The organism is Pseudomonas sp. X10 (assembly GCF_054889225.1).
In genome coordinates this window covers 3,807,870-3,865,540 of record NZ_CM142677.1, presented here as the reverse complement: position 1 = coordinate 3,865,540, position 57,671 = coordinate 3,807,870, and the positions used below count along the sequence as shown (strand labels likewise).

Annotated in this window: 9 protein-coding genes (2 of these 9 cut by a window edge); 5 read left to right on the top strand and 4 right to left on the bottom strand. The window is 63.0% G+C overall.

The features are described from left to right. Positions 1-416, bottom strand: the 5' portion of a protein-coding gene (locus ACYU03_RS17465; protein ID WP_461885889.1) for an RNA polymerase factor sigma-70. Its footprint begins 115 nt before the window's first position; 416 of the gene's 531 nt are visible here — the first part of the coding sequence; it begins with the start codon at positions 414-416; its stop codon lies off the left edge, out of view. Positions 417-745: 329 nt separating this feature from the next. Between ACYU03_RS17465 and ACYU03_RS17460 the strand changes: the two genes are divergently transcribed. The 5 genes from ACYU03_RS17460 (at position 746) to ACYU03_RS17440 (ending at position 40,017) form a co-directional block, all read left to right on the top strand. After that, positions 746-13,702, top strand: a complete 12,957-nt coding sequence (locus ACYU03_RS17460; protein ID WP_461885888.1) for a non-ribosomal peptide synthetase — start codon at positions 746-748, stop codon at positions 13,700-13,702. A gap of 181 nt (positions 13,703-13,883) precedes the next feature. Beyond that, positions 13,884-23,666 carry an amino acid adenylation domain-containing protein gene (locus ACYU03_RS17455; RefSeq protein WP_461885887.1) on the top strand — a complete coding sequence of 3,261 codons (9,783 nt, stop codon included), beginning with the start codon at positions 13,884-13,886 and terminating at the stop codon, positions 23,664-23,666. Positions 23,667-23,681: 15 nt separating this feature from the next. Continuing rightward, positions 23,682-34,013: an amino acid adenylation domain-containing protein gene (locus ACYU03_RS17450; RefSeq protein WP_461885886.1), complete on the top strand. Its 10,332-nt coding sequence runs from the start codon at positions 23,682-23,684 to the stop codon at positions 34,011-34,013. After that, positions 34,010-37,183 carry a non-ribosomal peptide synthetase gene (locus ACYU03_RS17445; protein WP_461885885.1) on the top strand — a complete coding sequence of 1,058 codons (3,174 nt, stop codon included), beginning with the start codon at positions 34,010-34,012 and terminating at the stop codon, positions 37,181-37,183. The genes ACYU03_RS17450 and ACYU03_RS17445 overlap by 4 nt, the downstream gene beginning before the upstream one ends. A 305-nt stretch (positions 37,184-37,488) precedes the next feature. Beyond that, a complete protein-coding gene (locus tag ACYU03_RS17440; protein WP_461885884.1) occupies positions 37,489-40,017 on the top strand; it encodes a TonB-dependent siderophore receptor in 2,529 nt (842 codons plus the stop codon). An 80-nt stretch (positions 40,018-40,097) separates the two neighbouring features. Here ACYU03_RS17440 and ACYU03_RS17435 read toward each other — a convergent pair whose 3' ends face one another. The 3 genes in view from ACYU03_RS17435 to ACYU03_RS17425 are tightly spaced (at most 59 nt apart) and all read right to left on the bottom strand, a layout consistent with a single transcriptional unit that may run on beyond the window. After that, positions 40,098-41,054, bottom strand: a complete 957-nt coding sequence (locus ACYU03_RS17435) for an alpha/beta hydrolase (protein ID WP_461885883.1) — start codon at positions 41,052-41,054, stop codon at positions 40,098-40,100. 59 nt (positions 41,055-41,113) lie between these two features. Next, a complete protein-coding gene (locus ACYU03_RS17430) occupies positions 41,114-49,714 on the bottom strand; it encodes an amino acid adenylation domain-containing protein (RefSeq protein ID WP_461885882.1) in 8,601 nt (2,866 codons plus the stop codon). Continuing rightward, positions 49,714-57,671: the 3' portion of a non-ribosomal peptide synthase/polyketide synthase gene (locus ACYU03_RS17425; protein WP_461885881.1), read on the bottom strand. The gene runs 4,444 nt beyond the window's last position; only the last 7,958 of its 12,402 coding nucleotides appear in the window; its start codon lies beyond the right edge, outside the window; its stop codon occupies positions 49,714-49,716. The genes ACYU03_RS17430 and ACYU03_RS17425 overlap by 1 nt, the downstream gene beginning before the upstream one ends.

Here is a 57,671-nt window from a genome sequence, read left to right as displayed (position 1 = left end):
TGCAGGCGGTACATTTCGAAGGCATAGCGGGTGCGTTGCGGCAGTTCGTTGAGCGCTTCGGCAATGTGTTCGAGGGTCGCCAGGTTGATGTGGGTGGCTTCGGGCGAGGCGTTCTGGAGAACCACGTTCAGGCCTTCCTCTTCGCTGCCGGAATACTTCAGCTCCATGGCCTGCTTGCGGTAGTGGTCGATGGCCAGGTTGCGCACGATCTGGAACAGGTAGCTGAGCTGGGCCTTGAAGGAGGAGGTGATCTGAGGCGCGGAACCGAGTCGGAAAAAGGCGTCCTGCACCACATCCTCGGCACGTGAGCGGCAGCCGGTGATGCGTGCGGCAATCTTGACCAGGATGCTGCGGTTGTCGACGAACGCCTGGAGCAATGGTGAATCGCACTTACTTGTGGATAGTTGTTCCGCCATGGAAGTCACCTAGTCTCTGGTTGGGGAGGAAGCAACCGATAGGGAGATGCTTCCAGCGACGTGCGACAAACTATTCGTAATGATAATGATTGTCAAATGCAGAAGTAATTGAGTTGCTATATTAAAAAGTTCTAACGGTTTCCCGTTTACGCCGCTGCTGTATCAAAGGTGTTTCCCCCGTAGGCCCGGCCTTCGCGCTTAATTATTTTCCCTGACCATCCGTTCCTCTGTGTACATCCTCCGGCCGCATGCCAGGTGTCCGCCATCCCCCCATGGGCGGTTCGCCCTGTCTCGCGCCGGGCTTACCAAGACACTGGCAGGAACCCCCCATGACGGACGCCTTCGAACTTCCGCTTACGATGGTCCAGGCCCTGGCGCAACGCGCCGAGCAGGCCCCGGACCGCATCGCCTTGCGCTTTCTGGCCGACGATCCTCGTGAGCAGGCCGTGCTCAGCTACCGGGAACTGGACCTGCGGGCGCGCACCATCGCGGCTGCCCTGCAGGCACGCAGCGAGTTCGGCGACCGTGCCGTGCTGCTGTTCCCCAGTGGTCCGGACTACGTCGCGGCGTTCTTCGGTTGTCTCTACGCCGGTGTCATCGCGGTGCCGGCCTATCCGCCGGAATCGGCGCGCCGCCATCACCAGGAGCGCTTGCTGTCGATCATCGACGATGCCAGGCCTCGTCTGCTGCTGACGGTAGAATCGCTGTGTGACAGTTTGCAGAGCCTGGATGCCCTTTGCGCGGAAGATGCGCCGGCGTTGCTGGCTGTGGACCACCTGGACCCGGCGCAGGCTCAGGGCTGGCAGGCTCCCGCCCTGGCCGCCGACGATATCGCCTTCCTGCAGTACACCTCGGGTTCCACCGCATTGCCCAAGGGGGTCCAGGTCAGCCACGGCAACCTGGTGGCCAACGAGCAACTGATCCGTCATGGTTTCGGCATCGATGTGAATCCGGATGACGTCATCGTCAGTTGGCTGCCGCTGTATCACGACATGGGCCTGATCGGTGGCCTGCTGCAACCGATCTTCAGTGGCGTGCCCTGCGTGTTGATGTCGCCGGGCTACTTCCTTGCCCGGCCACTGCGCTGGCTTCAGGCGATCAGCGAGTATGGCGGCACCATCAGCGGCGGCCCAGACTTCGCTTACCGTCTGTGCAGCGAGCGGGTCAGCGATGCGGCCCTGGCCGGGCTCGACCTGAGCCGTTGGCGCGTGGCCTATTCCGGCTCCGAGCCGATCCGCCAGGACAGCCTGCAAGCCTTCGCCGAGAAGTTCCGGACCTGCGGCTTCGAGGCGCAGAGTTTCTTCGCCAGCTACGGCCTGGCTGAGGCCACTCTTTTCGTCAGCGGCAGCCGCCGGGGTCAGGGCATTCCAGCGTTGGAGCTGGATGCTGCGGCCTTTGCCGCTAATCGCGCAGAGCCGGGCAAGGGCAGTGTGCTGATGAGCTGCGGCTATAGCCAGCCGGGGCATGCGGTGCGGGTGGTCGACCCACAAAGCCTGCAAGTCCTGGGGGAAGGCCTGGTCGGCGAGATCTGGGCCGCAGGCCCAAGCATCGCCTTGGGCTATTGGCGCAACCCTGAGGCCACGGCGCGTACCTTCGTCGAGCAGGACGGCCAGACCTGGCTGCGCACCGGCGACTTGGGCTTCCTGCGCCAGGGCGAACTATTCGTCACCGGACGCCTGAAGGACATGCTCATCGTGCGTGGCCACAACCTCTACCCGCAGGACCTGGAAAAGACCTTGGAGCGGGAAGTCGAAGTGCTGCGCAAGGGCCGTGTGGCGGTGTTCGCCGTCGATGACCAGGGCGAGGAGGGGATCGGCGTCGCGGTGGAGATCAGCCGCAACGTACAGAAGATCATCGAGCCGGCGGCCCTGATCAAGACCCTGCGCCAGGTCATCGCCGATGCCTGCCAGCAGGCGCCTGCGGTGGTCCTGTTGCTCAACCCCGGCGCCTTGCCCAAGACCTCCAGCGGCAAGCTGCAGCGCTCGGCCTGCCGCCAGCGCATGGACGATGGCAGCCTGGATTGCTACGCCTGCTTCCCCAGTGCCGACATTGCGGCGACCGTGGCCGACGGCACCACGGCCGACGAGTTGCAGGCGCGTATCGCCCGTCTCTGGTGCGAACAGTTGCAAGTGCAGTCGGTAGCGGCGGACGACCATTTCTTCCTGCTCGGCGGTAACTCCATCGCGGCGACCCAGGTGACCGCACGGTTGGCGGATGAGTTGGGGCTGGCGCTGAACCTGCGCACGTTGTTCGAAGCGCCGACCCTGGCGCAGTACAGCGCTGCCGTGGCGACCGTGCAGGCCGAAGGTGGTGGTGCTCAAGGTCGCATCGACGGCCTGACGCGCGGCCAGGCCCTGCCGCAATCGCTGGCGCAGAACCGCCTGTGGTTGCTCTGGCAGTTAGAGCCGCAGAGTGCAGCCTACAACATTCCGGCTGGCTTGCTTCTGCGCGGCGAACTGGACGAAGCCGCACTGGAGGCCAGTTTCCAGGCTCTGGTTGCGCGTCACGAATCCTTGCGCACGGTATTCAGCGAAGCCGATGGCCAGGCCCTGCAGCACATCCTGCCCGAGCTGGCATTCGAGCTGCAGCGCCTGGACTTGGAGGGGCTCGACGGCGCAGAGGTGACCGCACGCCGTGAAGCGGAGGCCCAGCAACCCTTCGACCTGCAACAGGGCCCGCTGCTGCGCGTGACCCTGGCGCGGCTGGACGACGAACAGCACCAGTTGTGGGTGACCCTGCATCACATCGTCGCCGATGGCTGGTCGCTGAACATCCTGCTCGACGAGTTCGCCCGCCTCTATGGCGCTCACTGCCAAGGCCAGCAGGCCAGCCTGGCGCCCTTGGCGCTGGGTTATGCCGACTATGGCAACTGGCAACGCCAGTGGCTGGCCGACGGCGAGTCCGCCCGGCAACTGGCCTACTGGCAGGCTCAACTGGGCGATGCGTTGCCAGTGCTCGACCTATGCACGGACCACCCCCGTTCCAGCCAGTTGGACAAGCGTGCCGAGCGCCTGAGCCTGAAAGTGCCGGCCAAGCTCGCCGACGCCCTGCGTACCCTGGCCCGTGACGAGCAGGCCAGCCTGTTCATGGTCCTGTTGGCCGCCTGGCAAGGCCTGCTGCACCGCTACACCGGCCAGGGCGAGATCCGTGTCGGTGTGCCCAACGCCAACCGCCCGCGCCTGGAAACCCAGGGCATGGTCGGCTTTTTCATCAACACCCAGGTGCTGCGTGCCCGACTGGACGGGCGCCTGTCGTTCCAGCAACTGTTGAACCAAGTGCGCCAGGCCACCCTGGAGGCCCAGGCGCATCAGGACCTGCCGTTCGAGCAACTGATCGAGGCCTTTCCTGAAGCCCGCGAACAGGGCCTGTTCCAGGTCATGTTCAACCACCAGCAGCGCGACCTGTCGGCCCTGCGCCGTTTGCCAGGCCTGCTGGCCGAAGAGTTGCCGTGGCACAGCCGCGAGGCCAAGTTCGACCTGCAACTGCACAGTGAAGAGGACCATCAGGGCCGCCTCAGCCTGGCCTTCGACTACGCGTCCGAGCTGTTCGAGGCTGCCACGGTCAAGCGCCTGGCCAGCCACCTGCTGGCATTGCTCGAGCAAGTTTGCGCCGAGCCGACGCTGGCGTTGGGCGATGTGCAGTTGCTCGACAGCGACAGCCGTGCGCAGTTGCTCGACTGGGGCCAAGCACCGGCTCCGACCGCCCAGCGCCTGCTGGTCGAACAGCTCAACGAACAGGCCCGCCTGACACCGCAGCGCACGGCGCTGGTGTGGGACGGCGGCAGCCTGGACTACGCCAGCCTGCACCAGCAGGCCAACCGCCTGGCCCACTACCTGCGTGACAAGGGCGTGGGCCCTGAGGTCTGCGTGGCCATCGCCGCCGAGCGCTCGCCGCAGTTGCTGGTCGGCCTGCTGGCCATCCTCAAGGCCGGTGGCGCTTATGTGCCGCTGGATGTGGATTATCCCGCCGAGCGCCTGGCCTACATGCTCGCCGACTGTGGTGCGACGCTGCTGCTCAGCCAGAGCGAAGTGCTGCAGCGCCTGCCGAAGGTGGCGGGCGTCAGTGCCATCGCCTTGGACCAGCTCAAGCTCGACAGTTGGCCGAGCCATGCGCCAGGCCTACACCTCGATGGCGACAACCTGGCCTATGTGATCTACACCTCCGGCTCCACCGGCCAGCCCAAGGGCGTGGGCAATACCCATGCGGCCCTGGCCGAGCGCCTGCAATGGATGCAGGCCACCTACGCCCTGGACGACAGCGATGTGCTGATGCAGAAGGCGCCGATCAGTTTCGATGTCTCGGTCTGGGAGTGTTTCTGGCCGCTGGCCACCGGCTGTCGCCTGGTGCTCGCAGGCCCTGGCGAGCACCGTGACCCGCGGCGCATCGCTGAACTGGTGCGTGAGCACGGTGTGACCACGTTGCACTTCGTGCCGCCACTGCTGCAGGTGTTCGTCCAGGAACCCTTGGCTGCCGAATGCACCAGCCTGCGGCGGCTGTTCTCCGGTGGCGAGGCACTGTCGGCCAGCCTGCGTGAGCGGGTCCTGCAGTCTCTGCCGCAGGTGCAGTTGCACAACCGCTACGGCCCGACCGAGACCGCCATCAACGTCACCCATTGGCATTGCCAAAGTAGCGATAGTGATCGCTCACCCATTGGCCGGCCATTGGCCAACGTGCTGTGCCGCGTGCTCGATGACGGCCTGGAACTGGCCGCGCCGGGCGTGCCCGGTGAACTGTACCTGGGCGGTGCCGGCCTGGCCCGCGGCTACCTGGGCCGTCCGGGGTTGACCGCCGAGCGCTTCGTGCCTCAGGCCGACGGCAACGGCCAGCGCCTGTACCGCAGCGGCGACCGTTCGCGCTGGCTGGTGCAGGCCCAGGCCTTGGAATACCTCGGGCGCCTGGACCAACAGGTCAAGGTGCGCGGCTTCCGTGTCGAGCCGGAAGAGGTGCAGGCCTGCCTGCTCGCCCAGCCGGGCGTCGAACAGGCATTGGTACTGATCCATCAGGACAGCGTGGGCGCGCAGTTGATCGGCTACTACAGCGGCAACCAGCAGGATGACGCTTTGTTGGCAGCGCTGGCCGAGCGCCTGCCGGCCTACATGGTGCCAGCGCAGTTGATCCACTTGGCGCAGATGCCCCTGGGGCCGAGCGGCAAGGTCGAGCGCAAGGCCCTGCCTGCTCCGGTCTGGCAGCAGCGCGAGCATGTCGAGCCACAAACGGCCCTACAGCAGCAGATCGCGGCGATCTGGTGTGAAGTGCTGGGCCTGCCACGGGTAGGGCTGCAGGATGACTTCTTCGCCCTGGGCGGCCATTCGCTACTGGCCACCCAGATCGTTTCCCGTACCCGCCAGGCCTGCGATGTCGAGCTGCCGCTGAAGGTATTGTTCGAACACAGTGAGTTGGCGGCCTTCTGCGCTGAGGTCGGGCAGATCCGACAGCGCGGCGGCCACAACCTGCAGGGTGAGATCGCCCGGGTCGACCGCCGCCAGGCCGTGCCCTTGTCCTACTCGCAGCAGCGCATGTGGTTCCTCTGGCAGATGGAGCCGGACAGTCCGGCCTACAATGTCGGCGGCATGGCGCGGCTGCGTGGCGTGCTGGATGTCAGCCGTTTCGAGCAAGCCTTGCAGGCGCTGATCGTACGGCACGAGACCCTGCGCACCACCTTCCCGAGCATCGACGGCGTGCCTTACCAGTGCGTGGTCGATGACAGCCCGTTGCAGTTGCAGTGGCAAGATTTCTCCGCCGACAGCGCTGAGCGCCGTGAGCAACGCCTGCGGCAACTGGCCGAAGAGCAGGCGCACCAGCCGTTCGACCTGGAACATGGCCCGCTGCTGCGCGCGTGCCTGGTCAAGGCCGGCGAGCGCGAGCACTACTTCGTCCTGACCTTGCACCATATTGTCACCGAAGGCTGGGCGATGGACATCTTCGCCCGCGAGCTGGGCGAGCTGTACGAAGCCTTCGTCGATGAGCGCGAATCGCCGCTGGCACCGTTGCCGGTGCAGTACCTGGACTACAGCGTATGGCAGCGCCAGTGGTTGGAGGGCGGTGAAGGCCAGCGCCAGTTGGACTATTGGAAAACCCGCCTGGGTGACGAGCACCCAGTGCTGGAGCTGCCGTCCGACCGGCCGCGCCCGGCGGTGCAGAGCCATCGCGGCGAACTCTATCGCTTCGACCTGGCGCCAGAGTTGGCGGCCCGCGTACGCGCCTTCAACAGTGAACGCGGCCTGACCATGTTCATGACCATGACCGCGACCCTGGCCGCGCTGCTCTACCGCTACAGCGGCCAGCACGACCTGCGCATCGGCGCGCCAATGGCCAACCGTATCCGGCCGGAGAGCGAAGGACTGATCGGCGCCTTCCTCAATACCCAAGTGTTGCGCTGTGAGCTAGACGGGCAGATGAGCGTCGCTGAACTGCTCGACCAGGTGCGCCAGACCGTGATCGAAGGTCAGTCGCATCAGGACCTGCCTTTCGACCAGTTGGTCGAGGCCTTGCAGCCGCCCCGCAGCAGCGCCTACAACCCGCTGTTCCAGGTGATGTGCAACGTCCAGCGCTGGGCTTTCCAGCAGAGCCGCGAGTTGGCGGGCATGCAGGTGGACTACCTGGTCAACGATGCCAGCGCGACCAAGTTCGACCTTTACCTGGAAGTCACCGACCTCGACGGCCGCCTGGGTTGCTGCCTGACCTACAGCTGCGACCTGTTCGACGAGCCGCGTATCGCGCGCATGGCCGAACATTGGCAGCACTTGCTGCTGAGCCTGTTGGATGATCCGCAACGCCGCCTGTGCGAGTTGCCGATGCTGGCCAGCGCCGAGCAGGAAGTGCTGCTCGGCCAGTTGCAGGGCGAGAACGACTTCGAACTCAGCCAGACCCTCCACGGCCTGTTCGCTGCCCAGGCCGCGCGCACGCCACAAGCGCGGGCACTGACCTTCGCCGGCGAGCACTTGACCTACGCCGAACTCGACCAGCAGGCCAACCGTCTGGCGCGGGTGCTGCGCGAGCGTGGCGTTGGCCCGCAGGTACGCGTTGGCCTGGCGCTGGAGCGCTCGCAGGCGATGGTGATCGGCTTGCTGGCCATCCTCAAGGCGGGCGGTGCCTATGTGCCGCTGGACCCGGAATACCCGCTGGACCGCCTGCACTACATGATCGAGGACAGCCGCATCGGCCTGCTGCTCAGCCAGCGCAGTCTGCTCGAGGCGCTTGGCGAACTGCCGGCCGGCGTGGCCCGCTGGTGCTTGGAGGAGGGTGCGGCTCTGGCCGGCTACAGCGCCGAGCCGCTGGACAACCGCAACCTGCCGCAGCACCAGGCCTACCTGATCTACACCTCCGGCTCCACTGGCAAACCCAAGGGCGTGGTGGTCAGCCATGGTGAGATCGCCATGCACTGCCAGGCGGTGATCGCCGCCTTTGGCATGCGCAGCGATGACTGCGAGCTGCACTTCTATTCGATCAACTTCGACGCCGCCACCGAGCGTCTGCTGGCGCCACTGCTGTGCGGCGCCCGTGTGGTGCTCAGGGCCCAGGGCCAGTGGGGTGCGGAAGAGATTTGCCAACTGCTGCGTGAGCAGCAGGTGAGCATCCTCGGCTTCACTCCGAGCTATGGCAGCCAGCTGTCCCAGTGGCTGGCCAGCCGCAACGAGCAGTTGCCAGTACGCCTGGTGATCACCGGTGGTGAAGCGCTGACCGGCGAGCACCTGCAACGCATCCGCCAGGCGTTCGTGCCACAGCAGTTCTTCAATGCCTATGGGCCGACCGAGACCGTGGTCATGCCGCTGGCCTGCCTGGCACCGGAGCAACTGCCGGCTGATGCGGGCAGTGTGCCGATCGGCCGGGTGGTCGGGGCGCGGGTCGCCTATATCCTCGACGAGGACCTGGCTCTTCTGCCAGCAGGTAGCATCGGCGAACTCTATGTTGGGGGCGCCGGCCTGGCCCAGGGTTACCACGACCGGCCGGGGCTGAGCGCCGAGCGTTTCGTCGCCGACCCATTCAGCCAGCAGGGTGGACGCCTGTATCGCACTGGCGACCTGGTGCGCCTGCGGGACGATGGCCTGGTGGAGTACATCGGCCGTGCCGACCACCAGGTGAAGATCCGCGGCTTCCGCATCGAGCTGGGTGAAATCGAGAGCCGCCTACAAGAGCATCCGGATGTCGACGAGGCCGTGGTCCTGGCCCTCGACCTGCCCGGTGGCAAGCAACTGGCTGCCTATTTGGTCTGCGCCCAGGCGCGTGCCGACGGCGAAACCCAGGCGGCGCTGCGTGATGCGGTTAAGTCCCATGCCCGCCAGCACCTGCCGGACTACATGGTGCCCGCGCACATCGTGCTGCTGGAGCAGATGCCGCTGACCGGCAATGGCAAACTCGACCGCCGGGCCTTGCCGGCGCCGGACCTGGAGCAAGGCCGCCAGCACTATCAGGCGCCGGCCAGCGATCTGGAAGAGCAACTGGCGCAGATCTGGCGTGAAGTGCTGAACGTCCAGCGCATTGGCGTGCAGGACAACTTCTTCGAGCTCGGAGGCGATTCGATCCTGTCGATCCAGGTGGTCAGCCGCGCGCGCCAGTTGGGCCTGCAGTTCACCCCGCGTGATCTGTTCCAGCACCAGACCATCCAGACCCTGGCCGCAGTGGTCACCTGCAGCGAGGCATCGTCCGAGGTCGAGCAAGGGCCGTTGCAGGGCCGTACCGCGCTGACGCCGATCCAGCACTGGTTCTTCGAGAGCGAAGTGCCGCAACCGCAGCACTGGAACCAGGCGGTCCTGCTCGAGGCACGCCAACCGCTGCAGGCCGACACTGTGGAGCAAGCCCTGCGCGGCCTGGTGCAGCACCATGACGCCTTGCGGCTGCGCTTCACCCAGGTGGAGGGCCGTTGGCAGGGCGAGTACGCCCAGCAGGAAGCGCATCAACTGTTGTGGCAGGCCACTGTTGCCGATTTCAGCGAGTGCCAGACCCTGTACACCGATGTGCAACGTAGCCTCAGCCTCCAGGAGGGGCCGCTGTTGCGTGCCTTGCTGGTGGCGGACGGGCAGGGCGCCCAGCGCCTGTTGCTGGCCGTGCATCACCTGGTGGTCGATGGCGTGTCCTGGCGGGTGCTGCTGGAAGACCTACAGGCGCTGTACCGTGGCCAACCCCTGGGAGCCAAGACCCGGGCCATGGGTGATTGGGCCGCACGCCTGGCCAGCTATGCCGGCAGCGACTCGCTGCGTGACGAACTGGACTGGTGGCAAGGCCAACTGGGCGCCGCCCACCGTGAACTGCCTTGCGATCACCCGCAAGGCGGCAACCTGCACCGTCATGCCCATACCGTGAGCATCGCCCTGGAGGTGGAGCAGACCCGCCGCCTGTTGCAACAAGCCCCGGCGGCCTACCACACCCAGGTCAACGATCTGCTGCTGACCGCTCTGGCCCGCACCTTGTGCCGCTGGAGTGGCGACAACGCAGTGCTGGTGCAACTGGAGGGCCATGGCCGCGACAGCCTGTTCGAGGATGTCGACCTGACCCGCAGTGTTGGTTGGTTCACCAACGCTTATCCGCTGTGCCTCAACCCCGAGGTGGGCGAGGACTCGGCTGCGCGTGCTGCATCGATCAAGCGCATCAAGGAGCAATTGCGCCAGGTGCCGCACAAGGGCATCGGCTACGGCGTGCTGCGCTACCTGGCCGACGACGCCAGCCGCGAGCGCATGGCGGCCTTGCCGCAGGCACGGATCACCTTCAACTACCTGGGGCAGTTCGACCAGCAGTTCGACACTGCCGCGCTGTTCCAGCCGCTGGATGCGCCCGCCGGCCTGGCCCATGACCTGGATGCGCCGCTGCCTAACTGGCTCAGCGTCGATGGCCAGGTTTACGGCGGCGCTCTGCAACTGCGTTGGACCTTCAGCCAGGAACGCTACGACAACGAGACCATCGCTGCCTTGGCCGAGGACTATCGCCAGGAGTTGCTGGACCTGGTCGAGCACTGCCTGACGGAGGGCAATGGCAGCTTCACGCCGTCGGACTTCCCGCTGGCGCAACTGACCCAGGAGCAGATCGATGCCTTGCCGGTTCCGGCGGCGAGGATCGAGGATGTCTACCCACTGACGCCGATGCAGGAAGGCCTGCTGCTGCACACACTGCTGGAGCCGGGCACCGGCATCTACTACATGCAGGACCGTTACCGCATCAACAGTGCCCTGGACCCCGAGCGCTTCGCCCAGGCCTGGCAGGCGGTAGTGGCGCGCCATGAAGCCCTGCGCGCGTCCTTTAGCTGGAACGCCGGCGAAGCCATGTTGCAGATCATCCACAAGCCAGGTTCGACGACGGTGGACTACCAGGACTGGCGCGGACTCGACGAGGCGGCCCAGGAAGCCCGCCTGCAGGCCTTGCACAAGCAGGAGCGCGAAGCCGGTTTCGATCTGTTGCAGCAGGCACCGTTCCACTTGCGCCTGGTGCGTGTCGACGAGGCGCGCTACTGGTTCATGATGAGCAACCACCACATCCTCATCGATGCCTGGTGCCGCTCGCTGCTGATGAACGACTTCTTCGAGATCTACCAGGCCCTCGGTGAAGGCCGCCAGGCGCAATTGCCACTGCCACCGCGCTACCGCGACTACATCGGTTGGCTGCAACGCCAGGACTTGGTCGAAGCGCGCCAGTGGTGGCAGCGCAACCTCGAAGGCTTCGAGCGTGCCACGGTCATTCCGAGTGACCGGCCGCTGCGCCATGAGCATGCCGGCGACGGCATGCTCGTCGGAGACTGCTACACCCGCCTGGACGTGCGTGATGGCGTACGCTTGCGCGAGCTGGCCCAGGCCCACCAACTGACGGTCAACACCTTTGCCCAGGCGGCCTGGGCCCTGGTGCTCAGCCGCTACAGCGGCGAGCGTGACGTGGTCTTCGGCGTCACCGTCGCTGGCCGCCCGGTGAGCATGCCGCAAATGCAGCGCACCGTCGGTCTGTTCATCAACAGCATCGCTCTGCGCGTGCAACTGCCGGCCGCGGGCCAGCGCTGCAGCGTGCGGCAGTGGTTGCAAGGCTTGCTCGAACGCAACATGGAGCTGCGCGAGTACGAGTACCTGCCGCTGGTGAGTATCCAGGAGTGCAGCGAACTGCCTAAGGGTCAGCCCCTGTTCGACAGCCTGTTCGTGTTCGAGAACGCACCGGTGGAAACATCGGTGCTCGACCATGCCCAGCACCTCAACGCCAGTTCCGACTCAGGCCGGACGCACACCAACTTCCCATTGACGGCGGTGTGCTATCCGGGCGACGACCTGGGCTTGCACTTGTCGTTCGACCAGCGCTACTTCGACACCCCCACGGTCGAGCGCCTGCTGGCCGAGTTCAAGCGCCTGCTGCTGGCACTGGTGGAGGGGTTCGAGGGCGAAGTGGCCGAACTGCCTCTGCTCGGTGAGGCCGAGCAGCGCTTCCTGTTGGAGGACTGCAATCAGAGCGAGCATGCCTATACCCTCGAGCAGAGCTATGTGGAGCTATTCGAGGCGCGGGTCGCGGCGCATCCGCAGCGCACCGTGGCACGTTGCCTGGATGCGCGCATCGACTATGCCGGGCTGAACGTCGCGGCCAACCGTTTGGGCCATGCCCTGGTCGAGGCCGGTGTAGGTGTCGACCAGCCGGTGGCCTTGCTGGCCGAGCGTGGCCTGGCACTGCTGGGCATGATCGTCGGTAGCTTCAAGGCCGGCGCTGGCTACCTGCCGTTGGACCCGGGCCTGCCTTCGGCTCGCCTGCAGCGCATCGTCGAGCTGAGCCGTACCCCCGTGCTGGTGTGCAGTGCAGCCAGTGTCGAGCAGGCCCGCCAGTTGCTGGACGAGCTCAGCGCCAGCGCGCGCCCGCAACTGCTGGTTTGGGAAGACATCCAGTGCAGTGGCGTGGCCAGTCACAATCCGGGCATCTACAGTGCGCCGAACAACCTGGCCTACGTGATCTACACCTCTGGCTCCACCGGCTTGCCCAAGGGGGTGATGGTCGAGCAGCGCGGGATGCTCAACAACCAGTTGAGCAAGGTGCCTTACCTGCGGCTGGACGAGCAGGACGTGATCGCCCAGACCGCCTCGCAGAGCTTTGACATCTCGGTCTGGCAGTTCCTTGCCGCGCCGCTGTTCGGTGCTCAAGTGGCGATCGTGCCGAATACCATCGCCCATGACCCGCAAGGATTGTTGGAGCATGTGCAGGCCACTGGCATCACCGTGCTGGAGAGTGTGCCTTCGCTGATCCAGGGCATGTTGGCCAATGAACACCAGCAGCTGGATGGTCTGCGTTGGATGCTGCCGACCGGCGAAGCGATGCCGCCAGAGTTGGCGGCCCAGTGGCTGCAGCGCTACCCGCAGATCGGCCTGGTCAATGCCTATGGCCCGGCGGAGTGCTCGGACGATGTGGCCTTCTTCCGTGTCGATGCCGAGTCCACCCGTGGCAGTTTCCTGCCGATCGGCACGCCGACCGACAACAACCGCCTGTACCTGCTCGACGAAGACCAGGCCCTGGTGCCGCTGGGCGCGGTGGGCGAGTTGTGCGTCGCCGGCACCGGTGTTGGCCGTGGCTACGTCGGTGACCCGCTACGCACTGCCCAGGCCTTCATCCCGCACCCGTATGGCGGGCCGGGTGAGCGCCTGTACCGCACCGGCGACCTGGCGCGGCGGCGTCTGGACGGTGTGCTCGAATACGTCGGACGCATCGACCATCAGGTGAAGATCCGTGGGTACCGCATCGAACTGGGCGAGATCGAGGCCCGCCTGCACGAGCAGGTGGAGATCCGCGATGCCGCCGTGGGCGTGCAGGACGGGGCCAACGGCAAGCACCTGGTCGGTTACCTGGTGGCCCACGACAGTGTCACCGCCGACGCCGGGCTGCTCGAACAGGTCAAACAGCGCCTGCGCGCCGACCTGCCGGAGTACATGGTGCCGCTGCACTGGGCGTGGCTTGCGCAACTGCCGCACAACGCCAACGGCAAGCTCGATCGCAAGGCCTTGCCAGCCATCGACATTGGCAGCCAGTACAACCAGCAATACCTGGCCCCGCGCAACGAGCTGGAAGAGACCCTGGCGCAGATCTGGGCCGAAGTGCTCAAGGCCGAACGGGTCGGTGTGCGTGACAACTTCTTCGAGCTGGGCGGCCATTCGCTGCTGGCGACCCAGATCGCCTCGCGGGTGCAGAAGCGCCTGCAGTTGAACGTGCCGTTGCGGGCGATGTTCGAGTGCAGCAGCGTGGAAGAGTTGGCCGAGTACGTGCAGGGGCTGCAGGACAGCGCGCTGAGCGAGGACAAGGTCGACCGGCTCAGTGACCTGATGGCGGAGTTGGAGGCGTTGTGATGAGTTAAGTGGCATCCGCTGTCTGTTGTACGCAAAACGCCTGGTGTAACGCACCGGGCGTTTTGCGTTGCACTTTACCTGCGTCGGCACTGTCCGGGCGGCGCTAATTTTTTGTTACCTGAATCCGTTTCGTAGGGATAGCCGGGCCCTCCCGATGTTCAATCGTTACGGAAGCATGCAGATGAATGCCGAAAAGTCCCTCCAACTCGCCAGTCGCTTCATCGAGCTGCCGTTGGAAAAGCGCAGGTTGTTCCTCGAACGCCTGCGTAAGGAGGGCATTGATTTCGCCCAGTTTCCGATTCCGGCCAACGTCCAGGTCGCTGACCGTCAAGCCTTGTCCTATGCTCAGCAGCGCATGTGGTTCCTCTGGCAACTGGACCCGGACAGCGCCGCCTACAACCTGCCGAGCGCCGTGCGTCTGCGCGGTGCCCTGGATGTCACGGCGCTGCAGGGGGCCTTTGACAGCTTGGTCGAGCGTCACCAGTCCTTGCGTACGGTGTTCCAGCGTCAGGCCGACGACAGCCTGAGCCAGGTGCCGCTGGATCAGCCGGTGCACATCGAGCAACTGGACTTCACCGCCATCCCGGCGGATGAGCGCGAGGCCCGAGTACAGCACGAAGCGCAGTCTGAGTCCTTGCGGCCCTTCGACCTTGAGCGCGGTCCGTTGCTGCGGATGCGCTTGCTGAGGCTGGACGCGCAGGAGCATGTGTTACTGCTGACCATGCACCACATCGTTTCCGACGGCTGGTCGATGAACGTGCTAATCGACGAATTCAGCCGCACCTACGATGCTTTGGCCCTTGGGCGGCAGCCTGACTTGCCGGCCCTGTCGATCCAGTATGCCGACTACGGCCTGTGGCAGCGGCGCTGGCTGGAAGCGGGGGAGCAGGAGCGGCAACTGGCTTACTGGCGCGAGCAGCTGGGGGGGGAACACCCGGTGCTGGAGCTGCCCACTGCCCGGGCAAGGCCATCGCAGCCGAGTTTCAAGGGGGCACGACTTGAGTCGCAGCTCGAACCGGCATTGGTCGAGCAGTTGCGTGGCTTCGCCCGGCAGCAGAATGTCTCGCTGTTCATGGTTCTGCTCGCGGTCTTCAATGTCCTGCTGTTCCGCTATACCGGTCAGTGCGATCTGCGAGTCGGCAGCCCGGTGGCCAACCGTAACCGCAGCGAACTTGAAGGTCTGATCGGGTTTTTCGTCAACACGCAGGTATTGCGCACTTCACTCGACGGACGCCCGTGCTTCAGCGAGTTGCTGCAAGCCACACGGGACACCGTATTGGGCGCGCAGGCGCATCAGGATCTGCCATTCGAGCGCCTTGTCGAGGGGCTTCGGTTGGAACGCAGCCTCAGTCATTCACCGCTGTTCCAAGTGATGTACAACCATCAGCCAGAGGTTGCCGATGTCACCTCGATCAGCCTGGCCGGTGGGCTGGAGCTGTCGGTGCTCGACTGGCGCAGCCGCACCACGGAGTTCGACCTGAGCCTGGACACTTACGAGCAGGGTGGCCAACTGCGTGTGGCCTGGACCTATTCGACTGATCTTTTTGATGGCAGAACCCTCGAGCGCATGGCTGGGCATTGGCTCAATCTGCTGCGGGCCGTGGTTACCGGCACCGACATGCGGATCGACGAACTACCGTTGATGGCTGCCAATGAGCAGCGGCAACTACTCACCCAATGGGGGCGTGCCCCATTGCATCGGCCGAACGGCCTGCAGGTTCACCAGTTGTTCGAGGCCTGCGCTGCCGAGCGGCCAGAGGCGCTGGCTCTGATTTGCGAGCAGACGCAGCTTACCTATGGCGAGCTTAATCTTCGAGCTAACCGCCTGGCGCGGCATCTGATTGAACTGGGGGTGGGGCCGGATGTACTGGTGGGTATTTCTGTGGAGCGCAGCCTGGACATGGTCATTGGCTTGATGGCCGTGCTCAAGGCCGGCGGCGGCTATGTGCCACTCGACCCGCAGTACCCGCAGGAGCGCCTGCAGGCTATGATCGAGGACAGTGGTACCTGTCTGGTCCTGACCCAGAGTCATGTACTTCAGCACCTGGCTGTTCTGGCTGCCAACGATTGGGTCCGTACTTTTTGCCTGGACCAGGAGGGAGCCTGGCGCCATCAGGACGGCAGTGATGTGGGCAGGCTCGTAGACGGCGACAATTTGGCCTACGTGATGTTCACTTCCGGTTCCACGGGTCGCCCCAAGGGGGTCGGAATCAGTCACCAGGCACTGGTTGGGCATGTGCATGTGGCTCGGGAGTTCTCTAGCCTTGGCCCTGATGACTGTATCTTGCAGTTCTCTACTTTCAACTTCGACGCTTTCGTTGAGCAGTTGTATCCAGCGCTGACCTGTGGCGCCAGCGTAGTTCTGCGCGGCAATGAAATATGGGATAGCGAGCGTTTCTACCAAGAACTGATCGACAAGCAGATCAGCGTCACGGATCTGTCCACTGCCTATTGGAACCTGCTGGCCAAGGACTTCGCCACGGCCGGACGACGGGACTATGGCAACCTCAGGCTGGTGAGCATTGGGGGGGAGGCAATGCCGGCGGAAGGTATTGCTGCCTGGCGGGAGGCCGGGCTGACGCATGTGCGGCTGCTCAATACGTATGGACCAACCGAAGCTACGGTATGCGCTACGACCCTCGATTGCACCGATTACGTCAGCGGTGTGCGTGACACGCCGTTGACCATACCCATTGGCAGTGTGCTGCCAGGGCGCAGCATTCATATCCTTGATGACAATGGTGCTCTGGCCCCCATCGGTGTAGTTGGAGAACTGGTGATCGGCGGTGATCTGCTGTCACGCGGTTACTTCAACCGTCCTGGGCTGACCGCCGAGCGCTTCCTTCCCGACCCGTTCGCTGAACAGCCTGGCGGTCGCTTATACCGTACTGGTGACCTTGCACGTTTCAATGACGATGGAGTGATTGAGTACGCCGGGCGGATCGATCATCAGGTGAAGATCCGTGGGTTCCGTATCGAGCTGGGCGAAATCGAGGCGCATCTGCAGGAGCAGGACGGTATCCGCGAAGCCGTGGTGCTGGCCCAGCCGGTTCTTGGTAGTTTGCAACTGGTTGCTTACCTGGTCGCAGATGCTGCTCAGGTTCGCGCAAGCGCCGAGTTGCAACAGATACTGCGCGAGGTGATCACGACGCGGCTGCATGAGCAGTTGCCCGACTATATGGTTCCGGCGCAATGGGTCTTTTTGGCGCAGCTACCGCTGAGTCCCAATGGCAAGCTGGACCGCAAAGCGCTGCCAATGGTCGATATCGCTCAAGTGCGGCAGGACTATGTGGCGCCACGAAACGAACTGGAACAGCAGATAGCCGCGATCTGGCAGGAGGTGCTGAAGGTCGAGCGGGTTGGGTTGCAAGACGGTTTCTTCGAGTTGGGCGGCCATTCTTTGCTGGCGACCCAGGTGGTTTCGCGCGTGCGTCAGGTACTGGGCTTCGAAGTGGCTTTACGCACTTTGTTCGAACACAGTCGTCTGGGGGCGTTCGTTGCGTCCCTGCAGGCGCGTCAGGCTGTGGACGAGCCCTCTATCGTAGCGGCAGACCGTCGGCAGCCATTGCCGCTGTCCTATGCTCAGGAGCGCCAGTGGTTCCTCTGGCAGCTGGATCCGCAGAGCAGTGCCTATCACCTGCCTGCTGCGCTGCGCCTGCGTGGTCACCTGGATGTGCCTGCGTTGCAGCGCAGCTTCGATGCTCTGCTGGCCCGGCATGAGAGTCTGCGCACGCACTTTGTCGAAGTGGACGGGCAGAGGTGCCAGGTCATCGCGGAGCAGGCAACTCAGGTCATTGAAATTGGGCAGGCAAGCGACCAGCAGGTGAGGGTCCAGGCTCTGGTGGAAGCCGAAAGCAACCGCTTGTTCGACCTCGGTCAGGGGCCGTTGCTGCGGGTCAAGCTGTTCCAGTTGGCGGTCGACGACCATGTTCTGGTCCTCACTCAGCACCACATCGTTTCCGATGCCTGGTCGATGCGGGTCATGGTTGACGAGCTGATCACCCTGTATGGCGCTTACAGCCAAGGGCGAGATGCCGAGTTGCCGGCATTGCCGATCCAGTACGCCGACTACGCTAGTTGGCAGCGGCAGTGGATGGCGGCGGGTGAGCGAGATCGCCAGCTGGGGTACTGGCTGGAGCAACTGGGCGGCGAGCAGCCGGTGTTGGACCTGCCCAGTGACCGTGTCCGCCCGAGCCAACGCAGCTTCCACGGAGCCAAGCTGGACGTGATACTCGATACCGAGTTGAGCGAGGGATTGAAGGCACTTGCCCGGCAGCAGGGTGTAACGCCTTTCATGCTGTTGCTCGCCTCGTTCCAGGCCTTGCTGCATCGCTACAGCGGACAATCTGATATCCGTGTCGGCGTCCCAGTGGCCAACCGCAACCGTCTGGAGACCGAGCGCTTGATCGGTTTCTTCGTCAATACGTTGGTGCTCAAGGCGGATGTGAACGGCCAGTTGGCGTTCAACGAGCTGCTGCAGCAGGTTCGCCATTCCACCCTGCAGGCCCAGGCGCACCAGGATTTGCCGTTCGAGAAGTTGGTGGAAGCGCTACAGCCAGGTCGCAACATGGCTCTCAGCCCCCTGTTCCAAGTGCTGTTCAATCACCAGGGGCAGGAAGGTGAAGAGTTACAGGCTGTCGGGCGCCTGCAGGGACTGGAGGTCGAGCGGCTCAGCTGGGACAGCCAGACCGCGCAGTTCGACCTGTCGCTGGACACCATGGAAACCGCTGACGGTATCTCTGCCATCCTGGTCTATGCCACCGACCTGTTCGAGGCTGTGACCATCGAGCGTCTGGCCCGTCACTGGCAGAACCTGTTGCGCGCCATCGTCGACGATCCACGGCAACGCATCAGTGCCTTGCCACTGCTCGATGCCAGGGAACAGCAAGCCCACATCGCCGAGTGGAACCCCAACGCCCAGCGGTTCGCCAGCCAGCAGTGCATCCATCAACTGATCGAAGCCCAGGCTGCCTGTACCCCGGACGCCATCGCCCTAACCTTCGGCGAGCAGCAACTAAGCTATGCCGAACTCAACGCCCGTGCCAATCAGTTGGCCCACGCCCTGATCGAACAGGGCATCGGTGCTGAGGTGCTGGTCGGCCTGGCGGTCGAGCGCAGCTTGGCGATGGTCGTTGGTCTTCTGGCCATCCTCAAGTCTGGCGGCGCCTACGTACCGTTGGACCCGGCCTATCCCGAAGACCGCCTAGCCTACATGATGCGGGACAGCGGACTTGGTGTGCTGCTGACTCAGGCCCACCTGCAGGATCAACTGCCGGTCCCGACCGGCGTGCGCAGCCTGCTGCTGGACACCGACTACAGCGGCTACAGCCGCGCCAACCCGGATCTGGTCCTGGACCCGGCCAACTTGGCCTACGTGATTTACACCTCCGGCTCTACTGGCCAGCCCAAGGGTGCGTTGCTGGCCCACCACAACGTGCTGCGCCTGTTCGCGGCCACCGAGCACTGGTTCGGCTTCGATGGCACTGACGTGTGGACCCTGTTCCACTCCTACGCCTTCGACTTCTCGGTCTGGGAGATCTTTGGTGCGCTGCTCTACGGTGGGCGCCTGGTGATTGTGCCGCAGCCTACCATCCGTTCGCCGGAAGAGTTCTTCGCGTTGCTGTGCGAGCAGGGCGTGACCGTGCTCAATCAGACCCCCTCGGCCTTCAAGCAACTGATGCAGGTGGCTTGCGCACCGGAGCAGCGCACGGCGCGCACCGCGTTGCGCCATGTGGTGTTCGGCGGCGAGGCCCTGGACGTGCAGAGCCTGCGCCCCTGGTTCGAGCGCTTTGGCGACCAGCAACCCCGGCTGATCAACATGTACGGCATTACCGAGACCACTGTGCACGTCACCTACCGTCCGGTGAGCCTGACCGACTTGGCGGGCGATGCGGCCAGCCCGATCGGCGAACCGATCCCGGACCTGTCCTGGTATCTGCTCGACGCCGACTTCAACCCGGTGCCCAAGGGCGCGATCGGCGAGCTGTACGTCGGTCAGGCCGGCCTGGCTCGCGGCTACCTCAAGCGTGCCGAGCTCAGTGCCACGCGCTTCGTGCCGGACCCCTTCTCGGCCCAGGGCGAGCGCCTGTACCGCACCGGTGATCTGGCGCGCTACCGGCATGACGGCATCATCGAATACGTCGGCCGTATCGACCACCAGGTGAAAATCCGCGGCTTCCGCATCGAGCTGGGCGAGATCGAGGCGCGGCTGGTGCAGCAGGAGGCGGTGCGCGAGGCGGTGGTGCTGGCGGTGGATGGCCCGAGCGGCCAGCAACTGGTCGGTTACGTGGTGCCGCATCGGTTGCCGCAGGAGCCATCGGCCTTGCGCGAGCAGCTCAAGGCCGGGCTTAAAGCGCATTTGCCGGAGTACATGGTTCCGGCGCACCTGCTGTTCCTCGAGCAATGGCCGCTGACGGCCAACGGCAAGCTCGACCGTCGGGCGCTGCCGGCGCCGGATGCCAGCTTGCTGCAGCAAGCCTATGTGGCGCCAGAGGGTGAGCTGGAGCAACGTATCGCCGAAATCTGGCAACAGGTCCTGGAGCTGGACCAGGTGGGCCGTAATGATCACTTCTTCGAGTTGGGCGGGCACTCGCTGCTGGCGACCCAGGTGGTTTCACGTGTGCGTCAGACGCTGGGCTACGAAGTGGCGTTGCGTACTCTGTTCGAACACAGCCTCCTGCTGGACTTTGCAGCGGCACTGAGTGCTTCGATCCGTATCGATGAGCCACCCCTATTGCCAGTGGCACGTACTGGTGCGATGCCGTTGTCCTATGCCCAGGAGCGCCAGTGGTTCCTTTGGCAACTGGATCCGCAGAGCAGCGCGTATCATCTGCCTGTGGCGCTGCGTTTGCGCGGTCACCTCGATATGCATGCTCTGCAGCGTAGTTTCGACACCTTGCTGGTTCGTCATGAAAGCTTGCGTACTACCTTTGTGCAGGTCGAAGGGCAGGTGCGGCAACACATCGTCGGGTCGACGTCGTTGGCTGTCGACTTCGACGTACTGCCTGAGCAGGTTGATCGGTTAGCGCAGATCAGGTCGTGCGTCGAGAACGAATGCGAGCGCCTGTTTGCCCTTGATCAAGGGCCGCTGTTGCGCGTCAAGCTGTTGCAACTGGCCATGGATGACCATGTGCTGATTCTCACCCAGCATCATATCGTCTCCGATGGTTGGTCGATGCAGGTGATGGTCGATGAACTGATCCGCTTGTATGGCGCCTACAGTGAAGGGCGTGAGTTCGTCCTGCCAGCGTTGCCGATCCAGTACGTTGACTTTGCCGTCTGGCAGCGTCAGTGGATGGATGCTGGCGAACGTGAACGCCAACTGAGCTACTGGAGGCAGCAGTTGGGTGGTGAGCAGCCTGTGCTGGAGTTGCCGGCCGATCATCCTTACCCGAGCCAACGCAGCTTCCACGGGGAGAAGCTGGACCTGCAACTGGACAGCGGACTTGCCGAGGGGCTGCAGCAATTGGCTCGCCGACAGGGCGTGACACCATTCATGCTGCTGTTGAGCTCGTTCCAGGTACTCTTGCATCGCTACAGTGGCCAGTCTGATATCCGTGTCGGTGTCCCGGTGGCCAACCGCAATCGCCTGGAAACCGAACGGCTGATTGGCTTCTTCGTCAACACCCTGGTGCTCAAGGCGCAGATGAAGGGGCAAATGGCATTCAGCGAACTGCTGCAGCAGACTCGCCATGCCACGTTGCAGGCCCAGGCCCACCAGGACCTGCCTTTCGAGCAGTTGGTCGAGGCGTTGCAGCCTGGACGCAACCTTGCACGCAGTCCGCTGTTCCAAGTGCTGTTCAACTATCAGACCGGAGGGGAGGGGGACCGCGCGGTCGAGCAGTTGCCCGCCTTGCAGGTGGAGGAACTGGCGTTCGATACGCATACCGCACAGTTCGACCTGTCGCTCGAAGTCTCTGATCGGGTTACCGGTATTGCCGTCTCGTTGACTTACGCCACCGACCTGTTCGAGCGTAACACCATCGAACGCATGGCCCGCCACTGGCAAAACCTCCTGCGCGCCATGGTCAGCCTGCCTGACCAGGCCATCGGTGAACTTCCGATGCTCGAGGCCGATGAGCTGGACACCCAACTGCTGAGTTGGAACGCCACCGCTGTGTCGTACCCACTCGACACCGCCGTGCACCAACTGATCGAGACCCAGGTCGAGCAGGCGCCAGACGCCCCGGCCCTGGTCTTCGGCGAGCAGCAATTGAGCTACGCTCAGCTCAACCAGCGCGCCAACCAACTGGCCCATGCCTTGATCGCCCAAGGCGTCGGCCCGGACGTGCTGGTCGGCATCGCCACCGAACGCAGCATCGAAATGGTCGTCGGCTTGCTGGCCATCCTCAAGGCCGGCGGCGCCTATGTCCCGGTCGACCCGGAATACCCCACCGAGCGCCTAGCCTACATGCTCGAGGACAGCGGTATCGAGCTGCTGCTCGCCCAGTCGCACCTGCAACTGCCCTTGGCCGAGCGTGTCCAGCGCCTGGACCTGGATCTGCTCGACCTTTCCACCCAGCCTGGGCACAACCCGAACATCGCCCTGCACCCGGAAAACCTCGCCTACGTCATCTACACCTCCGGCTCCACCGGCAAACCCAAGGGTGTCGGCAACCGCCACAGTGCCCTGACCAACCGCCTGTGCTGGATGCAGCAGGCCTATGCCCTGGACGCACGCGACACCGTGCTGCAGAAGACCCCGTTCAGCTTCGACGTCTCGGTCTGGGAGTTCTTCTGGCCGTTGATGACTGGCGCCCGCCTGGCTGTGGCAACTCCGGGCGATCACCGCGAGCCGGCGAAGCTGATCGAGCTGATCAACCGCCACCAGGTCAGCACCCTGCACTTCGTGCCGTCGATGCTCCAGGCCTTCCTGCTCGACGAGGCCGTGTCCAGTTGCACCAGCCTGACCCGCATCGTCTGCAGTGGTGAGGCACTGCCGGTGGATGCCCAGCAGCAGGTGTTCGCCAAGCTGCCCAAGGCCGGCCTGTACAACCTCTACGGTCCGACCGAGGCGGCCATCGATGTCACCCACTGGACCTGCCGCGAGGAAGGCAAGGACAGCGTTCCGATCGGCCAGCCGATCGCCAACCTGGGGACTTTCATCCTCGACGGCGAGCTGCAACCGGTGCCGGTTGGCGTGGTCGGCGAGCTGTACCTGAGCGGTGCAGGCCTGGCCCGTGGCTACCACCGCCGTCCTGCGCTGACCGCCGAACGCTTCGTCACCAGCCCGTTCAACAGCGGCGAGCGCCTGTACCGTACTGGTGACCTGGCCTGCTACCGCGCCGATGGTGTGATCGAGTACCGTGGCCGCATCGACCACCAGGTAAAGATCCGTGGGCTGCGTATCGAACTCGGTGAGATCGAGGCACGGCTGATGGAGCTGGAGGCGGTGCGCGAAGCGGTGGTGCTGGCGGTGGATGGCCCGAGCGGCCAGCAACTGGTCGGCTATGTAGTGCCCAACGGCGGACTCGAACAGGATGGCCTGCGCGAGCAGTTGAAGAGCGCGCTCAAGGCGCACCTGCCGGACTACATGGTCCCGGCCCAATGGGGGCTGCTGGAGCAGATGCCGCTGAGCCCGAACGGCAAGCTCGACCGCAAGGGGTTGCCGAAGCCGGATGCCAGCCAGCAGCGCACCTATGTGGCGCCAGAGAGTGAGTTGGAGCAGCGCGTGGCAGCGGTCTGGGCCGAAGTGCTTAAGCTGGAGCGTATCGGCCTGCACGACAGCTTCTTCGACCTGGGTGGCCATTCCCTATTGGCGACCCAGGTCATTGTCCGCCTGCGAGAACAACTCGGTCTGGAAGTCCCGCTCAAGGAGCTGTTCATCACCGATGACCTGCAGGCATTCTGCGCCAGTGTCGCCACGTTGCAGGCGCAGACCCAGCCGGTGGAAGACGAATTGGCTAAATCTCTGGCCGCCCTCAAACGTTTATCAGCAGAAGAGCTCGACAAGCTCATTTCATGAACCAGGAGTAGTGGCGTGCAAGAATTGATCGGGGCGGTGGGCCAACTGTCGGCAAAGGAACGCAAGGCCTTGGCGGTGATGCTCAGACAGAAGGGCATCAACCTGTTCGGCATTGCTCCGGTCTTCAAGCGCAAGCCCGAGGAAGCACTGTTGCTGTCTTATGCTCAGGAGCGCCAGTGGTTTCTCTGGCAACTGGAGCCGGATAGTGCCGCCTACCACCTGTCCAGTGCCTTGGCGCTGAAGGGACGCCTGGATATCGAGGCGCTGGAGCGCAGCTTCTCCACCTTGCTGGCTCGTCATGAGGTGTTGCGCACTACCTTCGTCCAGGACGGTGAACAGACCTTGCAGGTGGTGGCCGAGCAGTTGCCGTTCTGCTTCGAAAGGGCGAGCTTGACTGTCGCCGCCGATGACGCTGCTTGCGACGCGGCGATCAAGGCCTATGTCGAAGGGCAGACCCGCCAGCTTTTCGATCTGCACAACGGGCCGCTGATGCGTGTGGCCTTGTTGCAGGTCAGCGACGAACACCATGTGCTGGTGATTACCCAGCATCACATCATTTCCGATGGCTGGTCGATGCAGATCATGGTTGACGAGCTGATGCAGCTGTATTCGGCCTACAGCCAGGGCCAGGCGCTGGACCTGCCAGCGTTGCCGATCCAGTATGCCGACTACGCGCTGTGGCAACGGCAGTGGATGGAGGCGGGGGAGCGTGAGCGCCAACTGGAGTACTGGCTGGCGCAACTGGGGGGCGAGCAGCCCGTGCTGGAGCTGCCGTTCGACCATCCCCGTCCGGCTGTGCAGAGCTTCAAGGGTGCGCAACTGGGCATCAAGGTGCCGGCACAACTGGGCGACGCGCTCAAGCGCCTGGCCCAGGCCGAGAACGTGACCTTGTTTATGCTACTGCTGGCGTCGTTCCAGACGTTGCTGCATCGCTACAGTGGCCAGGGCGATATCCGTGTCGGTGTACCGGTGGCCAACCGCAATCGGGTCGAGACCGAAGGCTTGCTGGGGTTCTTCGTCAATACCCAGGTCCTCAAGACTGAGTTCGATGGCCAGCAACGCTTCCGCGAGCTGCTCGCCCAAGTCCGGCAGACCGTGCTGGGTGCGCAGGACCACCAGGACCTGCCGTTCGAGCAATTGGTCGATGCCTTGCAGCCGGAGCGGACCTTGAGCCACAACGCCCTGTTCCAGGTAATGTACAGCCACCAGGGGCGGGAGGATGGCGCCTGGGCCGAGCGACAACTGCCGAGTTTGAGCATGCAGGCGCTGAACTGGGACAACCCCACGGCCCAATTCGACCTGACCTTGACCACCTATGACAGCCAGCAAGGCCTGGATGCCTCGCTGAGCTATGCTTGCGACCTGTTCGAGGCCGGTACGGCAGAGCGTCTCTCGCGTCACTGGCTGAACGTGCTGCAGGCTATTGTCGCTGACCCGGCCCAGCGTATCGCCGACCTGTCCTTGCAGGACCGCGAAGAGGAGCAGGCCAACCTGCGCCAATGGAACGCCGCCTCGGCCACCTTCCTCAGCCAGTGCAGTCTGCAGCAACTGATCGAGCGCCAGGTCGAACGGACCCCAGAGGCCATCGCCCTGAGCTTTGCCGGCACTCAACTGAGCTATGCCGAACTCAACCGTCGCGCCAACCGCCTGGCCCATCGCCTGATCGAACTGGGCGTCAGCGCCGATGTGCGGGTGGGCCTGGCGGTCGAGCGCAGCCTGGAGATGGTCGTCGGCCTGCTGGCCATCCTCAAGGCCGGTGGCGCCTACGTGCCGCTGGACCCGGCCTATCCGACAGAGCGCCTGGCCTACATGATCGAGGACAGCGGTATCGCCTTGCTGCTGACCCAGCCCTCACTGTTGCAACAACTACCGCTGCCAGCCAGCCTGCCGCACCAGTTGCTGACCGAGGACGCCGCCCTGGGCTACAGCGAGGCCAATCCCGAGGTCGCCGTGGACCCGGCCAACCTGGCCTATGTGATCTACACCTCCGGTTCCACCGGCAAACCCAAGGGTACGTTGCTTGCCCACCACAACGTGCTGCGCCTGTTCGCTGCCACCGAGCACTGGTTCGGCTTCGACGGAACTGACGTGTGGACCCTGTTCCACTCCTATGCCTTTGACTTCTCGGTCTGGGAGATCTTCGGTGCGCTGCTTTATGGTGGCCGTCTGGTGGTGGTGCCTTATGATGTCAGCCGCTCGCCGGAGGACTTCTACCGCCTGCTGCAGGAGGAGCGGGTGACGGTACTCAACCAGACGCCGTCGGCTTTCAAGCAACTGATGCAGGTGGCCTGCGCACCTGGGCAGGCTGCTGCGCGCACCGCCCTGCGCCATGTGGTGTTTGGCGGTGAGGCGCTGGAGGTGAAGAGCCTGCGGCCCTGGTTCGAGCGCTTCGGCGACCGCCAGCCGCGGCTGATCAACATGTATGGCATCACCGAGACCACGGTGCACGTGACCTACCGTCCGATCAGCCTGGCGGATCTGGAGGGCGAAGTGGGCAGTCCGATCGGGGAGGTGATCCCAGATCTGTCCTGGTATCTGCTCGACCCGGTGCTGAATCCGGTGGCCAAGGGCTGCATCGGCGAGCTCTATGTCGGCCAGGCCGGCCTGGCGCGCGGCTATCTCAACCGTGGCGACCTGACCGCCACACGCTTCATTCCCAACCCCTTCGGCGGCAGTGGCGAGCGGCTGTACCGCACCGGTGACCTGGCGCGCTACCGGGCCGATGGAGTGATCGAGTACATCGGCCGGATCGACCATCAGGTGAAGATCCGTGGCTTCCGTATCGAACTCGGTGAGATCGAGGCGCGGTTGCAGGCGTTGCCCGAGGTGCGCCAGGCCGTGGTGTTGGCGCAACAGGCCGCCAGCGGCGCGCAATTGGTCGGTTATGTGGTGCCGCATGGGCAGGGCAGCGACCAAGCTGCGCTGCGCGAATCGCTCAAGCGCCAGTTGCGTGAAGACCTTCCGGAGCACATGGTCCCGGCGCACCTGCTGTTCCTTGAGCGGTTACCGCTGACCAGCAACGGCAAGCTTGACCGCAAGGCCTTGCCGCAACCCGACGTGAATCTGTTGCAGGGCAGCTATGTAGCGCCGCAGAGCGAACTGGAGCAACGTATCGCCAGCATCTGGCAGGATGTGTTGAAACTCGATCAGGTTGGCCTGACTGACAATTTCTTTGAGCTCGGTGGTGACTCGATCATTTCCATCCAAGTGGTCAGTCGCGCGCGCCAGGCCGGTATCCGCCTCAGGCCCAAAGACCTGTTCCAGCACCAGACCGTGCAGAGCCTGGCCAGCGTGGTGCAGATCAGCGCCGAGGCCGAGCAGATCGACCAGGCTGCCTTGATCGGGCCGACCCCATTGTTGCCGATGCAACAGGTGTTCTTCGCCGACTCCATCCCGCAACGCCACCATTGGAACCAATCGGTGCTGCTCAAGCCAGCCCAACCCCTGGACGCCGCGCTGCTCGAGCGGGCCTTACAAGCAGTGGCGCAACAGCACGACGCCTTGCGTCTGACTTTCACCCAGGACAGTGGCGGCCAATGGCAGGCGAGTGTGGCGGCACAGCCGACTGCCGGCCTGCTGTGGCATCGCGAGTGCTGCTCAATCGACGACCTCGATTCTTTGGGCGAAGCGGCGCAAAGCAGTCTCGATCTGGAGCGGGGGCCATTGATGCGTGGCCTGCTGGTCAGCCTGCCAGCAGGCGAGCAGCGCCTGCTCCTGGCTATCCATCACTTGGCCGTCGATGGGGTGTCCTGGCGTATTCTCTTCGAAGACCTGCAACAGGCCTACTCCGCCCTACGGGACGGACACGCTGCGCGGTTGCCGGCGCGGACTCGCTCGGTGAAATGGTGGGCCGAGCAGCTGCAGCGGCATGCCGGTGGGGCTGCCCGGGAAGAGCTGGGCTACTGGCAGCGGCAGTTGCAGGGCGTTGCTTTGGATTTGCCTTGTGACAATCCGCACGGCGCGTTGCGTGGTGACCTGGAACATCAGGTCAGTACCCGCCTGGATGCTGACCTGACCCGGCAGTTGTTGCAGGAGGCACCCGCCGCCTACCGCACCCAAGTCAACGATTTGTTGCTCAGTGCCTTGGCGCGGGTGCTGACGTGTTGGACGCAGAGCCCGGCGGTGGTATTGCAAATGGAAGGCCACGGCCGCGAGGAGCTGTTCGCCGACCAGGACCTGAGTCGGACGGTCGGCTGGTTCACCAGCTTGTTCCCGGTCAAGCTGACACCGCAGGCCACCCTCGGTGACTCGATCAAGGCGGTCAAGGAGCAACTGCGCGGCATCCCCAACAAAGGTATCGGCTATGGCGCCCTGCGCTACCTGGGCGATGAGCAGGTCCGTCAGAGTCTGGCCGCACTGCCGGCACCACGGGTGACATTCAACTATCTGGGCCAGTTCGACGCCAGCTTCGCCGCTGCCGATGCGTTGTTCGCCCCCTGCAGTGATGCTGCTGGTAGCGCACGTGACCGTGGAGCGCCGCTGGACAACTGGCTGAGCATCAACGGCCAGGTGTTCAAGGGCGAGTTGGAGCTGAACTGGACTTTCAGCCGCGACATGTTCGACAGCGCCACAGTGCAGCGCCTGGCGGATGAGTACGCCGAGGAACTGCGCCTGCTGATCGAGCATTGCTGCCAGGAGGCGGTAGGCGGAGCAACGCCTTCGGACTTCCCGTTGGCGGGACTGGATCAGGCACGGCTGGATGCGCTGCCATTGCCGTTACGCACGCTCAAGGACCTTTATCCACTGTCGCCCATGCAGCAGGGCATGTTGTTCCACAGCCTCTATGCTCAGAACAGCGGCGACTACATCACCCAGATGAGCCTACCGGTGACTGGCCTCGATCCCGAACGTTTCGTTCAGTCCTGGCAGGACGCTGTCGACGCCCATGACATTTTGCGTACCGCATTCCTCTGGCAAGCCCCTCTGCAGCAACCGCGGCAGGCGGTGCTGAAGCAGGCCAAGGTGCCTTACGATATCCTCGATTGGCGCGGCCGCGCCGACCAGCAGCAGGCCTTGGCCGAGCTGGCCGACGTCGAGCGCGCCCGTGGTTTCGACTTGGCCCAGGCACCGTTGCTGCGGCTGCTGCTGGTGCGTCTGGACGACCAGCAGTACCAGATGATCTATACCCACCACCACATTCTCATGGACGGCTGGAGCAACTCGCAGCTGATGGGGGAAGTGCTGCAGCGTTATTGTGGACGGGCACCAGAAACAACCGCAGGTCGCTATGGCGACTACATCGCCTGGCTGCAGCAACAGGACCCGCAGCGCAGCGAAGCTTTCTGGCGCGAGCAACTGCGCGACCTGGACCAGCCGACGCGCCTGGCCCTGATCTCCAGTGCCCCGGCCGGGCCGGGCTACGCAAGCCACTACCTGGACCTGGATACCGAGCAGACACAGCGCCTGCACGGCTTCGCCCAGCAGCAGAAAGTCACCGTCAACACCTTGTTGCAAGCGGCCTGGTTACTGCTCCTGCAGCGCTATACCGGCCAGGCGACCGTGGCCTTTGGTGCGACCGTGGCGGGGCGGCCCACCGAGCTGCGTGGCATCGAGCAACAGATCGGTCTGTTCATCAACACGTTGCCGGTCATCGCCAGCCCGAGGCCGGAACTGACCCTGGGCCAGTGGTTGCAACAGGTCCAGGCGCAGAACCTGAGCCTGCGCGACTACGAGCACACCCCGTTGTTCGATGTACAGCGCTGGGCCGGCAAGGGTGGCGAGGCGTTGTTCGACAACATCCTGGTGTTCGAGAACTACCCGGTGGCCGAGGTGCTGGAGCAGAGCGCCCCCGATGGTCTGCGCTTCGGCCAGCTCGACCAGCACGAACAGACCAACTACCCACTGACCCTGTCCGTGGGCTTGGGCGAGGTGCTGTCGCTGCACTTCAGTCATGACCTGACGCAGTTCGCTCCCGCCACTGTCGGGCAGATCGCCACGCAACTGGCCAATCTGCTGCAGGCCATGCCAGATGCGGCCGAGCGTTGCCTGAGTGCCTTGCCACTGCTCGATGCCAGGGAACAGCAAGCCCACATCGCCGAGTGGAACCCCAACGCCCAGCGGTTCGCCAGCCAGCAGTGCATCCATCAACTGATCGAAGCCCAGGCTGCCCGTACCCCGGACGCCATCGCCCTAACCTTCGGCGAGCAGCAACTAAGCTATGCCGAACTCAACGCCCGTGCCAATCAGTTGGCCCACGCCCTGATCGAACAGGGCATCGGTGCTGAGGTGCTGGTCGGCCTGGCGGTCGAGCGCAGCTTGGCGATGGTCGTTGGTCTTCTGGCCATCCTCAAGTCTGGCGGCGCCTACGTACCGTTGGACCCGGCCTATCCCGAAGACCGCCTGGCCTACATGATGCGGGACAGCGGACTTGGTGTGCTGCTGACTCAGGCCCACCTGCAGGATCAACTGCCGGTCCCGACCGGCGTGCGCAGCCTGCTGCTGGACACCGACTACAGCGGCTACAGCCGCGCCAACCCGGATCTGGTCCTGGACCCGGCCAACTTGGCCTACGTGATTTACACCTCCGGCTCTACTGGCCAGCCCAAGGGTGCGTTGCTAGCCCACCACAACGTGCTGCGCCTGTTCGCGGCCACCGAGCACTGGTTCGGCTTCGACGGCACTGACGTGTGGACCCTGTTCCACTCCTACGCCTTCGACTTCTCGGTCTGGGAGATCTTTGGTGCGCTGCTCTACGGTGGGCGCCTGGTGATTGTGCCGCAGCCTACCATCCGTTCGCCGGAAGAGTTCTTCGCGTTGCTGTGCGAGCAGGGCGTGACCGTGCTCAATCAGACCCCCTCGGCCTTCAAGCAACTGATGCAGGTGGCTTGCGCACCGGAGCAGCGCACGGCGCGCACCGCGTTGCGCCATGTGGTGTTCGGCGGCGAGGCCCTGGACGTGCAGAGCCTGCGCCCCTGGTTCGAGCGCTTTGGCGACCAGCAACCCCGGCTGATCAACATGTACGGCATTACCGAGACCACTGTGCACGTCACCTACCGTCCGGTGAGCCTGACCGACTTGGCGGGCGATGCGGCCAGCCCGATCGGCGAACCGATCCCGGACCTGTCCTGGTATCTGCTCGACGCCGACTTCAACCCGGTGCCCAAGGGCGCGATCGGCGAGCTGTACGTCGGTCAGGCCGGCCTGGCTCGCGGCTACCTCAAGCGTGCCGAGCTCAGTGCCACGCGCTTCGTGCCGGACCCCTTCTCGGCCCAGGGCGAGCGCCTGTACCGCACCGGTGATCTGGCGCGCTACCGGCATGACGGCATCATCGAATACGTCGGCCGTATCGACCACCAGGTGAAAATCCGCGGCTTCCGCATCGAGCTGGGCGAGATCGAGGCGCGGCTGGTGCAGCAGGAGGCGGTGCGCGAGGCGGTGGTGCTGGCGGTGGATGGCCCGAGCGGCCAGCAACTGGTCGGTTACGTGGTGCCGCATCGGTTGCCGCAGGAGCCATCGGCCTTGCGCGAGCAGCTCAAGGCCGGGCTTAAAGCGCATTTGCCGGAGTACATGGTTCCGGCGCACCTGCTGTTCCTCGAGCAATGGCCGCTGACGGCCAACGGCAAGCTCGACCGTCGGGCGCTGCCGGCGCCGGATGCCAGCTTGCTGCAGCAAGCCTATGTGGCGCCAGAGGGTGAGCTGGAGCAACGTATCGCCGAAATCTGGCAACAGGTCCTGGAGCTGGACCAGGTGGGCCGTAATGATCACTTCTTCGAGTTGGGCGGGCACTCGCTGCTGGCGACTCAGGTGATTGCCCGGGTACGCCAGGTACTTGGTCTGGAAGCCGGTCTGCGTGACCTGTTCGGCGCCCCGACTTTGAGCAGTTTTGCCGCCGCGCTGCAGGTGCTCGGCAGCACGGAGCAATTGGGCTTGCCGACGCTGGTGGCCCATGGGCCGCGCGCTCAGGTACCGCTGTCGCTGGCCCAGCGCCGTTTGTGGGTGGTCGAACAGTTCGCCGCGCCGAGCGGCGCCTACGGTATGCCGTTGGCCCTGCGGGTCGAAGGAGAGCTGTCGGTGCCTCTGTTAGAAGCCAGCCTGGCGCAGTTGATCCGCCGCCACGAGATCCTGCGGACCGCCTACGTGGCCGACGATGAGGGTGATCCCCTGGCGGTCGTTGCCGAACAGGTCGAACTGCCGCTGCCGGTGCTCGATCTCTCGGCGCTGCCGGCCGGCGAGCGTGAGGCGCGAGTGGCTGAAGCCATCGAAGCCAATGCCCGCCAGCCGATCAGCCTGCTACAGGTGCCGCTGCTGCGTGGCCAGGTGCTGCGCTTGGGCGAGCACAGCCATGTGCTGCTGTTTTGCATGCACCACATCATTTCCGATGGCTGGTCGATGTCGTTGCTCGGCAACGAGGTGGTGGAGGTCTATGGCCGCCTGCTGGCCGGCAATGACACGCCGCTACCCGCGCTGGCGGTACAGTATTCCGACTATGCCCAGTGGCAACTGGCCCTGGAGCAGGCTGGCGTGCTGGATGCGCAGGCTGCCTATTGGCAACGCACCCTGGCGGGACACGATGGTCTGCTACGGTTACCTACCGATCAGCCACGCCAGGCCAAGGCGAGTCAGGCCGGGCGTGACCTTAGCTTCACTCTGCCGCAGCCTCTGCACGAGGCGCTCAAGACACTGGCTCGCGAGGCGGGCGTGACCCTCTACAGTGTCTTGCTGGCGGCCTTCCAGGTGATGCTGCACCGCTTGAGCGACAGCGATGACGTGCTGGTCGGCGCCGACGTTGCTGGTCGTTCGCAGCCTGAGCTGGAAGCTCTGATCGGGTTCTTCATCAACGTGCTGCCATTGCGCTCGCGCTGGCAGGCCCAGTTGTCGGTGCGCCAGTACCTGGCCAAGGTGCAGGAGACCGCGCTGAGCGCCTTCGAGCACCAAGAGTTGCCATTCGACCAGATCGTCGACAGTGTCGGCGCTCCTCGGCACAAGGGTACCAACCCGCTGGTCCAGGTTCTGTTCGTGATGAACAACCTGCCGGTGCGCCAGAGCGGCTTCCAGATCCTACAGGCCGAGGCTATCCCGAGTACCGGAGGCTTCTCCAAGTTCGACATGGCGCTGTTCATCGACGAAGAAGCGGGTCAACTGCATGGCACCTGGCAGTACGCCAGCGACCTATTCCAACAAGAACGTATCGAGCTCTGCGTGAAAGGCTGGATGACCATTCTCGAACAGATGGTGAGTGATCCAGATAAACGTCTAGGGGACATCAAGATGCCTACCAACACTGCGGCCCAGGTGGTCGCGCCTGCAAAACCCGCTGTACCGAGCAAGGCCGACAAACTGGGCAAGTTCCTCAAGAAGGCCCAGGGCCCGAACGTGAAGCCGGCCATCAGTGTGATGCGCGAAAGCCTCATGGTCCCGGGCCAGGTCTTCCCGGTAATGTGGGAACCGACCGATCCCGGGCTGGACCTGATCCAGTGGATCAACAACAACCGCACCCTGGTCGAGGAGAAGCTGGCCAAGCACGCCGGCATTCTCTTCCGAGGCTTCGCGGTGCGTGACATCCATGACTTCGAAGCCTTCGCCGAGGCCGTGCAGCCTGGCCTGTACGGAAAGTACGGCGATCTGCCGAAGAAGGAGGGCGGCAAGAACACCTACCGCTCGACCCCATATCCGGAGAAGAAGATGATTCTTTTCCATAACGAGAGCTCCCACCAGGACCGTTGGCCACGCAAGCAGTTGTTCTTCTGTGAGCAACCTTCGCCGGTCGGCGGGGCTACCCCAGTGGTGGACTGCCGGCTGATGTATCAGCGCATGCCAGACGCGCTGCGGGAGAAGTTCGAGAGCAAAGGCCTGCTGTACGTGCGCACCTTTGCCGACAAGCTCGACGTCTCCTGGCAGCACTTCTTCAAGACCGAGGATCGCGCCGAGGTGGAAGCGCGCTGCGAGGCCGCCGGGATCCAGTGGACCTGGCTGGACAACGACGAACTGCAGATCCGCACCCCGTGTCCTGCGATCATCCGTCACCCGCTGACCGGTGAGAAAAGCTTCTTCAACCAAGTGCAACTGCACCACATCCATTGCCTGGATCCGGATGTGCGCGAGGACTTGTTGGCGATGTTTGGCGAGCAACGCATGCCGCGTCACGTCTACTACGGTGACGGTTCGCCGATCGAGGACGGGGTGATGCAGTTGATCGGAGAGTTGTACGAGGCCTGTGCAGTGCGCTTCGACTGGAAGAAAGGCGACGTGATCTTGCTCGACAACATGCTGGCCGCCCATGCTCGCGACCCATTTGAGGGGCCCCGCAAGATAGTCGTCGCCATGGGTGACATGATCGAACGCAGTGCTTTGGAAGCACTGAACGAGAGCCAGGGTGGCTCGCTGGGAAAAAATGGAGCAGGTGCATGAGCGAGACACTGGATACCGGCCTGGCCTTGTTGCCTGAACAGGAGCGGCACTTAGCGTTGCTGACCGTGGGCGCCCCACGCCGCGAGAGCGCCCATTGCCTGCTGGTCGAAATCGCCGGCCCGTTGCAGGCCGGGCGCCTGCAGCAGGCTCTTGAGCAACTGTTGGCCCGCCATGGCGCGCTGCGTTTACGCCTGGCCGCGGTGCCGGGTTACCACGGCATGCGTCAGTTCCTTGAGGATGAAGCCGCGCCAGTGACGTTGCACCGGGCGGCACCAGGCGCTTCGTTGGATGCCTGGCTGAACGCGCCTTGGCCGCAGACTGGCACACAGTTACAGGCGTTGTTGTTGGAACAGGGGCAAGACCGTTGGCAGTTGGTTGTGGCTGTGCCTCGCCTGGCCGCTGATGCCGGTAGTCTGGCGGTGCTGTTCGATGGCTTGGCCCAGGCCTATGAGGCCGAGATGCATGGCGAAATCGAGGAAACCGGGCAGTTCGCTCAATACCTGGAGTGGCGCAGCGAAGTATTGTTCGACGAGGACGCCGAATCCGCACGCCAATACTGGCAGGCCCAACTGCCTGACGAGCAGGGCGCGCTCGCGCCGAGTTTACCGTATCGCCAGGACCCTGCCGTCGGCCAGGTGCATCGCTGCGATGCGATACTCGACGACGGTTTGCGCCAGGGTCTTGTTGCACTGGCCGAGCAATCGGGGATCAACCTGGAGACCTTGCTGCAGAGCGCCTGGTGGGCTTTGCTGGGACGCATCAGCGGACGTGACAGCTTTACTGTTGGCTGGCGTCATGACGGACGTGACGACTACGAGTTCTTCGCCAGCAGCATTGGCCTGTTCGAGAAGACCCTGCCGCTGAGCCTGAAGCTTGACCTGGGCCAGGGTTTCGCGGCTTGGGCCGTGCAACTGGCCGGCTTGCTGGAGCAGCACACGACCTGGCAGGAGTACGCAGCAAACAATGTGCCGCGCCAACTGGCCAGCCCGGCGTACGCCTTCGTCGTCCGCAAGGCCCTGGCGTCACGCCAGGTGGCTGGCGCGTGCTGGCAGCCGTCCCGCCTGGACGAGACGCAACCGCTGTTCGAACTGCAACTGCAGGTTAGCGTCGATAACGGCGTTCAACTGCGCCTCGAGGGGCAGGCCGGGCATTACAGCCAGGTGGCGGTGCAGATCTTGCTGGAGCAACTCCTGACCTTGCTGCAGGGCATTGCCGAGGATGGTCAGCAAGCGTTGTCGAGCCTGAACCTGTCCAGCGCGGCGGCCAGGCTGGCACTGCTCGATCCCAACCCAGGTGTAACGCCGCTGGAGCAGCGTGTGCTGCTGCCCGAGCGCATCGCCCAATGGGCCGAGACCGCACCGGACGCCCCTGCGCTGGTGGCGGACGGCGCCACCCTGAGCTATGCAGAACTCGACCAGCGAGTACGCCAGTTGGCAGCCGGACTGGCCGGGCAGGGTGTGGGCAAGGGGGATCTGGTGGCCTTGGCACTGCCCCGTTCAGCGCAACTGGTGGTGGCGATCCTGGCCAGCTGGCACCTGGGTGCCGGCTACCTGCCACTTGACCCGCAATGGCCGCAGGTGCGGCAGTTGCAGATGATCGAGCAGGCTTCGGCCAATCTGCTGCTGGTCCAGGCCTCGCAGGCGGCCGGGTTCGAGGGGCAGGCCATCAAGGCGCTGGACATCGAGACGTTGCCACTGGAGGCGGGCGAGGTATCCGGTCCTGCCCTGGGTGGTGAGGATGTCGCCTATGTATTGTTCACCTCCGGTTCCACAGGTGTACCGAAGGGGGTGGTGGTCGAGCACCGGCAGTTGCTCAACTACAGCGCCGGCGTCTGCCAACAACTGAACCTGGAGCAGTGTCGTCGCTTCGCCTTGACCTCGACTGTGGCCGCCGACTTGGGCAACACCTCTCTGTTCGCTGCCCTGTACCTGGGCGCGGCGCTGCACATCGCCGATGACGACAGTATCCAGTCGCCGGAAGCCTTCGCCCGCTTCATCCGCGAGCAGCGGATCGACTGCGTGAAGATAGTGCCATCGCACCTGTCTGCCCTGCTCGATGCCCAGGCGCCCTGTCTGCCCGCGACCTTGGTGCTGGGTGGTGAGGCCGCGAGCGGTGCTCTGGTGCGGCGCATTCTGCAGGTAAAGGGGGATTGCCGTGTGTTCAACCACTACGGCCCGACCGAGGCCACGGTGGGCGTGCTGGTCCACCCGGTGCGTGGTGAAGATTTGCAGGCTGCTTCCCTGCCCCTGACCCAGGTGCTGGCGAACAACCGTGTGCTGATCCTCGCGGCGGATCAGCAGTTGGCTGCCTGCGGCGAGCTGGGCGAACTGTACATCGGTGGCCAACAGTTGGCCCGTGGGTATCTGGCGGCACCTGAGCAGACCGCGCAGGTGTTCGTCACTGTGGGCGGTGAGCGCTTTTACCGCACGGGTGACCTGGCCCGCTACCGGCCCGAGGGCGGTGTGCAGCTCTATGGGCGTGCCGACCAGCAGGTCAAGGTGCGCGGCTTCCGTATCGAACTGGCCGAGATAGAAGCCCAACTGGCTAACCTGGCGGACGTCAGTGAAGTGGCTGTGGTGCTGGCGACCCTGGCAGACGGTGAGGCAGCGCCGGTGGCCTATGTGGTACCACGCAGCGATGCCCCCGCGGACCTGGCTGCGGCGTTAGCCGCTGAGCTGGCCTTGCGCCTGCCGGCTGCCATGTTGCCACGGCATATCCTGCTTCTTGCGCAGATGCCGCGTTTGGCCAACGGCAAGATCGACCGGGTGGCGTTGTACCAGCGGCCGGTTTCGGCACAGGAGACCGCAGAGTACGTGGCCCCGCGTGATGCCCTCGAAGAACTGCTGGCCAGCCGCATGGCGCAACTGCTGGGCCTGGATCGGTTGAGCGTGGAGCAGGACTTCTTCGCCATCGGTGGCCATTCCTTATTGGTGATCAAGCTGGTGGCAGGTATCCGCAAGCTGTTGCAGTGCGAGATCCATCCGGGTGTGGTGTTCGACAACCCCAGTGTCGCAGCTCTGGCTCAGGCCTTGCGCTTCCAGGAAACAGCGCTGGGACAATTGGAGAAACTCGCTGCGGCGCGCTTGCGGCTGGACAGCCTGAGTCCCGAAGAGAAGGCGCGGTTGCTGGAGAAGGCCCAGCAGTTGCGAGGGGCCAGCACCCAGGTGTGATGCCACGGCAAGCTCCATAACGCCCGCCAGGTCGGTCTCCGGCCTGGCGGGCGTTTGTTTTTCCAGGGAGACAAGCGCCTGTTACCACATAAGAAAATGTTTCTCGAATGTGAATTGCTCCTAAATTTTCATTTTTGTTTTCGTCTGTTCTCTAGCTCGGCAACAAAACTGCAGGAGCGCCGGCTCCTTGGCTTCACCAGGCGTGCCGCGACATAGGCCGTGGAAGGCCACTGACCGATCAGCTGCCCGCAAGAGGTGGCGATTTCTTGACTTTCGACTGAACGTTATTGGGGTGATCCGACACTATGAAACTCGAGCAAAAGAACGGCCTTCCAGGCGCCATAAGGCGAGCTACGGCCAACTGGTGTACATCGGCGTCGATGGTGGTCCTGGGCTTGGCTCTGGGGATGGGCAGTGCGGCCTATGCAGAGAACAAGGTACTGAATATTCCTGCTCAGTCGTTGGATAAAGCCCTGTTCGAGCTGGGGCAGCAGACGGGCCTGCAGATTCTCTATGGGCCGGAGTTGGTCAGTGGCAAGCAGGCGCCAGCGGTGGTTGGTGACATGGAGCCACAGCAGGCGTTGGAGCAGATGTTGCGCAATGCGGGGTTGACATACCGGATTGAGAACAATGCGGTCTATCTGATTAATGATGCGCCTGTCTCGGATGCGTTGGAACTGGGGACTACCACCATCCAAGGGCAGGGGATGGGGCAGATGACCGAGAATAGCGGTTCCTATACACCCAATAAGGTCAGTGCGGGTTCCAAGACACCAACCAGCCTGCGGCAAACACCACAGAGTGTTTCGGTTATCACCAATGAGGTGATACGAGACAAGGGCATGAACGATCTGACGGACGCGATGCAGGCGACGCCAGGCGTGACAATCCAGCAGAGCAATGAGCGAATTTTCCAGTATTATTCGCGTGGATTTCCCATTGAAAATATCCAGATTGATGGTGCGGCACCCATGGCGCTGGGTACCACCGCTGGTAGTTTCTACTCGAGCAAAGTATACAACCTTGCCGAATTCGACCATGTCGAAGTCTTGCGTGGCGCCTCGGGGCTCTTCGGCGGGACCGGCGATCCAGGTGGTATCATCAATCTTGTTCGCAAACGTCCGCTCGACACGTACCAACTGAAAGTAGAAGCGTCGGCCGGGTCTTGGGACAACTATCGTACGCAAATGGATGTGACCGGGCCTATCGCATTTGACGGTAAGTTACGTGGGCGTTTAGTGACCGCTTATTCTGATCGACAATACTTTGTCGATGAGCGCAGTTCGCAAACTCCCACGATCTATGGTGTGCTCGAGGCAGATATCCTTCCCGATACGCGCTTGACGTTTGGCGGGCGCTATGAACGAGTAAATGAAAACGGCGCCAGCGCCGGTTTGCCTCGTTACAGCAATGGTGACGATATCGGTCTGCCTAGGCATACCAACTTGACCGATAGTTGGGCTTTTCAAGACGGTCGGTCTCAGGAAATATTTGCCAAGCTTGACCATGATTTTTCCGATGACTGGAAAGTGAACCTCAGTTATACCCAGACTCAAGACGTAGGTTTGCAAAAGCGCGCGTTCAACGTAGGCAGCCTCAATCCTGTCACCAATACCGGACCTACTCGTTTCGGAACCGTTGCCCGTTACAAGAGTGACCAGCAACTGACGGATATGAACCTAGCCGGGAAGTTCGATATGCTGGGGCACGAGCAGGAATTTCTGTTTGGCGCCGACTATCAGAGGATAACCAGCCAATGGACTGGGACCGGGCAACTGGATGGTGCCTTCGGACCGATCGATGTCTTTGATCCTGATGCGACCCCGTGGCCTGAGCCACCGACCCGCAAGGACTACAATAATACCTACAAGCCCAACACGCAGATCCAGTATGGGCTTTATTCAACTCTTCGCCTGCACCTGACGGACCCTCTACATGTGATCCTTGGTGCACGGGTACAGCGCTATAAGTTTGAGCAGAAATATAGCGAGCGCGTAGGGGATACGTGGGATGTCAAGTCTGATATTTCCATGCGCGAGCCCACTAAAGTGGTGCCCTATGGTGGAGTGGTCTATGACCTGAGTGACGAATGGTCGGCTTATGCCAGCTATTCCGAAATCTACAAACCTCAACAGGATAAGATCGAGGGACCAAGAGAGAGTGGTAATTCGCTCAAGGCGATGACTGGTAAAACATATGAGACCGGCATCAAGGGTGAGTTGTGGGGCGGTGCGTTGAATACCTCCTTTGCCGTGTACTACACCAAGCGAGAAAATCAGGCAGTCGAAGACCTACGATATCCTCAAGAAGGTGTACAGTTTGGGGGGAGTTGCTGTTATCTGGCGCAAGGCGAAGTGGTCAGCAAAGGCTTTGACATGGAGGTTAGCGGTGAGATTCTCCCGGATTGGAGTATCATCGGTGGCTATACGTACAATAATAACCGTAACCGAAACAGTGATGACGTTTTCAGTAGTATTACGCCGAAGCACCTATTCAAACTTTGGTCAACTTATCGGCTGCCGGGAGAGTATAGCGACTTCAAGGTGGGGGGGGGTGTGAATGTACAGAGTGCCAGTTACGTCAGCGGCATGGCTTCGATCATAGACAGTAGTGGAGAGCCGATTGGCTCTGAGAAATATGATTACCGCCAAGCGGGTTACACTGTATGGAACGCCATGGCTGAATACCGCTTGGATGATAACTGGACTCTCACTTATAACCTCAACAATGCCTTTGACAAAAAATACTACCTTACCGTTGGGTCTTCAGTAGTTGGCAACTGGTACGGCGAACCACGCAACCACATGCTGACCTTGCGCGGTACTTTCTGGTAGTCTGATCGCTGGGTGAAAAACCGCCCCCACGCGACCTGCAGTTTGCAGCCTCGTGGGGGAGGGTTCACCCGCGGCACGTTCTACAGCTTGGATAGCCAGTCATCCGCAGCCGCATAGATCGCTGCCACATCCCCCACGATCCCACCCATGCGCAGGAAGTCATGGGTCAATCCCTTCTGTATCTGCAAGGTCACAATGGTACCGGTGGCTTGCAGGTGTCTGGCATAGGCCATGCCTTCGTCATACAGCGGATCATACTCGGCCAGGCTGATATAGGCTGGTGCCAGTGCGCCGTTCAGTTCGGCCAGCAGCGGTGAGATGCGCCAGTCCAGATGTTGCGCCGGATCACGGCTGTAGTGTTGGTAGAACCACTCCAGTGTCGCGGTTTCCAGCAGGTGGTCTTCGGCATAGCGACGGTGCGAGTCGCGTTGGCACGACGTGTCGGCCACCGGGTAGAACAGCAGTTGGGCCTTGGGTACCAGTTGAATCTGCTGTGGCTGTTGTACTGCGGTGATCGCCAGCACGGTGGCCAAGGTCGCTCCAGCACTGTCACCGGCGACCGTCACCTGGCGGTTGTCCAAGCCCAGCGAGCGGGCCTGTTCGGCCAGCCAGTTGGCCGCATCCAAGGCGTCTTCTACGGCGGTCGGGAAAGGGGACTCAGGCGCCAGGCGATAGGCTGGTGCGAGCACGGCCTGCTGCCCACTGGCGGCCAGGCGCCGACACACTGAGTCGTGGGAGTCCAGGCTGCCGACCACGTAACCGCCACCGTGGAAATACAGCAGGCTTGGTTGGGCATCCCCGCTGTAGCCCGAGGCGCGGTAGAGCCGCGCCAGGATCTGTTGGCCGTCGCGGGTGGGGATGCTTAGCTCAGTGACACTCACTGCGGCAGGTGGGCAAGGATCGAGCACTTGTGAGGTCTGTTCGAAATCCGCACGGGCCTGGGCAACGGGCAGTTCATGCAAGGGGCGACTCTTGCCGCTAAAGCGGCCCAGTTGGGCCAGTTCCAGGAAGCCTTCGAGGTCTGGGTCCAGAGGCATGGTGAATCCTTGATCGATTGATAGGTGAGTGCCGCCCCGGTGACCGGGGCGGCGCTGTTTCAGCTGATGGGACTGGGTGCCTCCTGCAACTGCTGCAGGAGTTGGCGTAGCAGGTCGGCATGCTTGAGCATGTCGTAGTGTCCGGCACCGATGGGTTCGTTGGTCAGTGCGTGGTCCAGCACGACCGAGGGTTGCCCGTTGGCTGTGGAGGCCCACCAGCAGTGAGCTTGGGCGCGGGTCGCCGGCAGCGTGGAGATGCCGCTGGACAGGGCCTTCAGGCGCATGGCCACGAGGAAGGTATGAGCCAGCTCCTCAGTGCTGATGCTGGCATAGGCCGAGGCCACGCCCGACTGCGCTTGCACTTGCGCGATCAGTTTTTCCACTTGCGCCGTATCACTGCGGGCTGGCAACGACAGGGCCGGCAACTGCTCGGCCGGCCCCCCGAGGATCACCGCGAGGAAGCTGCCAAGATCTTCGCCCCAGTCCGTATCGACCGGGGCTGCCGCGGTGGCGGGCGAGGGTAGGAAACTGTCGACCAGGCCGAGGAAGTTGACGCGCTGACCTTGTTTCTCCAGCTCCTCGGTGACCAGTACAGCCAGCGTGCCCCCCAGAGACCAACCCAGCAGATGATACGGGCCACAAGCCTGCTTCTGGCGGATGTACTGGGCATAGTCGATGGCCATGGCTTGCAGGTTATCGTCTTGCCAGTCGCGGTCGAGCAGCATGCGGCACTGTAGGCCGTAGACGCTGCGCCGGCCGTCCAGGCGGCGGGCCAGAGGCTCGTAATCGAACACTGTGCCGAAACCGGCGTGCAGGCAGAACAAGGGCGCATTGTCTTCGACCTGGCTGTTGAGCAGCAGCAGAGGATCGAGCGAGGTGTCCTCATTGTTGTAGCCGGAGAGCTCGCCGATGGTTGGGCGGGCCATCAGGTCGCGCAATTTCAACTCGATGCCCAATGTCGGTTGGGCGCGGACTTTTGACAGCACCTTGAGTACCCGCAGCGAGTCACCACCGAGCTCGAAGAAGTTGTCGGTGACACTCACCTGCTCGACTTCCAGCACCTCCTGCCAGATCGCCGCCAAGCCTTGCTCCAGAGCGTTGCGTGGGGCGACGAAGGTGCGTGCCTTGAAGTCTGGGTTGGGCAGGGCCTTGCGGTCCAGCTTGCCGTTTGGGTTGAGTGGGAAGGTATCCATGACCAGGATCTGTACCGGCACCATGTAGTCCGGCAGGTCGGCCTGCAGGGCGGTGCGCAGGTGCTCACCCAGACCGTCCCCGCGGGCGGCGACCACGTAGCCGATCAGTTGCTTGCCGGTGCTGGTGTCGCGCGCTACTACCACGGCATCCTGCACGGCATCCTGCTGGCGCAAGCGCGATTCGATCTCACCCAGCTCGATGCGGAAACCGCGCACCTTGACTTGGTTGTCCAGGCGACCGAGGTAATCGAACACACCGTCTGGACGCTGGCGCACCAGATCGCCGGTGCGGTACAGCCGGCTGCCGTCGGCGAACGGGTCGGCGACAAAGCGCTCGGCGCTCAGCCCTGGGCGTTGGTGATAGCCCCGGGCTACGCCCAGGCCACCGATGTACAGTTCACCGGCGACGCCCACCGGCAGCGGGTTGAGCTGCTCGTCGAGGACGTAAAGCGTGCGCTGGCCCACACGAGTGCCGATGGGGGCATAGGCCGCTTCGCAAGGTTGGCTGACATCGACCTTCCACAGCAGTGGCGTGACCACAGTCTCGGTTGGGCCGTAGCCATTGGTGAGGAACGCCGGTTTGAGCGTGCGCTTGACCAGCTCGAAGTTGGCATTGGCCACTGCGTCACCACCGAAGCAGTAGATGCGTACCGCCGGTGGCGCGGCGTCGACGTTGTCGGCGTACTCGGCCAGTTGCTGCAGGTAGGCCGGCGGGAAGCAGGCGATGTCGATGGCGTGCTGGTGCAGTGCCTGCCAGGTTTCTTCCGGAGTCCACAGGCGGTTGTCGCGCAGCACTAGCTGGCCGCCGCCGAGCAGGGTCGACTGCCAGCGTTCCTGGGCGCCGTCGAAGGCGAAGGACATGAACAGTAGTTCACGGGTGCTGGCGTCCATCTCGTAGCGCTCGGCGATGGCCAGGCAGTGCATGCGGATCTGCCCATGGCTCACTGCTACGCCTTTCGGCTGGCCGGTGGAGCCGGAAGTGTAGATCAGGTAGGAGAGGTTATCCTCCAGGGCGCGGGATGGAGGGCAGTCGGCCGGTTGGTTGTCCAGGGCCAGGCTGTCCAGTTCGACCAAAGCGCAGCCGGCGATGCCGGTGAGGCGGCTGCGCACCGAGCTCTGGGTGAGCAGCAGCGGCATGCCGCTGTCTTCGACGATCCAGCGCACCCGCTCCTGCGGGTAGTCGATGTCCAGCGGCACGTAGGCGGCGCCGGTCTTCATCACTGCGTAAAAGGCTACGATCACCTCGATCGAGCGTTCCAGGGCAATGCCCACGCAGGTTTCGGGGCCGACACCCTGGGCGATCAGATAGTGAGCCAGGCGGTTGGCGCGAAGCTCCAGTTCGCCATAGCTCAGGTCAATGTCCGCGCAGGTGACGGCGATGCGGTGCGGTTGCTGTTGGGCATGCTTGCGGATTCGCTCGGCCAGCAGTGGCGTGCCGCCGTCGGTCGGAGCCAGGCTGTTGCGCTGGGTGAGCGCTTGTTGTTCGTCTGTGGTCAGCATCACCAAGCTGCCGAGACTGGCCTGGGGGTTGTCGAGCAGCGCCGTGAGCAACATCTCGAAGCTGTCGCGGATCTGTGCGGTGGCCGCTTCGGTGAAGCGGTTGCGCAGGTAGAGGAACTCGATCTTCAGGCTGTTGCCCAGGTTGACCGCCAGGTCCATGGCGAAGTTGGTGACGTCGCGGTTGCTCACCTCGCCGAAGCTCAACTGGTTTTGCTCGGCTTCCTGCAGGCGCTCGTCCACCGGGTAGTTCTCGAACACGACGATGCTGTCGAACAGCGCCTGGCCGCTGTGGCCGGCCCAGCGTTGCAGGTCGGCCAGCGAGGCATGCTCGTAGTCGCGTGCTTCCAGGTTGTAGCCCTGCAGCGCCTGCAACCAGTCTTCGGTACGCTGCTGTGGCTGTGGTGCCTGGATGATTGGCAGGGTATTGATGAACAGTCCGAGCATTTCCTCGGCACCGTTCAGGCTGGCTGGTCGGCCGGCCACGGTAGCGCCAAAACAGACAGTCTGCTGGCCTGTATAGCGTTGCAACAACAATAGCCAGGCGGCTTGTATCAGGGTGTTGGGCGTGACTCGCAGTCGTTGGGCCTGATCGCGCAGGCGTTGGGTGCGCTGCGTATCCCAGTGCAGGTACAGGGCATCATGGCCCTCCAGTTCGGCGGGCGGACGCGGTGCGAGACTGTTGGTCAGTTGGGTCGGGCCATCGAGTCCTTGCAGCTTGTCCTTCCAGAACTGCTCCAGATCGGTCTGCGACTGGCGTTGCAGCCATTGGATGTAGTCGCGGTACTGGCCACGCTTGGCCACCGGGGTGCCGCCGTTGTACAGCTCGAACACCTCACCGAGCAGGCGTGAGCTGGACCAGCCGTCCATGAGGATGTGGTGGCTGGTCCAGACCAGATGGTGGTGCTGCTCGCCGAGGTTGACCAGGGTCAGTCGGGTCAGGGGGGCGCGTAGCAGGTCGAAGCCTTCGGCACAGTCGGCTTCGAGCAGTTGCTGCAGAGCCTGTGGGGTAAGGTCGCGATTGCGCCAGTCCAGTTCGCGCACTGGCAGTGTGGCGGTCTTGTAGACCACCTGTAGAGGCTCGGCGAGTTCGTTGGCGGTCCAGAAGCCGCTGCGCAGGATCTCGTGGCGGGCAATGACCGCGTTCCAGGCGGCGATGAAGCGTTGGCTGTCGAGACCTTCGACGGGCACGCTCATCTGGTTGATGTACAGGCTCGCCTCCCTGGATTCTAGGGTGTGGAACAGCATGCCCTGCTGCATCGGCGACAGCGGGTAGAGGTCTTCGACTTGGCTGCACGGTACCGGCAGGTGGTCCAGCTGCTGCTGGCTGATCGAGGCCAGCGGGAAGTCCGAGGGGGTCAGGCCCTGGTGCCGTGGATCGCAGCAGTGGGCGATGATGACGGCTAATTCCTGGCTGAAGTCATCGGCCAGTCGCTGGACAGTCGCCTCGTCGAACATCTGCGTGCTGAAGTTCCAGTTCATGCTCAACTCGCCACCATAAACCTGGCCGTTCAGCTCCAACCAGTTGCCCAGATTGGCCTGCGGGCTTTGGTTGGCACCGGTGCTTTCGGCGGCGGGGCGCAGCAGTGTGCCTTCGTCGCTGTCGAAGCTGCCGTCGAACTGGCCGAGGTAGTTGAAGGTGATGCGCGGGGTAGGCAAGGCGCCCAGGGACTGGCGCGCCGGTTCATCACCGAGGTAGCGCAGGGTGCCGAAGCCGATGCCCTTGTCCGGGATCGCCCGCAACTGCTCTTTGATCGCTTTGATCGAAGCGTCCAGGTCGGCAGCCGGGGTCAGGCGCACCGGGAAGAGGCTGGTGAACCAGCCGACAGTGCGGGTCAGGTCGATGTTGTCGAACAGGTCTTCGCGACCATGGCCTTCCAGTGCGATCAGAGTGCTGGCGTGCTGGCTCCAGCGACCGATCACTCGGGCCAGGGCGGTGAGCAGCAGATCGTTGATCTGCGTGCGGTAGGCGGCGGGCGCTTCCTGCAGCAACTGACGGGTCAACTGCGCATCGAGACCGCTCTGTACGCTGCGTACGAAGCGGTTTTGCAAGCTACCCTCCGGACGCTCGCAGGGCAGAGCGGCGGGGGCGTCTTGCAACTGAGTCTTCCAGTAGTCCAGTTCCTGCTGCAACGCCTCGCTGCGAGCATACGCCTGCAACTGTTCCACCCAGGCCTTGACCGAGCTGGTCTTGGCGGGAAGCTTTACGGGTTGGCCGGCGAACAACTGCTGGTAGGCCTGCTGCAGGTCATCGAGCAGGATGCGCCAGGACACACCATCCACCGCCATGTGGTGAATTACCAGTAGCAGGCGCTGGCTGCCATCAGGCAGGGTGGCGAGCAGGGCACGCAGCAGAGGGCCTTGCTCGATATCCAGACTGGTCTGGGTGCGGTTGGCCCATTCATTCAGGACTTGTTCATTTTCGATCTGGGCCTGCCAGAGCAGGTTTGCTGTCGTGTCAGGCGGGGCAATGCTGGCTACCCATTGGTTTTCTTCCTTGCGCAACCTCAGGCGCAGGGCGTCATGGTGGGCCGCCAGCAGATGAAGGCTCTGCTCCAGGAGCCTTGCATCGAGTGTCTTGGCAGGCTCAAGCATGACCGACTGGTTGAAGTGGTTCTGCTCGCAAGAGGCATGTTCCAAGAACAGTTGCTGAAATGGCAGCAGGGCGGTCTCGCCCGTGACCGTGCCTTGGTCGATATTCAAACCTTGCATGTCCATGCGGGCCACGGTGGCCAGGCTTTGCACTGTCTGGTGTTGAAACAGTTCCTTAGTGGTAAAGCGTATCCCTGCCTGGCGGGCTTGGCTGACCACTTGGATGGAGATAATCGAGTCGCCACCGAGCTCGAAGAAGTTGTCCGTCACGCTGATTTTTTCGCGTTTGAGGACGTTCTGCCAGATATGCGCGACGCGCTGCTCCAGCTCACTCTCTGGCGCCACATAGGTGCGCTGCTGGCTGGCATCCGGCTTCGGCAACCCCTTGCGGTCGAGCTTGCCGTTCGGGCTCAGCGGCATCTGCTCCAACAGCACCCATTGGGCCGGGACCATGTAGTCCGGCAGGTGCGCCTTGAGCGCGCTCTTCAACTGCTCGCGCAGGCCATCCTGTTCGAGTCCGCCGTTGGGCACTACATAGCCGACCAGTTGCTGGCCGCTCGGGCCATCCACCGCCAGCACCACCGCTTCGCGCACCGCCTCCAGCTCCATCAGCCGTGCCTCGATCTCACCGAGTTCGATACGCAGCCCACGGATCTTTACCTGGTGGTCGATGCGGCCACGGTACTCGATCACACCATCGGCGCGGTAGCAGGCCAGGTCACCAGTACGGTACAAGCGCTCGCCGCTGTTGAACGGGCTGGTGACGAAGCGTTCGGCGGTCAGCGCAGGACGGCGGTGGTAGCCACGGGCCAGGCCTGCACCGCTCAGGTACAGCTCGCCGACCACGCCAACCGGCACCGGTTGCAGCTCGCCGTCGAGGATGAAAGTCCCCAGGTTGGCGATCGGCTGGCCGATCGGAACGCTGTCCTTGCCTTCCTCGCGGCAGGTCCAGTGGGTGACATCGATGGCCGCCTCGGTCGGACCGTAGAGGTTGTACAGGCCGGCCTTGGGCAGCTTGGCGAACACCTGCTGCTGGGCATCCACCGGCAGTGCCTCACCACTGCAGACGATGCGGGTCAGGCTGGTGCAACTGGACACGGCCTCGTCGAGCAGGAAGGCCTGGAGCATCGACGGCACGAAGTGCAGGGTGCTGACCTGGTGGCGGTTGATCAGCTCGATCAGCTTCGCCGGCTCGCGGTGATCGCCCGGAGCTGCCACAGCCAGGCGGGCGCCAGTCATCAACGGCCAGAAGAACTCCCAGACCGAGACGTCGAAGCTGAACGGGGTCTTCTGCAGCACGGTGTCGCGTGCGTCCAGGGCATAGGCCTGCTGCATCCAGCACAGGCGGTTGGTCAGGGCACTGTGGCGGTTGCCGGCACCCTTGGGTTTGCCGGTGGAACCGGAGGTGTAGATGACGTAGGCGAGGTTTTCCGGGTGCAGGGCGATGTTCGGGTTGTGCCCAGGCTGGGTGGAAAGGTCGAGCAGATCCAGGTCCAGGCGCTGGACACGCTCGGCAAAGGGCAGTTGCAGGTGCGACTGGGCGAGCAGCAGCTCGATACCGCTGTCCTCGAGCATATAGGCTAGGCGCTCGGTGGGGTATTCCGGGTCGACCGGGACATAGGCGCCGCCGGCCTTGAGGATGGCCAGCAAGCCGACGACCATTTCGATGCTGCGTTCGGTGGCGATGCCGACCAGCACGTCCGGGCCGACGCCTTGGGCGATCAAGGCATGGGCCAGTTGGTTGGCGCGCTGGTTGAGCTGAGCGTAGCTCAATTGCTGCTCGCCGAAGACCAGGGCCGGGGCGTCTGGCGCCTGCTCGACCTGGGTCTCGATCAGTTGGTGCACGGCGGTGTCGAGTGGGTACGACACAGCGGTGGCGTTCCAACTCAGCAGTTGGGTGTCCAGCTCATCGGCCTCGAGCATCGGAAGTTCACCGATGGCCTGGTCAGGCAGGCTGACCATGGCGCGCAGGAGGTTTTGCCAGTGGCGGGCCATGCGTTCGATGGTGTTACGCTCGAACAGGTCGGTGGCGTAGGTGAAACTGGCCTTGAAGCCCTGAAAAGTCTCAACGGTATTGAGAGTCAGATCGAACTGCGCCGTGTGGGTGTCCCATTGCAGGCTTTCTATGTCCAGGGAACTGGCTGGATTCTTGTGTTCATCAGTGGATCCACTGTGATTGTAGAGGACCTGAAACAGTGGCGTGACACTGAGGCTGCGGGCCGGTTGCAGTGCTTCGACCAAGTCGCCGAACGGAAGCTCTTGGAAGGCTTGCGCCTCAAGGGCGGTTTGTCTGACCTGCAGAAGAAGGTCGGCAAAGGTCAAGGATTCGGTGAAGTCAGCTTTGTAGACCTGCGTGTTGACGAAGAAACCAATCAGCTTTTCAGTTTCCACTCGATTGCGATTGGCCACCGGTACACCGACGCGAACATCTTCCTGTCGGCTATAGCGATGTAGCAGAGCTTGCCAGGAGGCCAGTAACAACATGAAGGATGTTACGTTATGCACTTGAGACAAGTGTTTGATGTCCTCGGCTACCGAGGTCTCAAGGCTGACATCCAGCCGTGCTCCACGATAACTCTGGGTGGCCGGGCGGATATGATCCAAAGGCAACTCCAATACCGGCTGCTCGCCACCGAGTTTGGCAAGCCAGTAGTCAAGTTGCCGATCGCGCTCACCGGCCTCCATCCAGCGCCGTTGCCAGATCGCATAGTCGGCATACTGGATCGGCAGTTGAGGCATATCCGGTTTGCGACCCTCGCGAAACGCTGTATAGAGCTGCACGAGATCGTGCACCATGACTTGCAGCGAGGCCGCATCTGAAACGATATGGTGCTGAGTCAAGACCAGCAGGTGGTCTTCCGTGGACAGACGGGCCAGGGCAATACGTAGTAGAGGGCCCTGTTGAAGATCAAAGGGTGTGCCAGTCTGATCTTCGATGAAACGAATGATGGCTGTATTGGCCTGTTCAACTTCGTTCGGCAAGGCCAAGGCATGCCGGGCGATACCCAGCACCAGCCGTGGTGTAATTGTTTGCACGGGACCGCTTTCAGTCACGGTAAACCTTGTGCGCAGGCTTTGGTGGCGGGCAACCAGGGCATTGAAGCTGTCTTCCAATGCCTTGATGTCCAGTTCACCGCGTATGCGCAAGGCTGTCGAAACATGGTAAGCACTGCCTTCGGGCTCTAGTTGCCATAGGAACCACTGGCGCTCCTGGGCGAACGATAGTGGGATGCTATCGACCTCTTCGCTGATCTGAGGTATTGGCAGGTTCGCAGGTGACACACCTTCACCAAGCATCTTTTCCAGAAACGCTTTGCGCTTTTCCAGCGGCAGTGTGATGAATCGCTTGGCGATCCGAGCGGCCATTTCCTTGTCCATCACACTTCCTCCAGTTCGTCGAACAGTGCTTCAAGTTTGCTCAATTTGCTGTTGTCGACCTGATTCATAGTCTGTTGTAGTGCAGCAATCAGCAGAGCCAACGTCGGTGCATCGAAAAGTGTCTGTGCCGACATTTGCAGGCCCATCTCCAGTTGAACACGTGCGACCAGGCGGACAGCGAGTAGCGAATGTCCGCCCAGTTCGAAGAAGTTGTCGCTCAGGCCTACCCGTTGAACCTGCAGAAGGTCTTGCCAGATGGAAGCCATCTGACACTCTTGCTCGGAACAAGGGGCCTCGTAGGGGCGGTTGGCCTGTATGTCCGCCGGCTTGGGAAGTGCCTTGCGGTCGAGTTTGCCGTTTGGCGTCAGTGGCATCTGCTCAAGGAAAAGCCACTGTCCTGGCACCATGTACTCCGGCAGATCGGCCTTGAGCGATGTCAACAGTGCATCGCGCAAGGCTTGCTCGCCCTGCGAGTCAAGCGCTTCGCTGGCCACCACATAGCCCACCAGACGTTGCCCGGCCGGGGTCTGCTGGGCAACGACGGTCGCTTCGCGTACTCCTCTTACCTGCAGCGCATGTGATTCGATTTCACCCAGCTCTATACGTAAACCGCGGATCTTCACTTGGTGATCGAGGCGGCTGAGGTACTCGATCACGCCATCTTCTCGATAGCGTGCCAAGTCGCCCGTTCGGTACAGACGGGATCCTGGCTCGCTGGCGAAAGGATGCGGTATGAAACGTTCCGCGGTCAACGACGGGCGTCGGAAGTAACCACGAGCGAGCCCTTGGCCACCGATCAGTAACTCACCAGCAGCTCCGACAGGAATGCTGTTCAGACCGTCATCGACGATGAAGAGGGTGGTGTTGTCGATCGGATGGCCGAGGTAGGGTTTCGGCTTTCCGTGGTTCAGAGCGTAGAGCGCAGACCAGATGGTGGTTTCTGTGGGGCCATAGAGGTTCCAGATATTCGGCGACAGTTCGAGCATGCGGTTGGCCAGGTCGTCAGGCAGTGCTTCTCCGCCACACAGGAACTTACAGTCGCGCAGGATGCCGGCGGTCGGATGTTCAAGTAGCATGCGCCAGGTCGAAGGTGTGGCCTGCAGCACACTGATGTTCTGGGCTTGGACCAACTCAAGCATTGCTCCGGGATCCAGATTCATCCCTTGGCGAGTCAGTGTCACGCTGCACCCGCTGGCCAGCGGCACATAGAGTTCCAGGCCGAAGATATCGAAGGAAAAGGTAGTCAGAGACAGCATGCGATCCTGTTCATTCACGCCGGGAGCATGGCTCATGCTTAGGACAAAGTTGCTCAGGGCATGGTGAGGAATCATTACACCCTTCGGGCGACCGGTGGATCCAGAGGTGTAGATGACATAGGCCAGGCTTTGTGGAGTATGCGCAACATCAGGGTTGTCTTTGCCGTGTTTGTCGCTTTGCGGATGGTCAAGCAACAGCACGGAGAGTTGGGGCGGCAATGGCCAGCGAGATTGGAGGTGCGACTGTGTCAGCAGCAACTCGATGCCGCTGTCCTCGATCATGTAGGCCAGCCGCTCAGCCGGATACTCCGGGTCCAGTGGCACATAAGCTCCGCCGGCCTTGAGGATCGCCAGCAGTGCGATGATCATCTCGACACTGCGTTCGGCTGCAAGCCCTACCAGAACGTTGGGACCGACACCGAGTTCGATCAGTTGGTGCGCCAACTGGTTGGCCTGCTGATTGAGCTGGCAGTAGCTTAAGGTCTGATCATCGAAGTTCAGCGCTGGCGCGTCAGGGCGGGCTTCTGCCTGGGACTCGAACAAGCGGATGACCGACGGGGTATGCACGCGTTCGACCTCCGTAGCATTCCACTGCACTTGCTGAACATGACGTTCCTGTTCTGCGAGCAACGTGAGTTCTCCGACAGCCCTGTTCGGTTGTTCCACCATATTCAGCAACAAGGTGACCAGGTAACCAGCCAGGCGCTCGATGGAGTCTGCGCTGAATTGCCTGCGGGCATAGCGCAGTTGTAAGGTGAGGGTCGCGCCTAGGCCGACCATCAAACTCAGGGGATAGTTGGTCTGCTCATGGCTGTCGATGCTGCCGAAGCTCAGCGACTCGCTGGCCGTCTGGGCCAGTGCTTGGGAAACTGGGTAGTTTTCGAATACCAGGATGTTGTCGAAGAGGCTCTCGCCACCTCTGCCGGCCCAGCGCTGGATGTCGAACAGTGGCGTATGTTCGTGCTCACGCAGGTCGAGGTTTTGTGCCTGGATGTGCTGAATCCACTGGTTGACTCTGATTTCCGGACGAGGTGTGGCAATGACGGGCAACGTATTGATAAACAGGCCTAGCTGTTGCTCTACCCCTTTGAGTTCGGCGGGGCGCCCGGCAACCGTTGCGCCGAAGCAGACCGTCTGCTGCCCGGTGCAGCGTTGCAGGAGCAGTAGCCAGGCAGCCTGCACTAGAGTATTGACGGTGACCTTCTGTTGGCGGGCGCAAGCCTCCAGGAACTGGGTCCTCGTCGGATCCAGTGCTGTTTCATACAGACCTTGTCCGAGCTGTTTGGTGCTCCAGGGATTGATGGCGGGAGCGAGGCGGGTAGGCTCTTCAAAGTCTCGCAGTTGCTCGATCCAGAACTTCTCGTTGCTCTGCGCATCCTGCTCCTGCAACCAGGCGACATAATCGCTGTAGCGTCCAGTAGCCTGCGGCACTACCTGACCGCTGTAGCGTTGCATGATCTCGCCCATCATCTGCGAGTTGCTCCAGCCATCCATGAGGATGTGGTGGTGAGTGTAGATCAGGTGATGGCTATTGCTACCGGTGCGCAGCATGTGCAGGCGCAACAGGGGGGGCTGGGCCAGGTCGAAGGGCGTTGCCAGGGCTTCGGTGGCTAGGGTGTTCAGGGCCTCCGCCAGGTCTGGGCGCGTTGACCAGTCGAGCAGGGTGAAGGGTAGTTCGACTTGCTTGTACACCACTTGCAGGGGCTCGTTCAGTTGGCCTTGCCAGAGGAAACCGCTACGCAGCACATCGTGGGCATCCAGGGTCGCCTGCCAGGCAGCGCGGAAACGCTCGGCATCGAGGCCGCTGACGTCAAGGCGCATCTGGTTGATGTAGTTACCGTTCTCCTGTTGGTAGAGCGTGTGGAACAGCATTCCTTGCTGCATCGGGGCCAGCGGGTAGATCGTCTCGACCTGTGCAACTGCCACCGGCAGGCTGTCCAGCTGTGCCTGGCTTAGCCGGGCCAGGGGCACGTCCGAGGGAGTCAGGCCATGGTTGTCCGGATGCAGGCAGTGTTGGATCAGTTGGATCAGTTGAGTTAGGTAGTCATCGGCCAAGGCCTGGATGGTTTGGTCGTTGTACATGTCGCTGTTGTAGCCAAAGGTCAGTCCCAGTTTTCCGTCGAACACCTGGCCGTTGACGGTCAGCCAGTTGCCTTGTTGGGCTTCCAGGCTCTGGGCGGTGCCCGCGCTTTCTCCGGCTGGGACGAAGAGGGCGTCCCGCCCGGTGTCGAAGCTGCCATCGAACTGGCCTAGGTAGTTGAAGGTCAGGCGTGGAACTGGCAGTGCCTGCAGGGTTTGTTGCACATGGGGATCGCCTAAGTAGCGCAGGGCACCGAAGCCGAGGCCTTTGTTAGGGATGGCACGCAGTTGCTCCTTGACTTGCTTGATGGTCTCGCCAAGCTCTGTAGCCGGAGTCAGACGCACAGGGAAGAGGCTGGTGAACCAGCCAACGGTGCGGGTCAGGTCGAGGTTGTCTAACAGCTCTTCACGGCCATGGCCTTCCAGTTGTAGCAGCAGATCAGGTTGGCTGCTCCAGCGGGTGATGGTGCGAGCCAGGGCACTGAGCAGCAGGTCATTGACCTGGGTGCGGTAGGCGGCCGGTGCCTGTTGCAGTAACTGGCGGGTGCGTTGAGCGTCTAGTGTCACCTGGACACTGCGGGCCTGGCGATTGGGCAGACGCTCCACTGTGCGGTCGCGGGGTAGGTCGGGGTTCACGCCTTGCAGCTGCTCTTGCCAGTAGCCCAGCTCCTGCTTGAGCTGACCATTGCATGCGGCTGCCTGCAATTGTTCGGCCCAAGCGCGCAAGGAACTGGTCTTTTCCGCTAGTGTGCAGGGCTGGCCTGCCAAGGCTTGCTGGTAGCCGGTTTGCAGGTCTTCGAAAAGCATGCGCCAAGACACACCGTCGATCACCAGATGATGGATGGCCAACAGTAGGCGCTGGCTGCCGTTGGCCAGTTCGACTAGTACCGCACGGACCAGCCCGCTTTGCAGGTCAAGGCTGCGCTGAGCGGACTCGAACAGGGGCTGTAGGGCTTGTTCATCGTCGACCTTGTGCTGCCAGAGCAGGGGCGTTTGTATCCAGACCTGCTGTTGCGCTTCAGGTGAGCGGAACTCGGCCTGCCAGCCATCGGCGGTTTCGTCGAAGCGCAGGCGCAGGGCGTCATGATGCAGGACCAATGCCTGAAGCGCCTGCTCCAATGCCCGGGCTTCAAGATGCTGGTCGCTGCGCAGCAGCACTGCCTGGTTCCAGTGGTGGCGTTCGGGCATGGACTGGCTGAAGAACAGTTGCTGGATCGGTAGCAGCGGTGTCGGTCCGTGCAGGGCTACCTGCTCGAACACCGGGCTGCTGTCGCGGGTCTGGGCGACGGCGGCCAGGCGCTGGATAGTCTGCTGTTCGAACAGCGCCTTCGGCGTGAAGTGGATGCCGGCCTGGCGGGCGCGGCTGACCACCTGAATAGAGATGATCGAGTCACCGCCCAGTTCGAAGAAGTTGTCTGTCACGCCCACACGCTCAAGCTTCAACACCGATTGCCAGATATCCGTCAGGCGCTCTTCCACGACATTGCTGGGGGCGACATGTTCGTGTTGCAGGCGGGCGTTGTCTATGGCCGGCAGGGCTCTGCGGTCGAGCTTGCCATTGGGGCTCAACGGCAACTGCGGGAGCAGCACCAGGTGCACCGGTACCATGTAGTCCGGCAACATCTGCAGTAGTTGTTGCCGGACCTGCTCACGCCAATGCTGCTGCTCCGTGGCCGAGGCGTGCACCAGCGCTCCCTGGCTTGGTACCAGATAGGCGGCCAGTTGCAGGCTATTGCCGGCCTTCACCGCCAGCACCACCGCTTCGCGCACCGCCTCCAGCTCCATCAGCCGTGCCTCGATCTCACCGAGTTCGATACGCAGCCCACGGATCTTTACCTGGTGGTCGATGCGGCCACGGTACTCGATCACACCATCGGCGCGGTAGCAGGCCAGGTCACCAGTACGGTACAGGCGCTCGCCGCTGTTGAACGGGCTGGTGACGAAGCGTTCGGCGGTCAGCGCAGGACGGCGGTGGTAGCCACGGGCCAGGCCTGCACCGCTCAGGTACAGCTCGCCGACCACGCCAACCGGCACCGGTTGCAGCTCGCCGTCGAGGATGAAAGTCCCCAGGTTGGCGATCGGCTGGCCGATCGGAACGCTGTCCTTGCCTTCCTCGCGGCAGGTCCAGTGGGTGACATCGATGGCCGCCTCGGTCGGACCGTAGAGGTTGTACAGGCCGGCCTTGGGCAGCTTGGCGAACACCTGCTGCTGGGCATCCACCGGCAGTGCCTCACCACTGCAGACGATGCGGGTCAGGCTGGTGCAACTGGACACGGCCTCGTCGAGCAGGAAGGCCTGGAGCATCGACGGCACGAAGTGCAGGGTGCTGACCTGGTGGCGGTTGATCAGCTCGATCAGCTTCGCCGGCTCGCGGTGATCGCCCGGAGTTGCCACAGCCAGGCGGGCGCCAGTCATCAACGGCCAGAAGAACTCCCAGACCGAGACGTCGAAGCTGAACGGGGTCTTCTGCAGCACGGTGTCGCGTGCGTCCAGGGCATAGGCCTGCTGCATCCAGCACAGGCGGTTGGTCAGGGCACTGTGGCGGTTGCCGACACCCTTGGGTTTGCCGGTGGAGCCGGAGGTGTAGATGACGTAGGCGAGGTTTTCCGGGTGCAGGGCGATGTTCGGGTTGTGCCCAGGCTGGGTGGAAAGGTCGAGCAGATCCAGGTCCAGGCGCTGGACACGCTCGGCCAAGGGCAGTTGCAGGTGCGACTGGGCGAGCAGCAGCTCGATACCGCTGTCCTCGAGCATGTAGGCTAGGCGCTCGGTGGGGTATTCCGGGTCGACCGGGACATAGGCGCCGCCGGCCTTGAGGATGGCCAGCAAGCCGACGACCATTTCGATGCTGCGTTCGGTGGCGATGCCGACCAGCACGTCCGGGCCGACGCCTTGGGCGATCAAGGCATGGGCCAGTTGGTTGGCGCGCTGGTTGAGCTGAGCGTAGCTCAATTGCTGCTCGCCGAAGACCAGGGCCGGGGCGTCTGGCGCCTGCTCGACCTGGGTCTCGATCAGTTGGTGCACGGCGGTGTCGAGTGGGTACGACACAGCGGTGGCGTTCCAACTCAGCAGTTGGGTGTCCAGCTCATCGGCTCTGAGCATTGACAGCTCGCCCAGGTGGCGCTCGGCGTCGATGCTCATGGCCTCGAGCAGGTTGACCAGGTGCTGAGTAATGTCTTGCACGGTGGCGTCGGCGAAGTGTGTGCGGGCAAAGCTGGCGTGCAATACCATCTGCTTGCCGACGCTGATAGCCAGGGTCAGCGGGTAGTTGGTCTGCTCGTGATAGGACACCTTGTCGAAGGCCAGTCCCGCTGGCGCTTCCTGCTCCAAGGCTTCGGATACTGGGTAGTTTTCGAATACCAGAATGTTGTCAAACAGTGCCTCACCGCGCTGGCCGGCCCAGCGCTGAATGTCGCTCAATGGCGTATGTTCGTGCTCGCGCAAGGCCAGGTTGTATTCCTGCAGGTGCTGTAGCCAATAGGCCACGCTGTAGTCGGGGCGCGGTTTGGCGATGACCGGCAGGGTGTTGATGAACAGCCCGACCTGTTGCTCCACGCCTGTCACCTCGGAGGGCCGGCCGGCCACGGTTGCACCAAAGCACACGCTGGGCTGCCCACTGTAGCGCTGCAGCAACACCAGCCAGGCGGCCTGGACCAGGGTATTAAGGGTGACTTTCTGCTGCCGGGCGAAATCGTTCAAGCGCTGGGTGCGTTCGGCATCAAGGTGCAGGTATTGCGAGGCGTGTCCCCGCTCGCCACTACCATGGGCGATGGACTGGGCAAGACGTGTGGGTTCGTCGAGACTGGCCAGTTGTGCGTGCCAGTACGCCTGGTCGGCCTCGACATCTTGGCGGCCCAGCCAAGCAATGTAGTCACGATAGCGACCTGGCGTCACGGCGACGGTATGGCCGCTGTAGCGTTGCAGGACTTCGCCGAGCAATTGCGAGGTGCTCCAGCCATCCATCAGAATGTGGTGGCTGGTGTGGATCAGATGATATTGGTCGACAGATGTCCTGACCAGCACAAGTCGGAACAGCGGCGACCGGTCCAGTGGCCAGTCCTGTTGCAATTCGTCGCGAGCCAGTTGCTCCAGTGCTGCTGGCAGGCCTTGGCGTTGTTGCCAGTCGAGCAGGACGAGAGGCACCGGCAGGTGTTTGAGTACGACCTGCAGCGGCTGGGCCATGTCTCCTTGCCAGAGGAAGCAACTGCGCAGGGTGTCGTGCTGGTCGATCGCTGCCTGCCAAGCTTTGGCGAAGGTCTGAGGATCCAGGCCGCCGATGTCCATGCGCATCTGGTTAATGTAGCTGCGGCCAGCCAGTTGCTCGCTATCTTGCTCGTAGAGGGTGTGAAACAGCATGCCTTGCTGCAGTGGTGACAGCGGATAGAGGTCATCGATCTGCCCCAGGTCGATCGCCAGGGCATCCAGTTGCGCCTGGTTCAGACCTGCCAGCGGGAAGTCCGAGGGTGTCACGCCCTGGTTGCAAGGATTGCAGCAGTGCTCGACCAGTGCGTGCAGCTCGGAGATGTAATCTTTGGCCAGGCACTCGATCACTGCCGGGTCGAACCGGCTCTGGTCGAAGGTCCAGCTAAGGGCGAGCTCGCCACCATAGACTTTGCCGTTGATAC

What these genes read in the sequence shown, in the direction of transcription:
- ACYU03_RS17460 (WP_461885888.1), top strand. Translation starts at nt 746, where the DNA reads ATGACGGACGCCTTCGAACTTCCGCTTACGATGGTCCAGGCCCTGGCG.
- ACYU03_RS17440 (WP_461885884.1), top strand. Translation starts at nt 37,489, where the DNA reads ATGAAACTCGAGCAAAAGAACGGCCTTCCAGGCGCCATAAGGCGAGCT.
- ACYU03_RS17435 (WP_461885883.1), bottom strand. Translation starts at nt 41,054, where the DNA reads ATGCCTCTGGACCCAGACCTCGAAGGCTTCCTGGAACTGGCCCAACTG.
- ACYU03_RS17445 (WP_461885885.1), top strand. Translation starts at nt 34,010, where the DNA reads ATGAGCGAGACACTGGATACCGGCCTGGCCTTGTTGCCTGAACAGGAG.
- ACYU03_RS17455 (WP_461885887.1), top strand. Translation starts at nt 13,884, where the DNA reads ATGAATGCCGAAAAGTCCCTCCAACTCGCCAGTCGCTTCATCGAGCTG.
- ACYU03_RS17430 (WP_461885882.1), bottom strand. Translation starts at nt 49,714, where the DNA reads ATGGACAAGGAAATGGCCGCTCGGATCGCCAAGCGATTCATCACACTG.